We start from the raw sequence: 56,552 nt of genomic DNA, 5'->3' as shown, positions 1-56,552 counted from the left end.
CGTGGACACGCTGCTGGCGGTGCTGGCGCGCGGCGGCCCCGGGGAGGCATGGACCGTGCAGCCCGGCCAGGAGGGCGGCCCGTACCGGTTCCGGGGCGTGCCCGGCGTCGGCGGCGGCAAGCTGCCGCCCGAGGTCGCCATCGGCTAGCGCGGTGTCCAGGAAAGGTCACCGGCGGACCGTCAGGCGTTCGCCGCGTACCGCCAGAAGTCCCGCATCACGGCGTTCGGGGTCGGCCCGGTCATGCCGGCCTGGGTGAGCAGGATGCTGACCGCGCCGGTCGACGGCGTGACGTGCGCGGCCGTGCCGGTACCGCCGACCCAGCCGTAGCGTCCCGGCACGTTCCACGGGTCGAGGGCCGCGACGTCGACCGAGCCGCCGAAACCCCAGCCCTGACCCTCCAGGAACAACCGGCTGGCGTCGCGCTGGGGCTGGGTCAGATGGTCGGTGGTCATCAGCCGGACCGACTCCGCCGACAGCAGCCGCCTGCCGTCGACGATCCCCCCGGCGTTCAGCAGCCGGCCGAAGGCATACCAGTCGTCGACGGTCGAGGCTAGGCCGCCCGCGCCGGACGGGAAGGCATGCGGGGTGGTCCACTGCCCGTCGGGAGCGTCGGCGAGCCGCAGTCCGCCGTCCGGCTCCGTCCAGTAGAAGCTGGTGAACCGGTCCAGCCGGTCGGCCGGCACGCCGAATCCGGTGTCGGTCATGCCGAGCGGCTCGAACAGCCGCTCCGCAAGGAACTCGGGGAAGGGCTGGCCGGACGCCCTGGCGACCAGCACGCCCTGAAGATCGGAACAGGTGTTGTACAGCCACGCGTCGCCGGGCTGGTGGACCAGCGGAATGCGCGCCAGCGTGGCCATCCACTCGTCCGGCGCCGGCATGCTCTGCGGGTTGCGGCCGTCCCGCTGCACCTCCTCGAACATCACCTGGATCACCGGCAGCGTGAAGTCGGCGGGGAAGCCGTACCCAGCGCGGGAGGTGAGCAGGTCGAGCACCAGGATCGGCCGCGCGGCTGGGACCACGTCGTCGACCGGACCGCCCGGCGTGCGGACCACGGTCGGCGTCGCCAGCTCGGGCAGCCACCGCGCGACCGGGTCGTGCAACGCGATCCGGCCATCCTCCACCAGCATCAGCACCGCGGCGGCGGTGACGGGCTTGGTGATCGAGGCGACGCGGAAGATCGAGTCCCTGGCCATCGGGGCGGAACCCTCGACGTCCACGGAGCCGACCGCCGCGACCTCGACCTCGTCGCCCCGGCCGACCAGGGCCACCGCGCCCGGCATCGATCCGTTGTCCACGTGCCGCTGGAGAATGTCGCGCAGGCTGGTCATTGAGCCGCCCTTCCGAGTGTGCCGTCGGAGGGCAGGCTAACCAAGTGGGCCGACGGTCGCGCGCCGTCGGCCCGATCGGCTCAGATCATCTGCTCAGGGCGTCGGGCCCAGAGCCGTTGGGCGGCCTAGAGAATGGTGAGCCAGTCGGCGTGCTCGGGCAGCCGACCGCGCGCCGCGTCCAGGTAACGCTGCCGGAGGGCGCGCGCCACCGGCGCGGTGCCGTCACCGATCCGCCGCCCGTCCAACTCCGGGATGGCCAGCACGCCGGACGCGGTGCCGGTGGTGAACACCTCGTCGGCGTCGTGCAGCTGCGGCACGGTCAGGTCCCGCTCCGCGACCTCGTAGCCGAGCTCGGCGGCCAGCACCAGCACCGTGGCCCTGGTCAGCCCCGGCAGCAGCGACCTGGTCGCCGGGGGCGTCGACACGAGATTCCCGTGCACCGCGAACAGGTTCTCCCCGGTGCTCTCGCAGACGAAGCCGTCCTCGTCCAGGAAGATCGCCTGCTGCACGCCGCTGGACCTGGCGTGCCCGAACGCGATGACGCTCAGCAGGTAGTTGCCGGTGAGCTTCGCGTTGTACAGCGCGGCATGCGCCTTGGGGCGCGGATACGGGGAGACCTGCGCGGTGGTGCCGGCGTCCGCGTCCCGGTCGGAGTAGCCGGACCAGGCGAACGGCACCAGCGCCACGTGCACCGGGTTGAGCCAGTGCGCGAAGATGATGTTGGGCTCGCCGACGAACACCAGCGGCCGCACGTAGGCGTCGTCGAGACCGTTGGTGCGCAACACATCGCACGCCCCCTCGACCAGATCCCCATGCGTGTGGCCGAGTTCGAGGCCGATGGCCGACGCGGAGGAGCGCAGCCGGGCGAGGTGGTCGGCCAGCCGGAACGCCGCGACCCCGCCGCCGTCCTGCCGATAGGACCGGAAGCCGTCCAGCGCGCCGAAACCGTAGTGCAGCGAATGGGTCAGCAGCCCGACCCTGCTGTCCTCCGCGTCGACGACCTTGCCGTCCAGCCACACCTGCCCGACCGGCTCGATCATCACGCCTCCTCGGTGTTGGTCCGCCAGGTCAGCTCGACGCCGTTGCCGATGTCGAGCGTGAAGGAGTAGGCCCCAGGAGCATTCCGCACGTGCTCGACGTACTCCTGCATCAGGTCCGCCGTCGCGGTCGGCCGGCAGATGTTGTCGGCCACGATCACGCCGCCCTCGCGCAGCTTCGGCCACGCCGCGTCGAACTCCCTGACGTAGAGGTCCTTCCAGTGGTCGATCAGCACCACGTCGAACGGCCCGGCCAGCCTGGGGATCACCGCGCCGGCGTCCTCCACGAGGACGTCGACGTGGTCGCCGAGGCCGGCGGCGGCGAGGTTGTTCCCGAGCTGCACCGCCTTGTCCGGCTCCGGTTCGAGGGACAGCGCGTGGCCGCCGGTGTGCGTCAGCGCCTCGGCGAGCCAGACCGTCGAGTAGCCGACGGAACCGCCGACCTCCAGCACGAACTTCGCGTCGGTGATCCGCACCAGCGCGTTGAGCAGCCTGCCGACCTGCGGGCCGACATCGAGCATCAGCCCCGGCGCCGCGGCGCGGGTGGCCGCGGCGCCGACGCCGTTGAGGCGCTCCAGTTCGGGCTGCTCACGGGCCGACCGCTCCTCCAACCTGGCCAGCACGGCCTCGATCGCCGGGGCCACCTGCATGACGTCCTCCTTGTCCGGTGTGGCACCGCGGGCCGGCGTTTCCCTTGCCCAGCAGGGTTTCCCGGCCGCGGTGATCAGACGGTCTGTTCGGCCGGCGCGTCGCTGCCGGCCACGATGGTCGACCACAACGGGTCGTGCTTGAGACAGATCTCCCGGAACAGGCCCCACTGGTAGACCTTGCGCGCCTCGATCGAGCGCCACATGGCCAGCCGCACCCTGTGCTGCATCTCGGCGGTCACCGCGTACTTGCGGATCAGGTCCTGCGCCTCGCCCGCGTGCTTGTCGTCGCCGCCGTAGTCCAGCTCCAGCCGCTCGTCGCCGGCGTGGATGCGGAACACCTCCAGCGCCTCGTCGTCAAGGCCGAACTGCGCGGACAGCGCCGCGGCGATCTTCCTGAACCGGTTGGGGATGGTCAGCTCGATCGCGAAGCTGCCGGCCGCGAGGCCCTCGAGCCAGTGGTAGTCGCGGACCAGGTGCTGGCGGTACTCCACGTACAGCAGCGTCTCCGGGTACGGCTCGGTGAACTCCAGCTCCTCGTCGCTGACGCCGAGCGCCCTGGCCAGCTGCCGCACCGTCACCGGGTGCTCCCGCAGCGGGTTGAACTCACCGAGCTCCTCGGCGAAGTTCGCGCCCATCACCTGGCGGGCGTCGTAGAAGTAGCCGGCGTTGGCCGCGATCTGGCCGATCACCGACGGGAACATCCTGGAGTCGACGTACCACTGCTTGACCCACGCCTGGACGCCCGACAGCGGAATGCGACCGGCGATCAGGCGCTCGTAGAACGGCCCGATGTTCGCGGCCGCAGAGGTGAGCACCTCGTTGGTCAGTCCGTCGACGAAGTCGCCGGGATCCTGGGCCTGGGGGAGTGGATCGGACAACCGCGTCGACGGCTTGCCGACGGTCGCGTGCGCCAGATCGGGCATGGTGTCACTGGACATCGTGCTGGTCCTTTCTGTCTGCGATTGGCTCTGCCATCGGGTTTGGGCAGATCGGGTTTGGGCGGATCGGGTCGGGCCGGATCGGGCTGGGGCAGGTCCGGACGCGCGCGGCAACCGCCGACGCGCCAGGTCCTCGGCGGCCTCGTACCACGAGACGCCAGAACGGTTCGCGCGCGCGATCACCTCGCGGGTGGTGTCCCGAACCTGCGACCCGACCCGGTCGAACAGGTACTTCGTCAGCGAGGCGACGTCGGGAGCGTCGTCGACCCCGGGCAGCGAGTCGGTCAGCACCAGGGCGGTCACGGTCGCGCTGCCGCAGTTGGCGACGATTCCCGGCAGCACGGGGATCCCGCGCGCGGCCAGCGCGCGCAGCGCGTCCCGCGTGCACGGCGAGTTGGCGCCCTCGACCACCAGGCTTGCCTGGACCCGGTCCGCGTTCCCCGCGTGCAGCGCGCCGCCGCCCGCGGCGAGCACGAGGATGTCGGCGTCGACGTCCAGCCACGCGTCGGGCCTGCCGGACAGCAGCAGGCCGTCCGGCAGGGCGGTCCGATCGATCGTGCCGGCGGCGTCGGTGGCCGCGAGCACCAGGTCCAGCGGCAGCCCGCCCGGCGCCGCGACCACCCCGAGCCGGTCCGCGACCGCCACGACGATGGCGCCGAGCTGGGTGAGCTCCTGGGCGGCTCCACGCCCCACGATGCCGAAGCCCTGGAGCGCCACGGTCCTGCCCTCGCCGGACACGGCGACCGAGGTCGCCTCGGCGACGCCGTGGCCGGTGATGTCGGCCAGGTGCTCCCACAGCTGTCCCCACGAGCAGGGCAGCGGGCGCCGCGGCGAGATGGCGGACTCGTCGAAACCGGCCGCCTCGAACAGGATCGCCCTGTCCCGGTAGGTGACGCCCTGGTCGCTGCCGAGGTAGACGCCGTCGCGCAGCAGCGGGGCCGCCCAACGGCCGAAGTCCCGCAGCGCGCGGTCCCGGCGCTCGCCCTCGGGCAGCGCGCACCGGATGCCGGCCTTCGCGCCGCCGATCGGCAGCCCGGCCAGCGCGAGCTTCAGGGACATCTGGTTGGCGAGCCCGGCGACGTCGTCGAGCGTCACCCCGGGGGTCATCCTGGTTCCGCCAACGGCGCGACCGCCGACCATCGCGTCGACGACGACGTATCCCTGAAAGTCTGGAGACTGCACGACAAAGGTGTCACCTAATAACGGCAGCATTATTCTGGCCCCCCAGTAGGCGCAGTCGTCGACCGCCTGTTCAGGAACGTAACCCAGGCGGCTTCACTGTATTTCTCATGCTCCGAACGGGCTAGCTCTCCACAGGTGTTCGACCGACCGGCGTCAACCAGTGGCCGCAGCGTCCATAATGTGTCTCGGTCACCCACACTAGCGCTGTCCGAACTCCGTAGCTAGGGTCAATAAATTCATTGTCGCGTGTCCGAGATTGATCAGGAATGATCAGAACTGATTCGGGAGTCTGCCGGTGAGACAGATCTTGTTCGTGTACGTGCGCGGCGGTACTCCGCTGGCCCACTCGCTGCCGGCCATCGCCGCGTGCGGCGCGCTGCACGTGCTCGCGATCGTGCCGCTGCCCTCGGTGGAGACGGAGCTGTGGCGCCCGCTGTGCGCTTCGGTCACCGAACTCGACGGCCCGCCGCCGACCGGGGACGCGCTGGTCGAGCTGATCGTCGGGCACGCCGAGCGGGTGGCCGCGGACGCGGTCATCGCCACGTCCGAGTTCGCCATGGTGCCGGTCGCCGAGGCCGCCACCCGGCTCGGCCTGCGCGGGGCGGGCCCCGGCGTGCTGCGGGCCAGGGACAAGCGGCTCATGCGCGACACCTGGGCGGACGCCGGCGTCCCCGTGCCGGGCTACCGTCGGGTGGCGAGCCTGCGCGACCTCCGCGCCGGCTGCGCCGAGCTGACCCCGCCGCTGCTGCTCAAGGCCGCGTGGGGCGCGGGCTCCATGGGTCAGGCCGAGCTCGGCGGCGTCGAGGACGCCGAGCGGGTCTGGGCCGCGGCCAACGCGGCGGTCGGCAGGGTTCGCGCGACCGGCATCGGCGAGCTGCGCGAGGCCGGCACCGACGCGACGTTCCTCGTCGAGGAGATAATTAACGGCTCGACCTCAGGGTGGTATGAAACCGACAAACGGTACGGTCCATACGTAAGCGTCGAGGGAATCGTTTCTTCCGGCACCTACCATCCAATTAGCCTGACCGGCCGAATGCCCACAGTTCCGCCATTCATCGAACCTGCGAACCTAGCGCCGTGCGTCCTTTCGGAGCAATTGCAGCGAAGAGTGGAAAAAGTTGCGACGATTGCCGTGGACGCGCTCGAACTCGATACCTGCGGCACGCACACCGAGATCATGTTGGGGCCGGACGGCGAACTCACCGTCATCGAGTCCGCCGCCAGATTCGGTGGCTGCATGTTGGTCCGGGAAATCGAGGACGTGTTCGGGCTCGACATGATCTCGATGCTCACTAGGGAATTGCTCGGCGAGCGGGTGGAATACCCCGAACGGATGCGCACCGCGGGCACGGGCGCAGCCGCGACGCTCGCCATGATCGCCGCCGACTCGGCCGGTCGGCCGTGGCGGGACCAGCGGATCTGGGACGACCGCGAGCTCGACTGGTCCACGCTCGTCTCGGCTGGCACGTCGGTGTCGGTCGTCGAGCAGCAGACGCTGCCGCGCGGCACCCTCATCCCGAGGTACGACCCCAGCGACGGCGCGCTGAACTGGGCCGGGATCTTCTACCTGCGGGCCGCCGATGCGGAGACCCTGCTGCGGGACTGCTACGGAATCCTGGACAACCTGCACCTCGCGCTGCCGGAGGCGGTGCCCGCCCGGTGACCGTGGCCGACGAGGCCCCCGGCGGCGTGCTGGCCACGCTGCGCGGCCTGCCGCGCCCCGCCGCGCTGCTGCTGGTCGGCGTCGCGATCAACCGGATGGGCTCGTTCATCCAGATCTACCTGGTGCTGTACCTGACCGGCACCGGGGTGTCGCCGTCGGCGGCCGGGCTCGCGCTGACCGCCTACGGCGCGGGCGCGCTGTGCGGGGTGTTCCTCGGCGGCGTGGTCACCGACCGGTTCGGCGCGCGGCGCACCATCGGCGGCTCGACGTTGCTCGGCGGCGCGCTCGTCGGGGCGCTGCCGTTCGTGCACGCCTACCCGCCGCTGGTCGCGCTGTGCGCGGCCGCCGGCCTCACCGCGCAGGCGTACCTGCCGGCGGCCAGCTCGCTGCTCGCCGCCGTGACCCCGGCGCGGCGACTGGTGATGGTCTCCGCGGTCTACCGCCTCGCGCTCAACCTTGGCGCGATGCTCGGACCGCTGATCGGCGCGGCACTGGCGGCGCTGTCCTACCGCGTCGTCTTCCTCACCAACATGGGCACCTCGCTGGTGTTCGGCGCGGTCGCCCTAGCCTGGCTGCCTCGTGCGGTGTCCAGAAACGTCGCCGCAAGGACGGCCGAGCGGCGGCAGGGCGGCTACCGGGTGGTGCTCCGCGACCGCCGCTACCTGTTGGTCGTCGGGTCGCTGGTGCTGATGGCGATCGTGGAGTGCCAGTACCTGGCCACCCTGCCGCTGCAACTGCACGCGTGGGGGATGCCGACGGCGCTGTACGGCGCGCTCGTGGCGACCAACGCGCTGCTGGTGATCCTGTTCGAGCTGCCGCTGACCAAGGTCGTGCAGACCTGGCCGCTGCGCCGCGCCATCCCGTGCGGCGTCGGGCTGATCGCCACCGGCGTCGTGCTGTACGGGGTGCGCGCCGGCATCGTCCTGCTGGTGGTCGCGACCGTCGTCCGCACGCTCGGTGAGATCGCGGCGGCCCCGTCCCTGACGGCGTATCCCGCGATCATCGCGCCGCCCGAGGTGCGCGGCAGGTACATCGCGGCGCTCGGCGCGGCCCAGAGCGTCGGCTACGCCGTCGGTCCCGCGCTCGGCGCGGTGCTGTTCCAGTACGCGAACTGGTCGGCGTGGGCGGCGTTCGGCGCGATCGGCGTCGGCGCGGTGCTGCTCGCGCTGCTCGGTGTCCGGCAGCCCGATCCGGTACCGGCGCGACCCGGTTCCACTTGACAGCCGGCCGGCGGCGCGCGAAGTTACTGCAAAGTAGGTAACGGGAGCGGCCGAAAGGAGTCCGGCATGGCGGCGGAGCGGCTGAGACTGGAGGACGGCACCGAGCTGCACCTGGTCCGCAGCGGCCCACCGGATGCGGCGCTGACGGTCGTGCTCGCCCACGGCTACGCGCTCGACCACCGCAGCTGGCACCGGGTAGTCGAGCAGCTGCCCTCGGCGTTCGGCGAGGCCGTGCAGGTCATCGCCTACGACCACCGGGGGCACGGCGAGTCCGGTCCGGCCACGAGCGAGACGGCCACTTAGAGCTCCTAACACAATGGCGAGCCGAACAGTCATCGTGTTAGGAACTCTTAGCCCCGTGGCAGGACCTCGCTGAGGACGGCGGGCAGGGCGTACCAGTCGGAGGACACGACGCTGGCGTGCGCGGCGGCCAGCTGCGCCACCCTCGCCTGCGCCTGCGGGATGGGCGGGGCGGTGTCGTTGAGCGTTGGCGGCACGTTGTGCGCGTCGGTCATCACCAGGATGTAGTGGTTGATGTCGTACCAGTCCGTGCCACCCTGCTTCACGTAGCTGGCGGCGTCGCCGTCGAAGAACACGAACCACGGGCGCAGACTCGCGTCGGAGTACTGGGTGCGCGGGTCGCCGGTGGCCGCGCCGAGCACGGCGGGAAACGCGGTCGCCTGGCCGATCCGGCCTGCGGCGGCCAGATCCCGCAGATAGCGGGAGTACTCGACGTCGGTGTGCAGGGTGTCGAACGGGTTGGCGAGCTCCACGGTGCCGGGGATGACGTAGGCGAGCGCCCGGCCGGCGAGCGCGGACCTGGTCGGCCACGCGTTGGCCCGCGCGGCGGCGTCCGGACTGGGGTAGCGGCCCGCCATCAGGTCGGCGGGGCGGAACAGCGCGCCGCCGAGATGCGCGGACAGCACCGCGTCGAACTCGGCCGGCCCCATGCCGAGGTTGGCCTCGAACCCGTTCTTCAGCTCGACCTTGAGGTAGACCGGTCCCGCGGAGGGGTGCGCGGCCAGCCAGATCCGCACGTCGTCCAGGCATGAGCCGAGGTCCTTGTTGGCGGAGCCCCGGTACAGGTCGGCTGGCCCGGCCGCGTCGACGCAGTTGTTGGCGTTGCCGAACGGGTTGCTGTGGCTCACCTTCCACTCGCCGGTGATCACGTCGGTCCACGCGTCCAGCTCGATCATGCTGGTGCCGGTGTCCAGCGCCTGCGCCAGATAGCCGTAGTCGGCGGGGTTGTAGGTGTTGTGCACGCCGGTGCCGGTGACCTGCGACAGCGGCGCCGTCGCCGTGGTCGCGCCGGCCGGACCGGCGGCCGACATCGTCGCCAGCGCGGCCAGGGCCAGTGCGCTGCCGAGCACGCCAGCGCGCCGAAGCCGGTGGATCGCCATCTCGCCTCCCGAGCACCCGTCGCCGGCCGCCGAGGCCGGCGCACACCAAGGAACTGAAACGGATTCACGCTAGCGAGCCGGGGCGGGGCGGCAACAGCCTTCGCGTGAACACCGCCTGACCACTCGACGAGCATCCGCCGCCGTATTTGAATGAGCGTTACAGAACTGCTAGCGTCGCCGACATGGTTCGTCCCAAGGAGTTCGATCCGGCCGTGGTGGTCGACAACGCGATGACCGCGTTCTGGTCGAAGGGGTTCGCGGCGACCACGGCGCAGGATCTGGTCGACTCCACCGGTCTCGGGCGGGGCAGCCTCTACAACACCTTCTCCAGCAAGGCCGCGCTCTTCCTGGAGGCGTTGCGCCGGTACGACGACCAGTGGACCAGGCGCCAGGCGGCCATGCTCACCGGCAAGGGCGCCGTGCGGGACCGGATCCGAACGCTGCTGATGACCGTCGTCGTCAAAGAGACCTCGCCGGGCGAGCCGGACGGCCCGCGCGGTTGCCTCGCGGTGAACGCGGCCGTCGAGCTGGCCGACCGGGATCCCGAGGTACGCGCGCTGGTCAAGGACGTCTTCGTCCGCATGGAGAACGCGTTGTGCGCGGCCATCGAGGAGGGCAGGTCCACCGGCGAGCTGGCCGACGGCCTGCCGGCGCGGGACCTCGCGTGCTACGTGCTTAACTCGATGTACGGCCTGCGGGTGCTCGGCAAGACCGCCGACCGCGCCGCGCTGGAACGCGTCGTCGAGGTCGTGCTCGCGGCCCTGTAGCCCCGCACGGAACCGGTAATCCCTTGGGGTGCAAGGGAAATGTCGCACCACAACCTGTGAGGAGCACTGTCTATGTCAACAGGGTCGCAGCCGAGGGTCGCCGTGCTCGGCACGGGCATCATGGGATCTCCGGTGGCACGCAACCTCGCCAGGCGCGGATTCGAGGTGCGGGCCTGGAACCGGACCAGGAGCAGGGCCGAAGAGCTTGTGCCGCATGGGATCCGGGTCACCGACACCGCGGCCGAGGCGGTCGACGGCGCGGACGTCGTCGTCACGATCCTCAAGGACGCGCCGTCGGTGGCCGAGGTGATCACCTCGGCCCTGCCCGGCCTGCGCGACGGCGTGGTCTGGGTGCAGCTGAGCACCGTCGGCGAGGCGGTGGACGAGCTCGCCGCGCTGGCCGCCGAGCACGGCCTGGTGTTCGTCGACGCGCCCGTGTGGGGCACCCGCCAGCCGGCCGAACTCGGGCAGTTGGTGGTGCTGGCGGCCGGTCCGTCGAGCGTGCGCGACCAGGTCCAGCCGCTGTTCGACGCGATCGGCCGGCGCACGGTGTGGGTGTCCGACAACGACACGGCCGGCGCCGCCAGCCGGCTCAAGCTGGTGCTCAACACGTGGGTGATCGCGCTGACGCACGGCGTCGGCGAGGCGTTGGCGCTGGCCAAGGGGCTCGGTGTCGACCCGAAGGACTTCGTCGACGTCGTCACCGGCGGACCGACGGACAACGGCTACTTCCAGGCCAAGTCGGCGGCGATCGTGTCCGGCGACTTCAGCACGAGCTTCTCGGTCGACAACGCGGACAAGGACGCCCGGCTGGTGCTGGCGGCCGCCGAACGCGCCGGGCTCAGCCTGGACCTGATCGCCGCCTGCCAGGCCAGGTTCGCCAGGGCCTCGGCCCTCGGGCACGGCGACGAGGACATGGCCGCCGGCTATTTCGCGAGCTTCCCGGAGAACTGATCGAAGACGCGAGGCGCGCCGGCCCGCCGTGGGACCCGGCCACTGGGGCGGGGTCGCCGCTCTTTGAGATGATCATGCGGCGGCGTCGGGAATCGGCCTCGGGTGGCCGGCTTCCGCGCTAGCGTCGGGATCGGGCACGGTTGTCGGGATCGAAGGGCGTTACGTGACGGGTCGGTTCAGTGCGTTGTTGCGGGAATTGCGTCGGCAGGCCGGAATGACGCAGGAGCAGCTGGCGGAGCGTTCCGGCGTCGGCGTCCGCACGATCCGAGGGTTCGAGACCGGCGAGCGCACCGACCCGAGAACGATGACCGTGCAGCTGCTGGCCGACGCGTTGGCGTTGCGGCCGTCCCAGCGGGACGAGCTGTTGGCCGCGACCATCCACGCGCAGCCGGCGGCCCCGTCCGGGCCGGTGCCCCGGCAGCTGCCCGCGCCGCCCGGCGCGTTCGTCGGCCGCGACCGCGAGCTGGACGCGCTCACCGCCGCCCTGGACGACGCGGCCGCCGAGGGGGCCCCGGTGGTGGTGTCGGCGATCGGTGGCGGCGGGGGAGTCGGCAAGACCTGGCTCGCGCTGCACTGGGCGCACCAGCAGCTCGCGGAGTTCCCCGACGGGCAGCTGTTCGCCGATCTTCGTGGGTTCAGCCCGCACAGCGAGCCGCTGCCGACGGGTACGGCCGTGCGAGGGTTTCTCGACGGGCTCGGTGTTGAGCCGGGTCGTGTCCCGGTCGACCTGCCGGCCCAGGCCGCGCTGTACCGGAGCCTGGTCGCGGGGCGGCGGATGCTGATCCTGTTGGACAATGCCGCCGACGCCGAGCAGGTCGTGCCGCTGTTGCCCGGCGGGGACTCGTGCGCCGTGGTGATCACCAGCCGTCGGACGTTGACCGGGCTGATCGCCAGGCACGGCGCGCGCCAGCTGCCCCTTGGCATGCTCAGCGCGCAGGAGGCGCACGCGTTGTTGGCCTACCGGGTCGGCGCGGACCGGGTGGCGGCGGAGCCCGCGGCGGTGGCGGAACTGGTCGCGCTGTGCGGTGGGCTGCCGCTGGCGCTGGGCATCATCGCCGGCCGCGCCAACATCCACCCCAGGGTTCCGTTGGCGGAGTTCGCCGCGGAGCTGCGGGAGATCGGGCTGGAGGCGTTGGAGGACGAGGACCCCTCGGCGAGCCTGCCGGCCGCGCTGTCCTGGTCCTATCGATCGCTGACCGCCGACCAACAGGTGATGTTCGGGTTGCTGGCCCTCGCGCCCGGCGCGGACATCAGCCCGCCGGCCGCAGCAAGCCTGATCGGTCTGCCGTTGCCGCAGGCGCGGACGTTGTTGCTGGCGTTGGAGCAGGCGTCGTTGCTGAGCCGCGACCGCGACGGCCGGTACCTGATGCACGACCTGATTCGCCGCTACGCCACCGGCATGGCGGGCCGGCAGCTGTCGGCGGAGGTCAGGGAGGACGCGCTGCGGCGGGTGGTCGACTTCTACCTGCACACCGCCCACCTCGCCGACCGACTCCTTGACCCGCACCGCCCGCCGGTCCAGCTCGACCAGCCCGCGCCGGGCTGCGTCCCGGATCAGCTGGCCGACTACGCGGCGGCGCTGGCCTGGTTCGACGCCGAGCACCTGTGCCTGCTGGCCGCCCAGGGCGCCGCGACCACCCGCGGCTGGCACCAGGCGGTGTGGAACCTGGCCTGGACGCTGGGCACCTTCCAGGACCGGCGGGGCCGCCGCCACGACCGGCTCGCGGTCTGGCGCGCCGGGCTGGCCGCCGCCCAACACCTGCCCGACCCCACCACCCGCACCCGCGCCCACCGGGTGCTCGGCTACGCCTACACCGAGGTCGGGCAGCACGACGAGGCGACCGGCCACCTGAGCCAGTCCCTTTCCCTTGCCGTGGAACAACATGACCGCACCAACCAGGCGCACACGCACCGGTTGCTCGCGCACGCCTGGGAGCAGCGCGGGGACGACCAGAGAGCCCTTGAGCACGCCACCAGGGGCCTCGAGCTGTACCGCGCCCTGGACAACCCGGTCTGGGAGGCCGACGCGCTCAACCAGGTGGGCTGGCACGCGGCCCAGGCCGGCGACCACGACCGGGCCAGGGGCCACTGCCAGGCCGCGCTCGCCCTGCACCGCACGCACGACAACCCGGACGGCGAGGCGTACGCCCTGGACACCCTTGGCCACATCGCCCACCGCACCGGCCAACACCAGCAGGCCGTCGACCTCCACCGGCAGTCCCTCGCCCTGTTCCGCGAGCTCGGCGACACCATCGAGGCCGCCAACACCCTCGACCGGCTCGGCCACCCACACCTGGCGCTCGGCCAGCGCGACCAGGCCCGCGCGGTCTGGCAGGAGGCGCTGGAGCTGTACCGGGCCCAACAGCGCCACGACGACGCCGACAGCACCAGGCGGAAGCTCGACGCGCTGGACGATCCGCCCGGCGAATGAGCGGGCCGGGCCCGCGCTGTCAGGACGGCTCGTTGAACTGGTAGTCGAGGCCAATGCGGCCGTCCGCGTCCAGCACCACGAAGTCGAAGCCGACTGCGGCGATCGTGCCGTCGGCCGAGGACACCATGTGCCAGTTGAACTTGATCCCGTCGTGGTGCCCGACCGCGTTGCCCGCGGAGACGAACTGGTACTTGCCGGTGCCGACGAACTGCTCGTACGCCTCGGTGATCCGGTCGAACATCGCCTCGTGCCCCCGGAACTCCCGCGTGTCCGTGAAGTGCGCGCAGTCCTTGGCCCACAGCTCGGCGATGCTCGCGCGGCGGAGCTCCGCGTCGGGCTCGTTCCACTGCGCGGCGAAGCGGCTGGCGAACTCGGTGGCGTCACTCATGGTGGTGTCCTCACGTGGTTGTGGGAATGGACTACGAGCGGGAGTCGGGCGCACCGGGGCCGGCAGCGCCACCCCGAGGCGCAGGTCGTCGCTCATGGAGACGATCATGTGCGGAGTCCGCGACGCCGACAATTCCCCGCAGGGAATGGCGCCGAGCCCCGGAAGGAGCTGAACTACGTCCGTGACAGCACCGACAGCGCCGACCGCGTTCGCCAGCACGTTGCGCGACTGGCGGACCCGCCGCAGACTGAGTCAGCTGGAGCTGGCGCTCCGCGCGGGCACCACCCAGCGGCACCTGAGCTTCATCGAGATGGGCCGGTCGAGGCCGGGCAGGGACATGGTGGTGCGGCTGGCCGAGTCGCTGGAGCTGCCGCTGCGCGAGCGCAACACTCTGCTGCACACGGCGGGTTTCGCGCCCGTCTACCCGCAGACCGCGCCGACCGATCCCGGCATGCGGCCGGTGATGGCCGCGCTGCGCCAGGTGCTGGACGGTCACCAGCCCTACCCCGCGATCGTCACCGACCGCTACGGCGAGACGCTCGCCGTCAACGCGGCGCTCGGCGTCCTCACCGAGGGCTGCGACCCGGTCCTGGTCGCGCCGGGCTTCAACGCGCTGCGGCTGGCCCTGCACCCCGACGGCATGGCGCCGCGCATCGTCAACCTCGACCAGTGGGGCAGGCACATCACCGAGCGGCTGCGGCAGGAGATCGCGCGCAACCCCGACGACCGGCTCGCGGACCTGCTCGCGGAGCTGGAGGGCTATCTCGCGGACCACCCGATCGACCGGGGCGCGGGGTTCCTCGGTTTCGCGGTGCCGCTGCGCCTGCGTACCGAGGACGGCGAGCTGCGGCTGCTGACCACCCTGGCCACCTTCGGCACCGGGCTGGACGTCACGCTGGCCGAGCTCATGCTTGAGGCGTTCCTGCCAGCGGACGAGGCCACCGCCGAGGTGCTACGCCGCCGGGCCGCGTGAACTTTCCCTTGTGCTGGTCAGGCCGGTTCGGAATGCTCTGCCTCCGTGTGATCATCCCCCTGGGGATCGATCGGAGACGGGCAGCGAACGACCTTCCAGCCTGACGAGGAGAACCATGCGAACCGTTTCGAGACTGCTGTGCGCCGCGGTGATGGCCGCCGCGGTCGTCGCGCCGATGACGGCGGCGACGGCCAGTGCCGCGGAGCCGGACGCCGTCGCGGCCGCGCACTCGGCGACGTGCACCTACCTGCCGGACCCGCCGGCCGCCCGCCCGGTGAGCTTTCCCTCGCCGCACGCCAGCACCCGCCCGTTCCGCGAGGTGCTGCTGACGAACTTCGGCCCGATCGTCATCGACATGTTCGCGGACAAGGCCCCGTGCACCACGCACTCCATCCGGCACCTCGGCGCGCAGGGCTTCTACAACGACACCAAGTGCCACCGGCTGACCACCCAACGGATCTACGTGCTCCAGTGCGGCGACCCGCTGGCCACCGGTGAGGGCGGCCCCGGCTACAAGTACGACGACGAGAACCTGACCGGCGCGACCTACCCGGCCGGCACGGTGGCGATGGCCAACGCCGGGCCCGCCACCAACGGCAGCCAGTTCTTCTTCGTGTACCAGGACACCAAGCTGCGCCCCAACTACACGCCGTTCGGCCGCGTGGTGTTCGGCATGGACGCGCTCAAGCGGATCGGCGCGGCGGGCACCACCGACGGCGGCCCGGACGGCGCGCCGAAGAACCCGGTCGAGATCAAGTACGTGTTCGCGATCGGCTGATCCGGGGTCGTCCGCTCCGGCGCGCGCCGGAGCAGACGACTCGCGCGCGGGCTCGGTCACTGGTACTAACTGGTCGCATGCCTCTGACTGGTGAATACGAGCCCAATCCCAACGAGTGGGTGCAGCAGCAGGTGGAGCAGTACGAGAGCTCCGGCGGCGCCGAGGGCAACATGATGATGGGCAAACCGGTGATCATCCTGACCACCAGGGGAGCCAAGTCCGGCAAGATCCGCAAGGTTCCGCTGATGCGGGTCGAACACGATGGCCGCTACGCCGTGGTCGCCTCGCTCGGCGGCGCGCCGAAGCACCCGGTCTGGTACCACAACGTGGTCGCGGACCCGCACGTCGAGTTGCAGGACGGCCCGACCCCGCAGGACATGATTGCGCGCGAGGTCACCGGCGAGGAGAAGGCGCTGTGGTGGGAGCGCGCCGTCGAGGCCTGGCCGGACTACACCGAGTACCAGACGAAGACCGATCGGGTGATTCCCGTTTTCGTGCTGGAGCCCGCGAACTGACGGATGTGAGCTGACGGACGAAGGGGGCGACGCTCGGCGTCGCCCCCTTCGTCTGCTTCATGACATCATTGGTGCAAAAAAGTTCGATAGCTTCAGTGTTGAATGAAGTTAATCTTTCGACCCAAAACCGGGCACCTCAGCGGGGGAGTGGGCCGGCCAGCTCGCTGAATCGTTCGGCCTGCTCGATGGGGTTGCCCGGCTGCGCGGCGACCAGGGCCGCCTCGGCGGTCGGCACGGGCAGGCCGACGCCGGCGCAGCTGAGGTCGGCGGTCGGCACCCGGCCGTCCACCACGAACGCCTCGACGGTGTCGTTGACGCACGGGTTGGTGAACGCGTACTGGCCGTGGTCGCCCTCGTTGGTGACGGTCAGCATCCGCGAGCCGGCGAACCGCTGGTGGGCTCGCAGCGCGCCCTCGTACGGCGTGGCCGGGTCGTGTTGCGACTGCACCATCAGCACCGGCGGCACGCCCCGGCCCGTCGGCGTCCTGAGCTGGACGTCGGGTCGGTGCCAGTACGTGCACGGCGCGATGAGCACGAAGTACCCGACCAGCGGGTACTGCCGGCCCTGGCGCCCCGACTCGTCGAGCACGCCCTGCGGGTCGAGCGGGGTCTGCATGTCGTTGCACATGATGGCGTGGAACGTGGCGTTCTCCGCGTCGTCGTTCTTCGCCAGCTGCCGCGCTACCGGGACGAGGGCCTGCCGGCCGGCGTCGGTCGGTGCGGCGACGACCTGGATCAGGGTGTTGAACGCCTTGGTGGCCGCGGAGAAGCTGGACTTGCTGTACATGGCCCTGACGAACAGAAAGTCCAGCAGTGGCGCGGTGAAGCGGTTGCCGTCGGGCAGCGCGACGGGCCGCGCGGTCAGTGCCGCCCGCAGGCTCTCGTACTGCCGGCGAACCTGCTCGCCGGTCACGCCGAGGTGGAAGACCGAGTCGTACGTGGCGACCCAGGGCAGGTAGTCCTCCCGGAAGCGGCGCTCGAACCCGAGGCCGAATCGGGCGAACACGTCGTGCCAGGTGCCGGTGAAGTCGGCGTTGGAGTCGAGCACGAACTTGTCGACGCGGTTGGGGAAGTAGGTGGCGTAGTAGGCGCCGAGCCAGGTGCCGCCGGAGTAGCCGATCCAGTTGACCTTGTCCCTGCCGAGCAGGTGCCGCAACAGGTCGAGGTCCCGCACGGTCTGCTCGGTGGTGATGTACCGGCCGAGGTCGCTGGACTTCACCTGGCAGAACTTCGCCTGCAACTGGGCCGTGGACAGGAGAAGGTCGAGGTTGCCGTCGCTGCGGTCCCTCGGGTCGACCTGGCCGACCCAGTTGTCGTCACCGCAGCTGCCGGCGCTGCTGCTGCCGGTGCCGCGCACGTCGATGCCGACGATCTCCATGCTGTCCAACAGCTTTGTGCGGTTGGACGCGAGGAACACGAGCGGCAGCGTGCGTCCCGCCGCGCCGGGGCCGCCGGGATTGGTCAGCACGGTGCCCTTGGGTTGGCCGTTGACGGGCCGCAGGCGGCTGACCGCGATGGTGAGGTCGGGTCCGTGTTCGGGGTGGTGCCAGTCCCTTGGCGTGGTGTAGCTGCCGCACTGTAGGCGTTCGGAGCCGGGCGGCAGTCCCGGCGGGATGTGGTTGGGGTCGAGGCAGGGCTGCCAGTCGATGGTCTGGTTCAGGTAGCGCGCCGGTGTGGCGAGGGCCTGGTCGGTGTCGGTGGGCGCGGCGGCGGTGGCGGAGTAGCCGCCGGCCAACAGCGTGCCGATCACGGTCAGCGCGGTCAGCGCGAACCGGGTTGTGCGCATGGTGCCCCCATTGCGATAGCCGATTTCCGGCGAGTGGCCGGTGGGACAAGCTCACTCGCGCGGGGCGTTCCGGACAACGGCACCAAGGTGGAACCTGCCTCATCCTTCCGGTTGAGGCCATTTGCGTCGGCCCTGGTGAAAGGCGGCACGGCGACTGTCAGCGGTGAACTAGGATGAAGCCGCGCCGATTCGTGGTCCATCGGTGCTGACGTCGGACGTGCGCGGTTGGGCAGGAGGTGGGCGGTGGTTGACTCGGCGTCGGGCGCGTCGGTGCTCGCGGGGAAGATCGACACGCTCTTCCGGATCGTTCGTCGCCCCAACCGTGAGCCCTACAGCAACGAGGAGGTCGCGAGGGCGTGTCGGGAGGCCACCGGCGAGACGTTCTCGGCCACCTATCTGTGGCAGTTGCGGACGGGTCGGCGGGACAATCCGACCAAGCGTCATCTCGAGGCGCTCGCCCAGTTCTTCCAGGTTCCGCCCGCATACTTCTTCGACGACGAGCAGGGCGCGGTGATCGCGGAGGAGCTGGAGCTGCTCGGGGCGCTGCGCGACTCCGGGGTCCGCGACGTGGCGCTGCGCGCTGTGACTCTTTCGCCGGACGGGCTCGCCACGATCAGTGACATGATCGAGGCGATCGCCCGGCGCGAGGCCGGCCGAGGTCAGTAGCTCGGTGGGTGCGGGGGAGGGGTCGTGGACAGGCGGGACAAGCAGCTTTGGCAGCGATGTCAGCGGATCGTCGGCGACCTGCCGCTGCCGGTCCCGTTCGATCCGAAGGCGCTGGTCGCGACGTTGGCGCTGCGGCGTGGTCGGCCGATCGAACTGGTGCCGGTGACGGCGCAGGCGTACACGCCGTGCGGCATGCTCGCGACGACTGACCGGGCCGAGTACATCCTGTATCCAACGAACACGACGGCGTTGCACCAGCAGCACATCCTGTTGCACGAGGTGGGTCACCTGTTGTGCGGGCACGCGGGGACGACCACGTTGGACGCGCCGGTGTCGAAGATCCTGTTGCCGCATCTGTCGCCGGAGCTGGTGCGGCGCGTGCTTGGTCGGACCGTGTACGACGTCGAGCAGGAGCGGGAGGCGGAGGTGATCGCGTCGCTGATCTCGCAGCGGGCGACCCGTGAGGCGCCGCCTGCCGCGTCGGCCGAGGCGGCGGACGGTCTGGCCAGGTTGGGTCCGCTGTTCGAGACGCGCGCGCGTCGGCGGCCCCGTGCCTGACGTTGCGGCCTATCTGTCCTGCGCGGTGGTCGTGCTGGTGTGCGGTTACAAGCTGGTGGCCGCGCGGGGTGGTCCGGCCAACCCGTTGCTGCGGTACGTGTGCGGGGTCGGTCTGTGTCTTGGTGTGAACATGGCGGTGTTGGCTCCCGGGACGATCGCCGCGGTGGGGCGGGTGGAGCCGGTGGCGAACCTGGCGCCGTTGGTCGGGGATCGGTTCACGATGGCGGCGTTGGGTTTTCTGGCGTTGGCGGGGCGTGCGGTGCAGTCCGGTCAGCCGGGTCGGCGGGCGGTGCGGTGGCATCTGGTGGTCGGGGGCGGGTTGTCGCTCGCTTCGGTCGTGTTGTTCCTCGCGGCCGGCACGCGCAACGTGGACGGCCAGATCGTGGTGGGGGACAACGGGAAGCCGTTGATGGCGGTCTATCACGTGATCTTCCTCGGCTACATCGGGGCGTGCCTGGCGATTTTTCTGCGGCAGATCGGTCGGCACGTCAGGCACGTCCAGCCGAGTACGCCCCGGCTCGGCCTTCGGTTGATCATGTACAGCGCGACCGCCGGGATTCTGTGGGCCGCGTGGACGGTTGACGACGTTCGCGCGGTGTTGTTCACCGGTCGGGAGGGTGGTCCGCAGGACGGGTTGTCCACGGTGTTGGGGGCCGGTTGTCTCGTGCTGGGTGCGACGGGGCTGACGGTGACGGCGTGGGGGCCGCGGCTTGGCCGGGGGGTTCGGTGGTTGCGTGCCTATCGGGGTTATCGGCGGATCGGCCCGTTGTGGTCGGCGCTGCACGCGGCCGTTCCGGAGATCGCGTTGGCGCCGAGGGAGCCGCGGCGGGTGCCGCGTGACGCGGAGTTCGCGTTGTATCGCAGGGTGATCGAGATCCGGGACGGTCATCTGGCGCTGCGTGCCCACTTCCATCCGGAGGCCCCGAGGTGGGCGGCGGAGGCTGCGGGCGGGGTGGGTTCGTCGGCGTTGGCCGCGACGGTGGAGGCGGCGACGATCGCGGCGGCGATCGAGGCGGCCGGTGCGGGGCGTCGCTACCGGTCCGATCCGGCGTTCGGCGTGCCGCACGAGGTGCAGGCCAATGTGGCGGCCGAGACCGCGTGGCTTGCGCAGGTGGCCGACGCGTTCACCAGGTCGAAGGCCGTTGCCGGGGTGCGGCGTCGGGTGCGGGAGGAATTGGTGGCCGACGGGGCCTGATCGTCGGGTTCGTCGGGCGGTGTCAGGTGCGTGGTGGCGGCGCATAGCGGGCGATGGTCGGGGGAGCGGCGTAGCGTGCCGGGTGGTCGGAGAGGCGGACCCGGAGGTGGCCTGATGGCGGACACGGTGCTACTTGCGATCGGCACCCGTAAGGGCCTGTGGTTGGCGACCAGCACGGACGGCCGCCGGAGCTGGGATCTGGCGGGCCCGCATCATCCGATGACGGCGGTGTACGCGGTGGCCATTGACACGCGTCGGTCGAGTCCTCGGTTGCTGGCGGGGGTGACCAGCGAGCATTTCGGGCCGAGCGTGTCGACCAGCGATGACCTCGGCGCGACCTGGCGGGAGCCGGATCACGCGCCGGTGGCGTTTCCGGCCGACACGGACACGGCGTTGGCGCAGGTGTGGCAGTTGGCGCCGGGGCCGGAGTCGGAGCCCGACGTCGTCTACGCGGGGGTGGAGCCCTCGGCGTTGTTCCGGTCGACCGACGGCGGTGTCACCTATGAGCTGGTGCGCGGCCTGTGGGATCACCCGCACCGGTCGGGGTGGACGCCGGGGTATGGCGGTCAGGCCGTGCACACGGTGCTGGCGCATCCCACGGACCCTCGGCGGGTGGTGGTGGCGATGTCGACGGGTGGTGTGTATCGGACCGGGGACGGTGGGGAGACCTGGCAGGCCAGCAACGCGGGTATCCGCGCGTACTTCCTGCCGGATGAGTATCCGGAGTTCGGGCAGTGCGTGCACAAGGTCGCGCAGCATCCGAGCTGGCCGGATCGGTTGTTTCTCCAGAACCACCACGGTGTGTATCGCAGCGAGGACGGCGCGGCGAGTTGGCAGTCGATCGCGGAGGGTTTGCCGGCCGATTTCGGTTTTCCGATGCTGACGCATCCGACCCGTAAGGACGTGATCTACACCTTCCCGTTGACCGCGGACGGGCTGCGGTTCCCTCCGGAGGGGCGGTGTCGGGTGTTTCGCAGCGAGGACGGCGGCGGTAGTTGGACGGCGCTGACGAAGGGTTTGCCGGCCAGCGGTTTCTGGTCGGTTGTGTTGCGGGACGGGATGTGTGTGGACGACGCGTTCCCGGCCGGGGTGTATTTCGGGGCGCGGTGCGGTGAGGTGTACGGCAGTCGCGACGAGGGCGATCGGTGGGAGCGGATCGCCGCGCATCTGCCGGATGTGTTGTGTGTTCGCGCGGCGGTGGTCTAGGTGATGCGGGTGACGGTGTTGTTGCCCGGGGTGTTGCGCCCGGCCGTTGGCGGGGCGCCGGAGCTGACGGTCGAGTTGACCGATCGAGCGACCCTCGGTGCGGCGTTGGATCAGCTCGCGGAGCGGTTTCCTGCGTTGAACCGGCGGTTGCGTGACGAGACGGGGTCGTTGCGTCGGTATGTGAACTTCTATGTGGACGGTGAGGAGTGTCGGCATATCGACGGCGCGGACACGGAGTTGGCTGACGGCGCTGAGGTTCAGGTGATTCCGTCGGTGGCGGGCGGCTGACGAGGGTGGTTGACGGGGGCGGCTGGCCGGGCGTCTGGTCGCGGGGTGACGCGGTCGACAATCGGTCGTTGCGGTCCGACCAGTAGCATTCGGGTGATCTTGCCTGGTCGGGCGAAGGGATACCTATCGTGCGGGACATCGCGGTGTTCGGTGGCAGCGCGCACCCGGAGCTGTCGGCGGAGATCTGTGCCAACCTGGGGGTTCCGTTGCGCCCGGTGCGGGTGCAGCGGTTCGCCAACGACTGCCTCGAGGTGCAGCTCCAGGCGAACTGCCGGGAACGGGACGTGTTCCTGATCCAGCCGCTGGTGACTCCGGTGCAGGAGAACCTGGTGGAGCTGCTGTTGATGTTGGACGCGGCGCGGGGTGCGTCGGCGGCGCGGACCACGGTGGTGATGCCGCACTACGCCTATGCGCGGTCGGACAAGAAGGACGCGCCGAGGATCTCCATCGGCGGCCGGCTGGTGGCCGACCTGTTGGTGGCGGCGGGCGCGAGCCGGGTGTTGGCGATGACGCTGCACTCCCCGCAGGTGCACGGTTTCTTCAGTGTCCCGGTCGATCATCTGCACGCGTTGCGGGAGTTGGCCGCGCACTTTCGTGGGCAGGACCTGTCGAACGTGACCGTGGTGTCGCCGGATCTGGGCAACGCCAAGGAGGCGGCGCATTTCGCCAGGTTGCTGGGTGTGCCGGTGGCGGCCGGCGCGAAGCAGCGGTTCGCCGACGACCGGGTGGTCATCAGCTCGGTGATCGGCGAGGTGCACGGGCGGGACGTGATCGTGTTGGACGACGAGATCGCCAAGGGCAGCACCGTGCTCGAACTGTTGGTGCGGTTGCGGGAGTTGGGCGCGCGGTCCGTTCGCGTCGCGTGCACGCACGGGCTGTTCGCGGCGGGTGCGCTGGCCAAGCTCGCCAGCCAGCCGGACGTGTTGGAGATCGTGTGCACCAACACGGTGCCCATTCCGGTCGGCGAGCGGGTGCCGAAGCTGCGGGTGTTGTCGATCGCGCCCGCGCTGGCTGAGGCGATGCGCCGGATCCACAACGGCGAGTCGGTGAGCGCCCTGTTCGACCCGTCCTGAGTCCTCTGCGGGTCTCCGGCCGGGGTGTCGGTCCGTTCGGGTGAATCGGTCGCCCGGTGGCGTAACTGCGGGACAACCGCGATTGCCGGCCGCCTGACCGGGCGTAGGGTCCGGCGGCGTGGGGGAACGACCGCTCGCGGCCTCGGAACCCTGGCGGGTGCGTGTCTGCGACATCAGGGGGCCTGCGCTGGGGTCCGGCACGATGCTGGCCGCGGGGCACGTGCTGACCTGCGCGCGCATCCTGCCCGGCCCCGACGCGCCGGTCGTGATCGAGTTTCCCGACACCCCACCGGATGCGCCCGCGGCGTTGGCGCGTGTCGCGGCCGAGGTGCGCGGCGAGGTGGTGTTGCTGCGGCTGGACCGCGAGCGTCCCGGCGGGACGTTCGCGTCGCTGCGGCGGGTGCCGCTCGGGGCGGGCACGGCCGTCCGCGTCGGGCGGGTGCACGGCCGTCTCGGTGCGGCGTGCGGCCCGAACGGCGAGGGTCTGCGGCTGGTCGTCGAGGGGTTCGGGGAGCCGTCGCTGTCGCCGGGCGCGGCCGTGGTGGAGGAGGAGACCGGCCACGTGGTGGGCGTGCTGGTCGGCGTGAACCCCGCGTGGATGCTGCCGGTGGAGGCGGTCGTGCGGCAGTTGCCGGCGGCGGCGCGGTGGGTCGGCGGCGATCCGGCGACCGATGCCAGCTTCGTGCGGCGCTTCGACCCGAGGGTCGGGGACCTCGACTTCGCCAGGCGGATCGCCGCGTGGTGCCGCAGGCCCGGCGGCGCCGGGGTCACCGTGGTCGTCACCGGCGAAGCGGACTCGCCGCTGTCCAGTGTGGTGCGGCGGGCGGTCGTGCTGGCGGACCGGGAGCTGCGGCCGCCCGACGAGGTCGTGTCACGCGCGCTGGCGGACACGGTCCCGCCGACGGGCAGCGTGGACCTGGCGATGGACGCGGCCGGCCTGACGGTGTCGGAGGCGACCCGGCGGATCGTGGGTCGGCTGGGTGTTCCGCTGGACGAGTCGGCGAAGCCGAGCGGCTGGCTGCGGGCGACGCGGTCGCGGCTGCGGCTGGTGGTGGCCGGTGTCGACGAGGCCGAGCGGCCGGAGGACCTGGTCCGTCTGACGCTGTGGCCGTTGGCGCGGCGCGGCAGCCGGCTGTTGCTCGGGTTCCGGTCGGTGTCCTCGCCGAGCCTGCGGCTCACGCTGGACCTGATCGGGGAGCTGGCGGGGGAGCGGCTGGACCGGCTCGCCGCCGAGATCGGCACGGTGGAGGCGGCCGAGCTGGCGGCGCGGCGGCGGCACGAGCACGTGGCGGCGCGGGTGGTCGTGGCGCGCGTGGCGCCCGCTGTCGTGCTGCCGCTGCGGTTGCGGCTGGCCGCGTTGCGGGCGTTGAACAGCGGCGCGGGCCGGATGGGTGTGTTGGCCGAGATCGACGCGGCCGAGCGTGCCGCCGAGGACGCGTTGGCCGTGCTCGCGGACGCGACCGGGCACCTGGACGGGTTGTCGGTTCGTCGGGAGGAGCTGCGCGGGCGGCTGGCGTCCTACAAGGTGATGGCGGGCGGCCACGGGCTCGGCGAGGACATCGAGCTGGGCAGGCGGTATCGCGCGGCGCACGAGGTGTTGTGGCGGGAGCGGTGCGATCTCGACGTCGCCGCGACGCTGGTGCAGCGCTTCCAGGACGCGGTGCACCGACGGATCGGGGAGGCGTCGTGACGTCCTGCGCGCGCCCCGGCTGTGGGGGTTCCGTCGAGGAGACCGGGTTCTGCGACACGTGCGGTCGACGTCCGCCCGAGCCGGCCAGCGCCGAGTCTGCCGGCGCCGAGCGGTCGCGTCCGTCGAGCGCGGTCCTGGCGCCGGGCGAGGCCGCGGGGTCGGGCAGCGGGCGGTCGCGGGGCGAGTCGCGGTGGGTGGTCGCCGACCTGGTTTCCCTGCCGGTGTTGGAGTTCGCCGACCCGGCCAGCCGGGTGCGCGGCCACCCGCCGCCGCCGGAGGACGGCAGGACCTGCGGGGTGCGCGGCTGTTCGGCCAAGGTCGGCGCGGCCTACGGCGGGCAGCCCGCGCTGGCCGAGGGTTTCTGCCCCGACTGCGGCGAGCCGTTCTCGTTCGTGCCAAAGCTGCGGCCCGGTGACCTGGTCGGCGACCAGTACGAGGTGATCGGCTGCCTGGACAGCGGCGGCCTCGGTTGGGTGTACCTGGCCAGGGACACCCATCTGGACGGAAACCTGGTGGCGCTCAAGGGACTGATCAACACCCATGACGGGGACGCGTTGCGGCTGGCCGTGGCCGAGCGGCGCTTCCTGACGATGTTGGACCACCCGAACGTCGTGCGGATCTTCAACTTCGTGACGCATCCCGATCCGCAGTCCGGCGAGCAGATCGGCTACACCGTGATGGAGTACGTCGGCGGGCAGTCGTTGCACGAGGTGAAGGAGCGGGCGCGGGCGGAGGGCGGCCTGCTGGCCGAGCACGTCGCCGCCTACGGACACGAGATCCTGGCCGCGCTCCAGTATCTGCACGACCGCGAGCTGCTGTACTGCGACATGAAGCCGCACAACGTGATCAGGGGCCCGAACCGGCTCAAGGTGATCGACCTCGGCGCGGTCCGCCGCTTCGGCGACCGCACCAGCCCGATCGTGGGCACCGAGCCCTACCAGGTGCCGCTGCGGGAGATCCGGGAGCGCGGGCTCACCGTCAGCTCGGACATCCACACCGTCGGCCGGACGCTCGGCGCGCTGTTGCACGCGACGGACGACTGGGTGGCCGGGCAGTCGGGCGGGCCGCGCGCGCCGCGTTTCGCGTTCGGGCTGCGGTCCTTCCGCCGGGTGCTGGACCGCGCCACCGACAGCGACCCGGACCGCAGGTTCGGTTCGGCCGCCGAGATGGCCGCGCAGCTGCGGGCGGTGGTCAGGGAGCTCGGTTCGCTCAAGGACGGCCGGGAACGCCCCGAGCCGTCGCAGGTGTTCGCGCAGGTCACGGCGTTGCTGGACGGCGGGCTCGGCGTGGTGCCGCCGCTGCGGCACTGGACGGCCGGCGGCCATGCTGGGGTGTTGTGGGACGGGCGGCCGACGGCCGAGGAGGTCGCGACGCGGTTGCCGCCGCCGCTGGTGGACCAGGCCGATCCCGCGGCGAACTTCCTGGCCACGGCGGGTGCGCCCGACCCGCAGCGGCTGCTCGCGACGCTGGCCACCTTCGACGGCCCCGCCTCGGTCGAGGTGGAGTTCAGCGCGTGTCGCGCCCAGCTGGCCATGGCCGAGCCGGTGCGGGCGGGGGAGCGGCTGGTCAGGGCAGCTGAGCTGCTGTCGCCCTCGCCGCAGGAACCCTCGCCGCAGGAGCCGGCGGAGCAGGCCGCCGACGTGGCCAGACTTCTGGAGGCCGCGGCGCGGCGTGACTGGCGGATGGCGTGGCACCGCGGCCTGCTCGCGCTCGCCGGCGAGGACCCGGCCCGGTCGGTCGCCGGCGAGCGGCCGACGACTGGGCCCACGACGGAGCCAACGGCGTCGCGCGCGACCAGGGCGCGGGCGTGCTTCGAGGAGGTCTACTCGGCGGTGCCTGGGGAGGACGCGCCCAAGCTCGCGCTGGGCTACTGCGCCGAACTGCTGGGCGAACCCGCCGAGGCGGGGCGCCTCTACGAGGCGGTGTGGCTGCGCGACCACGCCCAGGCGGGCGCGGCCTTCGGCCTGGCCCGCATCGCGCTGGGCAGGGGCGACCGGGCCGAGGCGGTGGCGGCGCTGGACGGGGTGTCGGAGAAGTCGCCGCACCGCGATGTCGCGATGATCGCCGCCGTGCGGGTGTTGTTCGGGCGCATCGCGGTCGACCCGCCGCGCGGGACCGGCCTGCCGACCGCGGCGGACCTGCGCGCGGCGGTGACGCGGCTGCCCGACCTCTACCTGGACGGCCGCTACGGGGACAGCCCGGCCCGCGACCGCCTGGTCACGGCCCTGCGCGAGGCGACGCTGGAGTGGGTCGAGACGGACGCGGGCGGCGAGCCGCTCGACGGCGGGGACGTGCTCGGCAGTCCGGTGACCGGACGCGGCCTGCGGGGCCTGGTCGAGGAGTCGCTGCGCCGGATCGCCTACCAGGCGCGCGACGCGGACGACCACGGCGTGCTGGTGGACCGAGCCAACCGGGTCCGGCCGAGGACGTGGCGATGAAGGGAGCCGAGTCGATGCGGGACGCGCCCGAGTTCACCCTCGAGGTCAGCCAGAGCCCATATCTGTCCACATCGGACAGTGCGGTGCATGCCGTCGTGTCCGTCGCCGCGCTTGGCCTGCCGGCCGGGGAGGCCGAGGCGGCCGAGGTGATCCTGGTGGACTGTTCCGGCTCGATGGACCAGCCGCCGACCAAGCTCGCCGCCGCGAGGCAGGCCACGGCCGCCGCGATCGACCTGCTGCGCGACGGCGTGCTGTTCGCGGTGGTGGAGGGCACGCACGACGCGCGCATGGTGTACCCGGCCACCGCGCGACTCGCCGTCGCCGACCCCGACACCAGGGCCGAGGCGCGGGCCGCGGCCGGCAGGCTGGTCAGCGGCGGCGGCACCGCCATCGGATCGTGGCTACGCAAGGCCAACGAGCTGTTCGCCCCGCACCCCGCCGCGATCCGGCACGCCCTACTGCTCACCGACGGCAGGAACGAGCACGAGACGCGCGAGGAGTTCGAGCGCGTGCTCGCCGCCTGCGAGGGCCGCTTCGCCTGCGACGCGCGCGGCATCGGCGACGGGTGGGAGCCGCGCGAGCTGCGCAGGATCGTGTCGGTGCTGCGCGGCACAGCCGACTCCGCGCGCCGCGACGCGGACCTGGTGGAGGACTTCAGGACGGTGCTGCGCGCGGCGCTTGGCAGGTCGGTGCCGGACGTGCGGATCCGCGTCAGGACCCTGCCGGGAACCCGGATCCTGTTCCTCAAACAGGTCTTTCCCGTGCAGAGCGACCTCACCGACCTCGGTGTCGACCTCGGCGACCGCACCTGGGAGTTCGGCACCGGCGCGTGGGGGCCGGAACAGCGGGACTTCCAGGTATGCCTCGCGGTCGACCCAGCCGGATCACCCACCCACGAGGACCTCCAGATCGCGCGCGTGCAGCTGGCGGTCGTCCCGGCAGGCGGGCAGGCGGACGCGGTGCTCGGCCGGCCGGAACCGCTGCTGGTGCACTGGACCGAGGACCTCAAGCTGGTCACCCAGGTCGACGCGAAGGTCGCGCACTACACCGGCCAGACCGAGCTGGCCGAGGCGATGCTCGCCGGGTACGACGCGTTCGCGGCGGGCGACCACGACGGCGCGCGGGCGCGGTGGGGCGAGGCCGTCCGGCTGGCCACCGAGTCGGGCAACGACGACAGCCTGCGGCGGCTGCGGCGGCTGGTGCACATCGTCGACGGCGCGGCGGGGCTGGTGCGGGTCAGGGAGAACCTGGAGGCGCGCGACCTGCTGTCGGTCGCCGTCGGCTCCGGCCACTCGACGCGGATCCGCCCGTCCGACCTGCTCGCGCCGGACCCGGTCGCGGTGACGGGCGCGGACCGCACCTGTCAGCACTGCGGCCGCGTGTCGCCGCCGACGGCCCGCCGCTGCGTGCTGTGCGGACACACCCTGGAGCCGCAGGGGTGAGCGGCCGAGCAAGCACCACGGCGCTGTGCTTGCGGTGGCAGCGGATCGGCCTGCTGGCCGGCGCGATCGCCGTGTTCGTGCCGGCGCTGCTGGCGTTCCAGGGAGCCCGGGACGTCGTCGGGACGGTGGGCGCCAGGACGTCGGCGGCGATCCTGGACGTGACGGCCGCGCAGGACGCCCTGGCGCGCGCGGACGTCGCCGCGGTGGCGAGCTTCGCCGGCGGCGGGGTCGAACTGGCCGGACCGGGGCAGGACCACCAGGCTCAGATAGCGGTGGCCAGCCAGGACCTGGCCAGAGCGGCGGGTGAACAGGTCACTGGCGACGAGGGCAGCCGCGCGCTGCAACTGGTCGGTGGCCTCCTGGTCGAGTACACCGGCCTGATCGAGCACGCCGACGCCGAACTCGCGCAGCACCACGACCTGCTCGGCGTCGCCGACCTGTGGTCCGCGACCCGACTGCTGCACCAGGACGAGGGCATCCTCGCGAAACTGGACCAGCTGCGCGCCGCGCAGCAGGACGCGCTGCACAGGCAGCTGTCCACCGGCTGGCTCGACCGGGCCGCCGCGCTGTGGTGGGCGCTGCCGGGCCTCGCGCTGCTGGCGCTGTTGGTGGTCACACAGGCGTTCCTGCGCCGCCGGTTCGGCCGCGCGGTCAACCCGGCGCTGCTGCTGGCCACCGCCCTGGTCGTCGCGCTGCTCGGGGTCGCGTCGCTGACCCTGGTCGTCCGCAGCAGGCTGGACGCGACCAGCGCCACCGTCGCCTCCGTGGTGCTGGCGCGACAAACCCGAACGTCCACAGTGGACGCGACGGGTCGATGGCGGCTCGCCCAGCTGCTGAGCCCGCAGTGCGCAGCCGGCTGCGGCGAGGTGGTGACCGCGTTCGTCAGGGACAACTCGGGCGGCCCGGCCCGGCAGGTCGAACCGAGCCAGAACACGACGGAGACCCAGGAGGTCGCCATGAGCCTGACGGCCGCAGGCCGGAACACGAACCTGGAGTTCCTGATCTACGCGGCCTCCGGAGCCGTCGCGCTGCTCGTCCTGGTCGGGATGCAGCCCCGCTTCGACGAGTACCGGCACCGGGCCCGATGACGCCGCGCCGAACCCGACAGGCGGCCGGCCTGCTGCTGGCGCTGGCGCTGGCGGCCGACGCCGCCCTCGGCGCGTGCGGCTCGGCGTCGCCCGGCACGGTCTCCGTGCTCGCGTCCTGGTCCGGTGCGGAACGGGCCGCCTTCCAACAGGTGCTCGACCGGTTCACCGCGCGGACCGGCATCCAGGTCGACTTCCAGGGCACCAGGGCACTGAGCCAGGTGCTGGCCTCCGACATCGACAAGGGCGACCCGCCCGACGTGGCGATGCTGCCCAGCCCCGGCGAGCTGTCCGACTACGCGCAGCGGCGCCTGCTGCTCCCGCTGGACGATGTCATCTCCCCGGACCAGGAGGTGGCCTACGGGCCGCAGTGGCACACCCTCGCGCGGGTGGGCACCGAGCACCTCTACGGCGTGCCGGTGAAGGCCGATGTGAAGAGCCTGGTCTGGTACGACCCCGCCCGCCTCACGTCGCCGCCGCCGCAGAACCTCGACCTGCTCATGGCGCTCGGCGGCGGCCTCGCCTCGCCGTGGTGCCTTGGCATGGAGGCCACGCCGACCTCGGGCTGGCCGGGCACCGACTGGATCGAGGACATCCTGCTGCACCAGGCCGGACCGGCGGTCTACCAGCAGTGGGCCACGGGCCGGCTGGCCTGGACCGACCAGCGGGTCCGCGACGCGTGGCTGACCTGGGGGCGTCTGCTGACCGGCCCCGACGGCGCGAGGCCGGTCCCGAGATCGGCGCTGCTGACCGGCTTCGGCGACGCGGGCCGCTCGATGTTCACCGACCCGCCCGGCTGCGCGCTGGAACACCAGGGCTCGTTCATCATGGCCAGCTACCAGGGCTACCGGGGCCTGCCCGGCGGCGCGCCCGTGCCAGGCAGGGACTTCCGGTTCTTCCGGTTCCCCGGCCTGTCCGGCCGGCCGGAGGACCAGCCGAGCGAGGTGTCGGCCGACCTGGCCGGCATGTTCCGCGACACGCCGCAGGCCCGCTCGCTCATGCGGTTCCTGTCCACCGACGAGGCGCAGCGGATCTGGCCGGGAATCCCCGGCAGCAACGCCTTCTCGGTGAGCAGGAACGTCGGCGGCGAGGTCTACCGCGACGACGTGAGCAAGGGCATCGCGACGATCCTCACCTCGGCCGGCATGGTGTGCTTCGACGCCTCCGACCTGATGCCCGCCGCCATGCGCAACGCGTTCTACCGCGCCGTGCTCGGCTACCTCGACGATCCCGCCAGGCTCGACACCCTGCTCGACCAACTGGAGAAGATCAGGGCAGGGGCGCAGGCCGACTCGACGCCGCGCGCGGCGGCCTGCGGCGGCTGACGCGACCCGGCGCCCGGCTGCCCGTCAACGACCGCCTGGCCACGGCTGCCTGTCCACGGCGGCCGAGGACGGTCAGCGGCGCGCGGTCGCGCCGTTGAGCAGGTCGGCGCCGAGCGGTGTCGGGGCGTGCAGCACGGTGTTGCGGTGCCGATGGCTGTTGATCAACCCGGCCTGCCGCAGCACCGTGGCGTGCTCGCTGGCCCGACCCGAGGAGATGCCGAGCCGGCGCGCCAGCTCACCCGTGCTGGCGGCCGGGTTCGTCGCGATGGCCTCCAGCACCGCGGCGCGGGTGCGGCCCAGCAAGGCGGCCACCGACAGCGGCAGGTCCGCGCCAGCGTCGCCCGCCGTGATCAGCGGCAGCGGAATCCTGGCCGGATAGACCAGCAGCCGAGCCCTGCCGGGCACGGCCCTGCCGACCAGCGGCCGCACCGACGCCAGGAACGCCGTCGGCATCAGCGTGAGCCCGTCCCCGCGCAGCCGCACGTCCCGGTGGCCGCCCGCGGCGATCTCCAACGTGCTGCCGTTCCACCGGGCCGTCGGGTGCAGCGTCGTCAACGCGGCCCCGATGCCCTGCGCGAGCACCAACTCCCTGCGCCGCGCGAGATCCGCGTGGAAGCTCCCGGCCACCCGAGGCCACGTCCGGCGCACCAGCGCCTCGTGCGCGCCGCGCAGCGCGACCTCCAGCACCCGCTGGGCGGCCCGGTCGCCGTCGGCGAGGTCACGCACCCAGCCGGCCACCGGGTGATCGGCGGACTCCAGCGTGCGCAACGCGAGCCGCACCTCCCGCCTCGGCGCGGACAGCACCTCGTCTAGACCGCCCTCGAAGTCCCCGCGCAGCGAGTCGAGGAAGTCCGGGCCGCGGTCGGGCAGCACCAGATCGAACAGCGGCAGCGACTCGCGCGGGAACACCCGTCGCGCGCCGTGCCGCCAGTGGTCGAACAGGTCCGCGTCCCCTCGCCGCAGCACCATCAGCGCGATGACCAGCTCCGCGAGGGGAGCGGGCTCCGCGACGAACCTGGTCCGCATGAGGTCCTGCGGCGTGAAGTGGATGCGCAGCACCCCACAGTGTCCCGCCGCCGCGTCGGCCATGTCCAGTTTCCGCTGAGCCGGAAAGACATCGCGCCCCGCCCGACCCCCGACCGAGACTGACCGCGACGAAGGGGGATCCAGATGAGCAAGGCAGTGGCACTGGCGGTGGCGGTCCTGACGGTCGGGGCGATCGGCGGGTCGAGCCTGACCCAGCCCGGTGCCTCCGCCGCGCCGCCCGCCCGACCGACCGAGGCGGCACAGCTGGCGGACGCGGACCTCACCGCGCCGGACGCGGCCGCGCGCGTGGACGAACCGGGCTGGCACGGCCCGGTGACCAAGCCCGTGACATACACGACCCAGGACTTCCCGGCCGGCGTCGTCTGCCGGTTCCACACGCGCCTGGAGTTCCTCGCCAACGAGGTGGTCACCCGCACCTGGAGCAACGACGCAGGCGCGCCGGTGTTCGCCACCGCCACCGGCAAGCTCGTCATCCGGGTGACCAATGTGGACAGTGGCCGGTCGGTCGACCGGGACATCTCCGGGAACGGCACCCTGTCCTACCCGACACCGGACTCCTATGTGCTGTCCGGCCCCGGCATCGCCGCCGCGCTGACCACGCAGGACACCCCGCACAACAAGTTCGTCGTGGTGAGCGAGCGCGGCTACATCGCCGAACGGGTCGTCATGGTCGGCGGCCAGAAGCGCCGCACCGTGCTGCACCTGATCGGCCCGTACGAGGACCTCTGCCACACGCTGGCCCGATGACCCGCTGACGGGCCGGCGAACTACACGCCGAACCAGTGCTCGGCCAGCTGGTCCAGCGTCGTCACCCCGTCGCCGACCGGGATCAACCGCAGATACCAAGGCAGGTGGCTGTAGACGTGCAGCAGCACGTGCGCCAGCAGCCGCCGGGACAGCGCGTGGTCCAGCTCGTGCGGCGGGTAGCCGTAGGCGGTCAACACCCGCCGCAGCACGCGCCGGTCCCCTCGGGAGAAGAAGATGCCGACCGCGCCGAACTCGTACTCCGCGTCGCCGCGCATCGCAGGCTCGAAGTCGAACAGCCCGGTCAGCGCCCAGCCGTCCGGCCCCCGCGCCGCGAGCAGGTGTTCGCGCATCACCTCGGTGTGCAGCAGTACTCCGCGCGGCTCGGGATCCAGCGCGACGCGGTCGAGGAACTCCGGGATCTGCGCCAGCCACCGCTCGTCCAGGCCCCGCTTCCGTTGCCTGGCAACGCAGCTCTCCCGCTGTGTGGCCAGGAACGCGCCCCAGTCCCGCGGATCCAGGGTGTCGACGACGGGCGCGTCGACGTCGTGCAGCGCGGCGAGGGCCCGGCCGAGGGCGTCGGCGAGCCGGTCGGTCGCCTCCTCGTCCAGCGTCGGCCACACCTCGTCCAGCGGCTCGCCGCGCAGGCGGTCCATCAGCACGTAGCCCCAGCCGTCGAGTTCGCCGACACCCCGGACACCCGGCGTCGGGACCGGCAGCCGGTCGTGCACCGCGGCCAGGACGCCGCCCTCGACCGAGTAGTCGTCGAAGTCCACCGCGGGGTACAGCTTGAGCACGAGATCCTGACCGAGCGCGAACACCGGCAGCGAGCCGTCGGCGAACCGCGCGATGTCCGCGTCGCCGACCTCGTCCACGCTGTGCCGCGCGCAGATCGCCCGCACGCCGGGCAGCAGCAGCGAGTCCTCCGCGCAGGCGGCCTCGGCCAGATCGTCGGTCGAGCTGTCGGGAAGGATCAACCGTGGCGCCATGGGCGTGAAACTAGGGCACGGATCGCATTCCGCCGAAACGGTTTTACCTGCTGTCCTGGTCCGGGAGTCCGACGCGCACCACCCGGACTGGCTCGCCGGCCTCCCGGACCAGGCGAGCCTTGGCAGCCTGTCCCTGCCGGGCACGTACGACACGCTCGCCGTGCCCCACACGGCGAAGGGCCCGTCCGTGGCGCGCGGACGGGCCCCTCACTGGACAGTCGGTCAGCCCTGGTCACACAGTGCGGTGGCCAGGGTGTCGTTCAGCACCTTGCTCGACGCACCCGAGCCGTTGCTGGTGTCCGCGACCATGTCGAGGACGTTGGTGGTGACAAAGGCCGCCCGGCCGTCCGGGGTGGCGGCGGCGATCGAGGCGTAGCCGAACCACCGGCCGTAGTGACCCCAGGCCGAACCGCCACAGGGCAGGTCGAACCGGTCCATGCCAAGGCCGTAGTTGGGCGCCGAGGAGCCGGGGGCGTTGGTCGGCTTGATCATCTCGGCGAGCTGTGCCGCCGGCACGACCTTCCCCGCCATGAGGGCCTGGTAGAACGTGGTCGCGTCCGCCCCGCTGGTGACGAGGCCACCGCCGGAGATGCCCATGCTCGGCTCGACGACGCTGGTCAGGTCGACGAAGAACTGGAAACCGAAGACGCTCCTGGTGATGTAGCCGTGCACACCGCCGTCGGGCAGGTTCTTGTCGCCCGGGACCGGCAGGTAGGTGTCCGACAGGCCAAGCGGGGTGATGATCCGGGAGTTGAGCTCCTGGGCATAGCTGTTGCCGGTCAGCTTCTCGATGATCATCCCCAGCAGCATGTACCCGGTGCCGGAGTAGTGATACCCCGCTCCCGGCGCGAAGTACTGCGGCTTGGACAGGCCCCACGACGCCAATTCGGCCAGGGTGTGCGTCCGGTTCTGCTGTGCCGCCAGATTCGCCGGGTCGGACTCCAGCGCCTCGAGGTAGTCGAAGATCCCGCTGGTGTGGCTGAGCAACTGCCGCACCGTGATCTTGGTTCCGTCGTAGCCGTTGCCGTTGACCACCCCGGGCAGGTAGGTCTCGACCGAGGCGTCGAGGTTGACCCGGTTCTCGGCCACCAACTGCAGGACGACGGCGGCGGTGAACGACTTGGTCAGGCTGCCGACCCGGGTTCTGTCGTGCGGGCCGAAGGGCGCGTTCTGGTTCTCCATCTTGGTGCCGCTGGTGAGGCTCCAGAGGGTGCCGCCGGCACGGACCACGGCCGCCGAGCCAGGAGCGTCATCGGCGATCCTGAGGTTGTCGATGGCCTTCTGAGTCGTCGCGTGCGTCGCGGTGTCCGCGCTGGCCAGTGGCGACAGCGCCATGCTGGCCAACACGGTGACGCCGGCCACCAGCGCCCAACCTGACCTGATGAACTTCGTGCGCAAGAAATTCCCTCTCTCTGTCTGGGTTGACTCACCCGGAGCGCGAGCCGGTCGACAAGGGGACCGCCACCGGCGAACTCGACAACGACGGCCGAGGCAACTGGGCAGCCGCAGAACCACACAGGCAACGCCGCCACGACCGGTCGCGCCCTTGTTTCCCGTAATGCCCTGGATGACACGTTAGTGGCAGCCAATGAAATCCCGATGACACCGGCTGAGAGCTGATCGGGCCCTGCCGCCAGTCGGAGCCGCACCGAACTCCACAACTCGGTTGATCCGCAAGGTCGCTGCACGCACTCGGCCCACGAGGCTGATGTGCTCAGCAACCTCGTGGGCCGGGTGAACAGCGTGCGGGTGACCGACGGGCCTCACCTGAAGCGGCGCCTGGCGCCGAAGTAGCCGAAGGCCACCAGGAACAGCGCGCCGAAGGCCACCGCGAGTCCGACATCACCTCGGGTCGCCGTGCCGACAGTCCCGATGAGCAGTGCGACAGACAGTGGCGCCCACATGGGCAACTCCTTGCGCCGTTTCGGATGTTCCGTGTGATTCGGACATTAGTGCACGAACAGCTCGCGCGGATCGCGCCCGTGTTCGGATTCCGCTAAGACCGGACCCGCACGACCGCACGGAACGACTCTGGTCGTGCGCCACCACGATCGGGCGCGGCGCGGGTGCCGCGGTCAGCGACCTGGGTTGCCCGGTGCTCCTCGTCGGACCGGCCCCACGGCGACCCCAACGCCAAGGAAACCCCTGTCGCCGAAAGGATCGCGTAAGTCCGCTTGTCCCGGGGTCCCCGAGCCTGTTGCATGGCCGACATGGTCAGCGGCATTCCGTGGCAGCCCGCGCAGCGGCGCGATGACGCTGCCGCCTGCCCTGCGCCGGCGTCGCGCAGCCCGCTGACCAGCGCGCCCCGCGGACTGCGTCACGACGACCAGCCCCCGAGTACCGGCACGGCCTGCGGCTCCCTCTCTGTGGTGACGCGCTAGCCGTTCGTGCCACCGCCTCTCGGCGGTTTCGCTTCTCCCCCAATCGATGTGGGTGACCGCTGTCCGACGAGCACCGCTCGTCGCGGGCCCACGTCCCGAGCACCTCTCTGGATGGATCATGTCCACGGCAACACCTACTCCGCCGACCGCCCTGGTCACCGGCGCCAGCACCGGCGTCGGCTACGACACCGCACGCCAGCTGGTCGCCGACGGCCACACCGTCCTGCTGCACGCCCGCACGCCGGGCCAGAGCGCGGACGCGGTGGCCCGTCTGACCGCCGCCGGCGCGGACCCGTCGCGGCTGCACGCGATCGCCGCCGACTTCGCCAACCTCGACGAGGTCAGGCGGATGGCCGCGCAGGTCACCGAAGCGCACAACACGCTGGACCTGCTCGTCAACGCCGCCGCCACCGCCGGCACCGACCACCGCGTCAGCACCGAGGACGGGAACGAACTCACGCTCCAGATCAACTACCTCGCGCCCTTCCTGCTGACCCGGCTCCTGGACGGCCCGATGGGCAGAGCCGCAGGCAGCCGCGTGGTGAACCTGTCCTCCACCCTGCACCGCGGCGCGAGCGTCAACTGGACCGACATCAACCGCGCCCACCGCTACACCCGGCTGGCCGCCTACACGCAGTCCAAGCTCGCCCTGACCATGTTCACCCGCGCGCTCACCGAGCTGCGGCCGGGCGCGTTCACCGCGCTCAGCGTCGACCCCGGCACCGCCGACCGCGCCCTGCTTCGGTTGCACGGCACCGCAACCCCGGCCGCCCACGACAGCGGCCACGTCGTCGCCACGCTCTGCTCGCCACGCCAGGACGTCACCAACGGGGCCTTCTACGACCGGCTCCAACCGGCGGCCACCGCGCCATGCGTCGCCGATCGCCGCGCCACCGCGCGGCTGCTGAAGCTCAGCGCGCACCTCACCAGGCTTTCCTGACCCACCAACGAATCGAGCGGAAGTCCCCGATGTCCAAGCGCGCGCGCAAGAAGCGGTCCAGGCGGAAGAACAAGGCCAACCACGGACACCGGCCCGGCGCCTCCTGACCGAACCTCGGGCCGGGTCCGTCCACTACGCGGACCCGGTCCGGGCCGTCTCAACTCGGTGACGCCGACCGAGTCCAGTGAACTCGCGGGGTAGGGTTCCCGGTAGGTGAGCCGGGAAGTCTGGTCGGCACAGTGTCGACCCGTCTGGAGTTCACCATGATCTCGGAATGGCGCCGCGAGGCGCTGCGCACCAATCTCTGGCTCGTGCCGACCATCGAGGTCCTGGCCGCCGTCGCCCTGTTCACCGCGACCTTCGCGCTGGACCGCGCCGTCTACGACGGCGACTTCTCGTTGTCCTCCTGGGTGATCAGCGGAACCGCCGACGCCGCACGGCAGATCCTCACCGCCATCGCCGCCGCCGTCATCACGGTCGTCGGCATCGTCTTCTCCATCACCATCGTCACGCTGACCCTCGCGTCCACGCAGTTCGGCCCCCGGATGCTGCGCAACTTCATCCGCGACCGCGGCACCCAGATCACGCTCGGCACCTTCGTGGCCACCTTCGTCTACGACGTCCTCACGCTGGTGTCGATCGGCCCCGGCGACCACGGCGACCTCGTGCCGCACATCTCCATCACGGTGTCGTTCGCGCTCGCGGTGATCGACCTCGGCGTCCTGATCTACTTCATCAACCACATCGCCACCCAGATCCAACTCCCCCAGGTGATCGCGGGCATCGCTGAGGACCTGGCCAAGTCGGTCGCGGTGCAACGCGGCACACCGGGGCGTCCCGAGCAACCGGCCGCCGAGCACGGACCGTCCCTGGCCAACCTGCTCGCGACGATGGAGGAGCTTGGCGGCGTCGTGCCCACACCCAGCAGCGGCTACCTGCAGTTCGTCCGCCACCAGTCCCTCGTGCGGATCGCCGCCCGCCTCGACGCGGTGATCCACCTTCCCTACCGGCCGGGGCACTTCCTGGTGCAGGGCCATCCCCTCGCCGTGGTCTGGCCGCCCGAAGCGGCCGCCCAGGTCGCCTACCACCTCCAGCGTGCCCAGCTGACCGGGCCACACCGAACGCTCACCCAGGACGTGTCCTTCGGCATCGACCAGCTCGTCGAGATCGCCATTCGTGCGCTGTCTCCCGCCGTGAACGACACGTTCACCGCCATGACCTGCATCGACTGGCTCGGCGACAGCCTGTGCAAGATCGCCGGGGTGTGGCATCCCGTTGGCGTGCACCGGGACCAGCGCGGCGACATCCGCGTCATCTCCGACCAGGTCAGCTACGACCGGCTGGTGCAGCGCGCGTTCGAGAAGATCCGCCAGGCCGGCGTTGGGATGCCCGCCGTCATGATCAGGCAGCTCGACGCCCTCGCCAAGATCATGGAACAGACCAGAGACAGCGAGCAGAGCCAGGTGCTCCTCGACCAGGCGGCCATGATCCAGCGAGCCAATCTCGCCACAGTGCCCGAGGAGTCCGACCGCGCCGACGTCGAACGCCGCTACAACGCGCTGCTCGCCCAACGCGGCGAACAGCCACGCGTGTCGCTTCAGGGCTGAGATCCGGCCCGCCGCTTTGCCGACAGCGATGACCTCGAGTCATGGAACGGGAGTGGCGTCGGCTGGTCGCGGCGGAGTTTGTTCACCCCGTGCAGCACGGTGCCGCCGTCGTAACCGCAGCTCAGCTCTGCTCTGCTCGCGTTTCCTGCCGCCGCGATCTCCGGTTCCTCTGGGTCGTGCCCGCGCTGCTGGCGTCGTCGTTTCCGTCGGAAACGTGTCGCAGTTGGCCGTGGAGGCCGGGGTTCCGCGCTGGCACCTGACCCATCAGCACGTCGATCTCAAAGAGCTGTTCCAGGCCCGGGTGAAGGCCGCCGACAGCACCCCGGCCGCCTTCGCCGGCGACCTGTCGGAATCTCGGCGACCTGCGATCCACGGAACGAGGCGTCGGTCGCGGTGCTGCGGAAGCTCGGGATGACGTATGAGGGCCGGCTGCGGCATCACATGCTGTTGCGGGACGGGTGGCCCGACTCGGAGATGTTCAGCATCCTGGACACCGAACTGACTGCGGAGGATCAATGGACAAGCGCGCCCTGCGGATCTTGAACAGTGCCTACTGGGGTCCCACAGGGTGGCTGAAGCCGACGGCGGACCGGCCTCCGCCGGAAGACCGCGCCTACGCCGAGCAGGCCGGCTACATGTTCCCGCCCCTCGCCATCGGCCACGATGAGCTGATCGCCCTGGTGCGCGACGCCGCGGACCAGACGACACTGCGCGCCGCCTCCGACGCCTTCGTGGCGAGCCTGTCGACGCGATCGCTACGCCATCGCCCGGTCCTGAGCAGCTTCCTGGTCGCCCGATCGATGCCGGACCACACCTATCTTCACAGTGACTACGGGTGCCAGGTCTGCGGCGCCTGGCCGGACCGCGAGGTGGACCGGAGCATTTTCAACTTCGAACGCCACAAGTGGGGCGGCACACGGTTCCTGGAACCCGCCTTCGTCTGGTTCGCCCTCGACCGCTTCGCCCACGAGGACCAGCCGGAACCCACCGCGGAGGACCAACGAATCCGCCGCCAGATCCTGTCCGACCTCGCCGACCTGCCGCCCAAGGCCACCGCGACCAACGGCGAACGCGCCCTCCGCGCGATGCGGTCCAATCAGGACGAACGCCTGGGCGTCATGGAGATCCTCGCGATCGCCGACATCCTCCAAGATCCCGCCCACCCGGGGTTCCTGAACGGGTTCGTCCCCTTCGCCGAACGCGAAGACGTGACCGCCCGCCACATGGACCTCGGCTACCCCGCAGGCTGGTGGCGACGATCGCACGGCATCAACGCGACAGCGGTCGACGCGGTGTTCCCCCAGCCCTAGCCAGGAGGCGCAGTCGTCCCGCTCCGGCGCTGCGGCGAGCTGACCGGCACGCACCTGCACAACCGCAGGTCGCACAGCGCAACCTCCTGGCACAAGCGCCTCGTTTTCGGCACAGTGCGTGCCGGAAACGAGGCGTCAGTGCCGGATGCGTGCGGGAACGAGGCGGGGGCTGCGGAGGACGGTATCGCCTGGTCGGTGCCGGTCCGCATCGGGCTAGTAGACCGTCGCCTCTAACGCCAACTTCACCTGGATCGTCGCCCGCAACTAGGCCACACATCGGGTGATCACCGAGTGTCGGTTTGACCCTGACACGGTGTGAGGCCGTAGACCTGCGGGCATGACCGAGACTGTGTTCCAGTCCGCGACCGGGCTGGCGGCCGGGATCCGCGGCGGCGTGGTGTCCTCGCGCGCGGTGACCGAGCTCCTGCTGGCCCACATCGACGCGACGAACCCGGCGCTGAACGCGATCGTTGAGCTCCGGCGCGAGGACGCGCTGCGCGCGGCGGAGCGGGCCGACGCGGCCGTGGCGCGCGGCGCCGACCTCGGGCCGCTGCACGGCGTGCCGATGACGATCAAGGACTGCTTCGCCGTGGCCGGGCTGCCGGCCACCTGGGGCAATCCCGCGTTTCGCGACCACGTCGGCGACTGGGACGCCACCGTCGTGCGCAGGCTGCGCGACGCGGGCGCGATCATCCTGGGCCGGACCAACGTGCCCCTGATGCTCGGCGACTCCGGCCAGACGGCCAACGACGTGTACGGCCGGACCAACAACCCGTGGGACCTCGAGCGGTCGCCGGGCGGCTCGACCGGCGGCGGCGCGGCGGCGCTGGCGGCCGGCATGACGTTCCTGGAGTACGGATCGGACCTGGCTGGCTCGATCCGCATCCCGGCGAGCTTCTGCGGCGTGTACGGCCTCAAACCCAGCGTCGGCATCGTGCCGCTGCGCGGCTTCCAGCCGCCGGGACCGCCGGCCGAGCCGAGCGAGCTGACGCGCCTGTCCTCCGCAGGCCCGCTGGCGCGCACGGCAGGCGACCTGCGCACCGCGCTGCGGGTGACCGCCGGCCCGGAGGGGCCCGTCGCGAAGGCGCACTCCTGGACGCTGCCCGCGCCCCGGCACACCAGGCTGGCGGACTTCCGCGTCGGCGTCGTGACCGACCATCCGCACGCCCCGGTCTCGAGCGAGGTCGGCGCGGTCCTGTCCGACGCGGTCGACGCGCTCGCCGCGGCGGGCGCCAGGATCGTGCCCGGCTGGCCCTCAGGCGTCGATCCCGTGCGCGCCGCCGAGTCCTTCGCCTTCCAGCTCGGGTTGTTCTTCGCCTTCCACGAGGGCGACGCGGGCTTCGCGACGCTCGCCGAGGTCGTCGAGCAGGAGCGTCGGCGGCTGGCCACCCGCGCCGCGTGGACCGAGTACTTCGACGACGTCGACGTGTTCCTGTGCCCCACGAGCTTCACCCCGGCGTTCCCGCACGACACGAGGCCGTTCGCGGAGCGCGCCATCGCCACCCCCGAGGGCGAGCGTCCCTACCACGAACTGGGTTTCTGGGTGTCGCACGCGTCGCTGCCAGGACTGCCGGCGGTCAGCGCGCCGATCGGGCTGACCAGGGGCGGCCTGCCGGTCGGCGCGCAGATCGTCGGCCCGCTCTTCGAGGACGACACCGCGATCACCTTCGCCGAACTCGCCGGCGAGGTCGTTGGCGGCTTCACGTCGCCGCCGCGCGCGTGAGACCGGCTCGGCCGGCGCGCGTCGGCCGGGCCGGCTGGCTGATCTCAGCCGCACCCTGGCACTGGCGGCCTCACCGAAGGTGCTCGGCCAGGCCGGCGCGCAGTAGGTCGTAGGCATGGTCGGCGGCCGCGACCGCCACGGGGTAGCGGTCGTCGGCGGTCGCGCCCCCGGTGATGGCCCGCACGTTGTCCTCGGCCAGCACGCGCTGGACGCTGATCACCTGGACGGCGGCCAACCGCGTGGTGAGGTCGTCGCCGCTGCCGGCGAGCGCGTCGGCGAGCGTGCGCACGCCGCGGTCCAGGTACTCCAGCAGGCGCGCGCCGAGGCTGGGCGTGTCGGTGAGCAGCCGGTGGAACGCCATCACCTCGGGGTCGTCGCTGAGGCCGGTGTTGGCGTCGCGGTGCGCGAGTCGGTCGAGCAGGTGCTCGTGCAGCGCGTCCAGCGGCGGCTGGCCGTCGGGCCTGGCGCGCACGACCCTGGCCGGCTCGTCCTCGTGGTCGGCGAACCGGTGCAGCACCAGGTCCTCCTTGGTGGGGAAGTACGCGAACAGCGTGCGCCGCGACACCTCCGCCGCCTCGGCGACCTCGGCGACCGACACGTGGTCGAAGCCTGCGGCGAGGAACAGCGTGACCGCCGCGTCCGAGATCGCCTGGCGCGTGCGCAGCTTCTTGCGCTCGCGCAGTCCCAACTGCTCATCCGAGGACAACACCGCCCCATCGTAACCGGGATCACGCACTCGGGCGATAACTGCACTGGGTATACTTCTCGCCTGGATGCAGATCTAGCGAAGGGGCAGTGCCATGAACACCGAGGTCATCGTCGTCGGCGCCGGTCCGACCGGCCTGATGCTCGCCGCCGAGCTGGGGCTCGCCGGCATCGACACCGTCGTGCTCGACCGGCTCGCCGAACCGACCGGACAGTCCAAGGCCGGCTCGCTCCAGCCGCGCTCCGCTGAGGTGCTCGACCTGCGCGGCCTGCTCGACCACCTGTCGGAGGCCGACCGATCCCGCCCCGGCGGCCACTTCGCCGGGCTGCCCGTTGCGCTGGACAACACCCCGTGGCAGACCCGCCACCCCAACCCGGTGACGCTGCCGCAGGTCGCGCTGGAGCGGCTGCTCGCCGACCGCCTCGCCGAACTGGGTGTGCCAGTGCTGCGCGGCCACGAACTCGTGGACCTCACCCAGGACGACGACGGGGTCACCGCCGGCACGCGGGGACCGGACGGCGAGTCGCGGCTGCGCGGCCGGTACCTGGTCGGCTGCGACGGCGCGCACAGCTCGGTGCGCAAGCTCGCCGGCTTCGCCTTCCCTGGAAAGGCCGGCACCATGTCGGCGGTCGCGGCGGACATCGAGTTCGCCGCGACGTCCGACCTCGTGCCGACCGGCCAGCGGTTCTTCGGCGACTACATGCGCCGGGGCGGCGGCTACTGGACGCTGCTGCACCCGCTCGGCGACGGGGCGTATCGGATGATCTTCGGCAACGCCGAGCGGCGCGACCGGCACGCGCCCGTCACCGACGCCGAGGTGCAGGCCGCCCTGCACACCGTCTACGGGCCGGAGACCACGCTGGCGCGGATCCGACACGCCTCCCGGTTCAGCGACGCCAACAGGCAGGTCGAGCGCTACCGGTCCGACCGGGTGCTGCTGGCCGGGGACGCGGCGCACATCCACCTGCCGGCCGGCGGACAGGGCGTGAACCTCGGCCTCCAGGACGCGTTCAACCTCGGCTGGAAGCTCGCCGCGCAGCTGCGAGGGTGGGCGTCGGACGGCCTGCTCGACACCTACCACGACGAGCGGCACCCGGTCGGCGCGCGCGTGCTGCGCAACGCGGCCGCGCAGAGCGTGTTCATGGGAATCGGCGAGGGAACGGAGGTCGCCGCCCTGCGCGAGGTCGTCACCGAGCTGGTCACGACACCCGACGGCAACCGGTACATCTCGGGCATGATGTCCGCGCTCGACCTGCGCTACGACATGCCCGACGCGCCCGCCCACGAGCTGCTCGGGCGCCGCATGCCCGACGTCGACCTGGTCACCGACGCCGGCCCGACCCGGTTCAGCCGGCTCGCCGGCCACGGCGGGGGAGTGCTGCTCGACCTCGGGGCCGGCATCGGCCCGGCCGCGAGCGCCCAGCTGGGCGGGCGGGTGGGCGTCGTGCCGGCCGAGCCGGTGCCCGGCGTCGACGCGAGCGCGGTGCTGGTGCGGCCCGACGGCCACGTGTGCTGGGCGGGCGACGACGTCGCCGACGGCCTCGACCGCGCGCTGGCCCGCTGGTTCGGCCAGCCGGCGCGGTAACCCACTGGACCCACAGTGGTCCGGCCGCCGCGCGCTGAGAGACCGAAGGGACGTACGCCACTTCCGCCTCTCGGCGCGCCCAGCGCGCGGCATGATCACACGACCAATGTCGACGGAGGTGGGGCAATGCTCATTCGGGACGCGCGGCCGGCGGACCTGCCCGCCGTCGCGGAGATCTACGCGCACTACGTGCTGACCAGCACCGCGACCTTCGAGGAGGTGCCGCCGACCGAGGCCGATTGGCGCGCCCGCTTCGACACCGTCGGGTCGCTCGGCCTGCCGTTCCTGGTCGGCGAGCTGGACGGCCGGGTCGCCGGCTACGCCTACTGCGGCACCTACCGGCCAAGACCCGCCTACCGGCACACCGTCGAGAACTCCATCTACCTGGCCGCGACCGCCACCGGCCAGGGGCTCGGCGGCGCGCTGCTGCGACGCCTGGTGGAGGGCTGCGTCGAGCGGGACGTCCGGCAGATCATCGCGGTCGTCGCCGACGGGCCCGCGGCCTCGGCCTCCCTCGCGCTGCACCGGCGGCACGGCTTCACCGACGCCGGCAGGCTCGTCGGCGTCGGACACAAGCACGGCCAGTGGCTGGACACGATCCTCATGCAGCGCGCGCTGTAGGCCCGCGTCGGGAATGCGGTGGCGCGGCCGCGACGACGGCCCGAAGATCACCCCATGTCGCGGACATTCGAGGACCTGGTGGCCGAGGCCGAGGCGGTCTCCGTCGACGGCTGGGACTTCTCCTGGCTGGACGGTCGCGCCACCGAGCAGCGCCCGTCCTGGGGCTACCAGCGCGCGATGGGCGAGCGGATGGCCCGAGCGTCGGCCGCGCTGGACATCCAGACCGGCGGCGGCGAGGTCCTCGCGGGCATCCCCGCGCTGCCCGCCCTGACCGTGGCCACCGAGTCGTGGCCGCCCAACCTCGCCAAGGCGACCGCGCTGCTGCACCCGCGCGGGGTCGCGGTCGTCGCCGACCAGGACGAGCCGCCGCTGCCCTTCGCCGACGCCGCCTTCGACCTCGTGGTCAGCCGCCACCCGGTGACCGTGTGGTGGACGGAGATCGCCAGGGTCCTCCGGCCGGGCGGCACCTACCTATCCCAGCAGGTCGGTCCGGCCAGCGTCTTAGAGCTGGTCGAGTACTTCCTCGGTCCCCAGCCGGCCGAGGTCCGCCGCGGTCGGCACCCCGACGACGCGCGCCGGGCGGCCGAGGCTGCCGGCCTGACCGTGCTGGACCTGCGCCTCGAGTCGCTGCGCACGGAGTTCTTCGACATCGGCGCGGTGGTCTACTTCCTGCGGAAGGTGATCTGGATGGTGCCCGGCTTCACTGTCGACCGGCACCGCGACCGGCTCAGGGAGCTGCACGAGCAGATCCGGCGGGACGGCCCGTTCCTCGCGCACACCACGCGCTTCCTGATCGAGGCGCGCAAGCCGGCCTGACCGCGCCCGGCCCGGGTAGCGTCGGTGATCCACACCCCGGCGGAACGGAGCCTCGCGCGATGGCCATGACCCTGCTCCCGGCGGCCGGGCGCACGCCGGCGCCCTGGAAGAACCACGGCGGCGTCACCAGGGAAGTCGCGGCGCACCCGAGAGCAGGCGAGCTCACCGACTTCGCGTGGCGGATCAGCGTCGCCGACGTGGCCCGCGACGGCGACTTCTCCGCGTTCCCCGGCTATCACCGCGTGATCACCCTGCTCGAGGGCGCCGGCATGGAGCTGACCGTCGACGGCGCCACACACCGGATCGACCGGCCGTACCGGCCCTTCGTGTTCTCCGGCGGCAGCGCCACCAGCTGCCGGCTGCTCGACGGCCCCGTCGTGGACTTCAACGTCATGACCCGCGCCGCCGACGGCCCGGCCACTGTCGAGATCCTGCGCGTGACCGGACCGGTCGACCTGCCCGCCGCCGAGTCGGCCGCCGTCGTCGTGTTCGAGGGCAGCGTCGACGTCCTTGGCAGCGCGCGGCACTCGCTCGGACCGCTGGACGCGCTGCTGCTGCGCGCCGAGCCCGCCGCGGTGCTGCGCTGCGACCGGGCGACCGCGGTCGTCGCGGTCATCGGGCTGCCGGCGTAGCCGGACGTACCATGTGGAACACGGATCGCGCGGGCACGGGGACGGCGGGGCATGACGGATTCCAAGGCGAGGCTGCTGGAGGCCGCGGGCGACTACGTCGCGGCCAACGGCGTCGGCGACCTCAGCCTGCGCAGGCTGGCCACCGCGATCGGCACCAGCCACCGCATGCTCATCTACCACTTCGGCTCGAAGGAGGGCCTGCTGGTCGAGGTCATCCGCGCGATGGAACGCCGGGAACGCGCCGCCGTCGTCGCGCTGCACCTCGACGGCGAACGCACTCCGGGAGACCTGATCCGGCGCTGCTGGCAGCGGCTGTCCGATCCGGCGCAGTGGCCGCACGAGCGGCTGTTCTTCGAGCTCTACGGCCAGGCGCTCCAGGGCTACCCCGGCACCGGCCCGCTGCTGGAGAGCGTCGTGGACGCCTGGCTGGAGCCGCTGGTGGAGTCCGGCGTCCGACGCGGCCTGCCGCCCGAACTCGCCAGGTCCAACGGCAGGCTGATCCTCGCCGTGACCCGCGGCCTGCTGCTGGACCTGCTGGCCACCGGCGACCGCGACGGCGTCGACCTGGCCATGGAACGGTTCATCGCGGGCTACGAGGCGGCCGGCGCACCCACGCGGTAGCCGGCTAGGGCGCGTGGGCGCAACGCGGCGAGGCGGCGGCTGGGCCCCGCTCAGCAGGAAAGAGATCCCCGGGACACGTCCTACACAGCCGACCTGCGGTAGGCGCCCGGCGTGATCCCGTAGTACCGGCCGAACCACCGGGTCAGGTGCGCCTGGTCGGCGAACCCGACCTCGGCGGCGACCTCCGCGACACCGCGACCGGCGGCCAGCAGCCCTCTGGCCGCGCGCAGCCGCGCCTGGCGCTGGTAGTCGCTCGGGGACATGCCGTGCACCGCGCGGAACGCCCGGTACACCGCGTACCGGCTGAGCCCGGTCGCGCCGGCCAGGTCGTCGGCGCCGAGATCCTCCGCGAACGCCGCGTCGAGCAGGTCGCGCACCAGGTCCGCGGCGCGCACCGCCGCCCGACCGGTCGTCGGCGCGGCCGCCAGTGCCCCGGCCGGCCCGGTGGCGGCCCTGCGGACCAGCGCGGCGACCGTGTCTGCGAGCAGCTCGTCCTGGCGCAGTCTGCCGCCCGTGGCCAGCCCGTCGTGCAGGGCGCGCAACGCGTCGGCGAGCACCGGGTCGAAGACCACCGGCTCCCGAAACAACGGCAGCCCCGCCCGGCCGGGCACCCGCTCGGCGAGCAGGCCCGTGATCAGCTCGGGACCGATGTGCACGATCCGGTAGGTGAAGCCGAGTTCGCTGTCGGCGTGGCCGTCGTGCGGCTCGTCCGGGTTGAACGCCATCACCATGCCGGCCGCGCTGGTGTGCGCCGCGCCCCGGCAGGTGAACGCCTGCGCACCCCGCTCGGTGACGCCGAACGAGTACGTCTCGTGGCTGTGCCGGTGATAGGCGTGCTCGGCGAAGTGGGCGTGCATGGCCTCCAACGGCCGGTCGGCCGAGCGCCAGTACCTCGCCCAGTCCCGCCCCTGCTGTCGCGCCACCGCGTCATTCTCACCCATTCGGCCGCCGCACCAGCGTTCAATATTCGGCGCGCGCCCTCGGCGACGATCTTCGGCATGAGTGCGCACACCAAGCTCGCCATCGCGGTCCGCGCGGACCTCGCGCCGTGGCAGCAGCTCAACGTCACCGCGTTCCTGGCCAGCGGCCTCGCCCTCGGCGGCCCCGAGGTGACCGGCGAGGCCTACCAGGACGCCTCCGGCACGAAGTACCTGCCGATGTTCCGGCTGCCCGTGGTGGTCTACGAGGCCGACGCGGCCGCGCTCGCCGCGATGCGCGACCGCGCCGTCACCCGCGAGCTCGCCACCGCCGTCTACACCGAGGAGCTGTTCGGCACCGGCAACGACGAGGACAACCGCGCCGCCGTGCTGGCCGTTGCCGTGCAGGACCTGCGCCTGGTCGGGGTCGCCGTGCACGGGCCGCGCAACGCGGTGGACAAGGCGTGCAAGGGCTTGGTGTTGCACCCGTGATGCGCGGCGCGCGGACCTATCTGCCGTTGGTCGCGGTCATGCTGCTGTGGGGGAGCGCCTTCGCCGGCTCGAAGATCACCACAGCTGTGGTGCCGCACTCCGTCGCCGCGTTCCTGCGCTTCGGCGGCGGCGCGCTGATGCTGTGGCTGGTGCTGCGGTGGCGCGGCGCGCCGGGGCCACGGGTCGCGGGCCGGGACAGGCTCGCCATCACGCTGCTCGGGGCGCTCGGCGTCTTCTGCTACAACCTGGCCCTGTTCTGGGGGCTGACCCTCGCGCCGTCCATCGACGGCAGCGTGATCGTCCCCGTCCTGAGCCCCGTCGTCACCACGGTCGTGGTGGCCGTCGCGGCCCGCACCGGCCTGTCGGGGCGGCGGGTCGTCGGGCTCGCCGCCGCCGTCGCCGGCGCGGTGGTGTTCCTAGCGGGCAGCGCCTCGGCGGCGAACGGCGCGCGGCTGGGCGGCGACCTGCTGTTCGTGGCGGCGGCGGTGTGCTGGTCGGCGTACACGGTGCTCGGCCGCCGCGTGCTGGCCAGGATCCCGGCGCTGCGCACCACCACCTACGCGACGGTCGCAGGCGCGGTGCTGCTCGGGGTGGTCGCGGCGCCGGCCATGCCCGCGGTGCACTGGGGCTCGCTCGGCGCGGGCTTCTGGCTCAACATCGGCTACCTCGCCGTGTTCCCGACGGCCGTCGCCTACGTCCTGTACTACCAGGGCGTGGCCAGGGTCGGCCCGGCGCGCGCGGCGCTGATGATGTTCGTCGTCCCCGTCGCGGGGGCGAGCTGCGGCTACCTGTTCCTCGGCGAGGCGATGAACCTGCCGCAGGCGGCCGGCTCGGCCGGCATGGTGGTCGGCGCGTGGCTCGCCGTCACGGGGTCGCGGCCCGCGACAGGATCACAGGATGACTCCGGGCATCGCGCCGGCGGTTCGTCGGCGGCGCAGCCAGACCTTGCGGGTGCCGTCGGCGAAGAGCAGCACCCTGGACAGCTCCCACCCGGCGAACTCGGCGTGGATGGCCAGCTGTGTGGCCGCGGTACGGCGGGAAACCCCGGGCGGCAGCCGTAGCGGCCGGTATTCCCAGTCCCCGTCGATCACCCCTTCGTTCATTGACTGATCACCTGTATCCCTTGGCCGTTCGCGGACACCACGAAGACCTGTCCGCTGTCCGGATCCACCGCGACCGAGTTCGGTTGGGCCACGGTGGCGAAACGGTGCTTCTCGACTGGCTCTCCTCCGGCGACGTCGAAACCGACCACCTCGTTCCGTGCGGTCAGCGTGACCCAGGCGAGGTCGCGCTTGCCGTCGTAGGCGATGCCGTAGGGGGAGCCAGGCAGGGGGAACCGCTGCCGCATGATCAGCGGGTTGGCCGAGAACGCCAGCAGCTCGTTGCCGTCGGTCGCGGTCACCAGCACCCGGTTGAACCGGTCCACCACGGCGTTGGTCGCGCCGTTGCCGGCCCGCAGCCCGGCGCCGACGGCGGAGTTGTCCGGGTCGAGGTCGAACACGGCCGAGCGCAGCCGATCGAGCACCACCGCGCGGTCGCCGACCGCGAGGACCTGGTCCGGGCTGGTGATCCCGCCGATGGTGCGCTGCGTGGCGGCGCCGTCCAACACCGTCACGGCCTTGCTGTCGCGCAGCGCCACCAGGGTCCGCGCGCCGACGGTCGCGGTGTCGGCGGGTCCACCGTCGCGCTTGTCCGCGGTGACGGTCCCCGCCGGCAGCGCGATGCGCAGCACCTGCCCCGCCGACGCGACCGACGCGACGACCTGCCCCGAGGCGAGGTCGAGATGGTCGACCTCGCCGGGCAGCGGCACGGTGCGGGCCGGTGCGGAAAGGTTGGTGAGCGAGTACAGCCGCACCGACGGCGGGGCCGCCACGGCGACCGCCAGCGTCCGGCTTGCCGGGTCGACGGTGACGGCGGTGGCGCGGCCGTCCAACGGCAGCACGGTCCCGGGCGGGGTGGTGTTCTGTTGCGGTGAGTTGGCCGGGGTCGCCGCGTGCAGGGTGGCCGCGACCTGGAGCGGATCCTGGTCCCCCTGACTCGACGAACAGCCCGCGACCAGCACTGACCCGGTGAACAGGACGGCGGCCAGGCGACGCAACGTGGAACCTCCTCCGACCGGATCGGCCTCGTCGGCGACCCGGCAACGCGTTCAGGACGTCCCACCAGCATCCCCGACGAACGGTCGGTGGTCACGTGCGGGGCGGTGGCGCGTCGCGCGCGGCAACGGTTCAGACCCGTTCGGCCGTGTCCCTGGGGCCGGACCGGCCGTGCGCCCGGAAGGTCATTCGCCGGGGATCGCGGCGAGTTCGGCGCGCACCGCCTCGGCCTCGGGCAGGCCCAGCCGCGCGTAGATCTCCAGCGCCTGCCGCAGGTGTTCGGTCGCGGCGGCGGGATCCTCGGCTCGCCGCGTGCGGCCGAGGCCGACGTGCGCCCTGCCCTGCTCGTAGTGGCTCCCGGTCTGCGCGGAGATGTCCAGCGCCTGCCGGTAGTGGTCGCCGGCGAGGTCGGGCCGCCCGGTGGCCAGCATCGTGTCGCCGAGGTCGTTGTGCGCCGACCCGACCGCGTCGGGTTCGTCCAGCTCCTCGGCCAGCGCCAACGCCTGCCGTTGGAGGTGGAGGGCGTCGGCGTGCCTGCCGAGTCCCCCGTAGGCGAGGGCGAGGTTGCTCAACGTGCTCGCCACGCCCGCGGTGTCCCCGATCTCGCGGTGGATGGCCAGCGACCGCCGGTAGCGGCCGATCGCCTCCTCGTGCCGGCCGAGCTTTCGGTGCGCGGAGCCGAGGTTGTTCAGCGTCATGCCCTCGTTGCGCTGGTCGCCGAGCTGTCGGTCGAGGTCCAGCGCCCGCAGGTGCCGATCGAGCGCGTCCTCGTGCCGGCCGACCATGGACAACATCAGCCCGAGGTTGTTCAGCGTCGCCGCCTCGCCACGCCGGTCGCCGATCTCCTCGCACAGCGCGTGCGCCAGCTCGAAGTGGTCGATCGCCTCCTGGTGCTGGCCGAGGCGCTTGTGCAGGACCCCGGTTCGGTTGGTCGCCGAGGCCTCCCCGCGCCGGTCGCCGACACTCCGATAGAGCGGCAGCGCCTGGCGCGTGTGCTCCAGCGCCAGCTCGTACTGCCCGGTGAAGGTGTGCGCCGTGCCGAGGTTGTTGTGGATCTCGGCCTGGCCCCTGGCGTCGTCGAGCTCGCGGGCGGAGGCCAGCGCGAGCTGGTGGGTCCGGAGCCAGTCGTGCAGGCGGCTGCGGTGTTGGAACCAGGACCACATCAGGTGCGACAGCTGCCAGGTGTGGGTGTGCCTGCCCTGCTCGGCCGCGTGCGCGATGGCCGCGATGAGGTTGGCGTGTTCGGCCTCGCACCAGGCCAGCCCCGCGTCGTAACTGTCGAACGCCGGCAGCCGGGCCGGTGGGCCGACCCCGCCGAGCGTGATCCGCCTGCCGCTCGGGTCCACCTGATCGTTGACGGCGTTCGCGGCGTGCAGGTAGTAGTCCAACAGGCGGTCCAGCGCCGCGTCCCGCTGCTGCGCGGTCTCCGTCGCGGCCACCGTGTTCCTGGCGTGCTGGCGCAACAGGTCGTGGAACCGGTAGCGGCCCGCCACCGGTTCCTGGAGCAGATGCACGTCGACCAGGTCCTCGAGCAGCCGCGTGGTCGGGCCGAGCTCGCGGTCGTCGAGCGCGGCGGCGGCGTAGGCGTCGAAGTCGTGGCCCGGCACGAGACCCAGCAGCCGGAACAGCCCCTGCTGGTCGGCGGACAGATGCTGGTAGGACAGCGCGAACGCGGCGGCGACGCTGCGGTCCCCGGTGGTCAGCTCCGCCAGCCTGCGGTGTCCCTGCCGCAGCCGCCCGGCCAGGTGCGCGACCGTCCAGGTTCGCCTGGTGCGCAGCCGTGCGCCCGCGATGCGGATGGCCAACGGCAGCCGGCCGCACAGCTCCACCACCGCGCGGACCGCGTCGGGCTCGCCATCGGCGCGGTCGCGGCCGGCGATCCTGGTGAACAGCGCCACCGCGTCGTCCGGCGGCAGCACGTCCAGCGACACCGTGCGCGTGGTGTCCAGGTCCGCGAGGCGCCGCCGGCTGGTGACCAGCGCGAGGCAGTTGGGTCCGCCAGGCAGCAGCGGGCGGACCTGGGCCGCGCTCGCCGCGTTGTCCAGCACCACCAGCGCCCGCCGGTCGGCCAGCTCGGCGCGCCACAACGCCGACCGGGTGTCCAGGTCCGGAGGGATGCGCTCGCCGGGCACGCCGAGCGCCCGCAGCAGGACGTCGAGCGCGGCGGCGGGAGACGCGGCCTCCCGCTCGGTGCTGTGCCCGTGCAGGTCGATGAACAGGCGCGCGTCGGGGTAGCGGTCGGCGAGCCGGTGCGCGAGGTGCACGGCGAGTGCGGTCTTCCCGATGCCGGCCATGCCGTCGATGGCCTCGATGGCTACGGCGCCGCCCTCGGGCAGCTCGCCGAGCAGGTCGCGCAGCTCGGTGTCGCGGCCGGTGAAGTCCGCGATGTCGCCGGGCAGGTCGTCACGCCGAGGTCTCTGGTCGACCTGCGGGGGAGCGGCCAGCGCCGGCGCGCCCCGCAGCATGTCCTCGTGCAGCCGGACGAGTTCGGGGCCGGGGTCGCCGCCGAGTTCCTCGGCGATCACCGTGCGGGCGTCCTGGAACGCCAGCAGCGCGTCGGCCTGCCGGCCAGAGCGGTACAGCGCGAGCATCAGCTGGCCGTGCAACTGCTCCCGCAGCGGGTGCGCGGCGACGAGATCGCGCAGTTCGGGCACGAGGTCGGCCGCGTGGCCGAGCGCCAGGTCGGCGGCGATCCGCTCGACGGTCGCGGCCAGTCGCTCCTCGGCCAACCCGGCCGCGTTGGTCTGGATCCTGCGGCCGGCGAGGCCGATGAGGGCCGGTCCACGCCACAGCCGGAGGCCGGCGCTCAGCTCCGTGGCGACGTCCTCGGGCCGGTCGCCCGCGCGGGCGCGCCGCACGTGCTCGCGGAAGGCGTCGAGGTCGAGTTCGCCCGGCTCGACCGTGAGCCGGTAGCCGCCGGAGGCGAAGGTGAGCCGCCGGTCCGCGTCCGGCTCGACGGCGGCGATGGCGCGGCGCAGCCGGGACACGTAGGTGCGTAACGCGACGTCGGCGTTGGGCGGCGGCCCGTCGTCCCACAGCGCGTCGACCAGGTCCCCGAGCGGGACGACCCGGTTGCCGTTCAGCAGCAGCGTCGCCAGCAGCACGAGCTGCCTGGCCCCGGCCACCTTCGCCGGGCCGCCCGACCCCAACACCTCGATCGGACCAAGGACCAGAAACCTCATGACAGCTCCGCGTCGACCGGCGACGGCTCACTGTATCGAGCCGGGGCCGAGCCCGGTGCCGTCTTCGACCGATGCTCGGCGACCGGGGTCGCGCGGACGAAGTCGCGCGGACAAATCGGAAGCGCGCCGTCAGCCGAGGTGGCGTTCCGGGTAGCCGAACTCGGGCGCGCTGACGTCGTCGAGCGCCGCGCGGATCGCCGGGGGCAGCTCGACGTCCTCTGCGGCGAGCGAGCCGGTCAGCTGCGCGGTGTCGCGCGCGCCGACGACCGGGGCGACCACGCCGGGCCGGTCGCGGACCCAGGCCAGCGCCACCGCCAGCGGGGACGTGCCGAGCCCGTCGGCCGCGGTGACCACGGCTTGCACGATCCTGGCCGCGCGCTCGGTGCGGTGCTGTTCCACGTACGGCGCGAAGTGCGCGGACGCGCCGCGCGAGTCGGCCGGGGTGCTGTTGCGGTACTTGCCGGTGAGCACGCCTCGGCCGAGCGGCGCCCAGGGCAGCAGCCCGACGCCGTGGTGCGCGGCGGCGCCGGCGACCTCGCGCTCGATGCCGCGCTCCAGCAGCGAGTACTCCACCTGGCTCGCGACCACGGGGGTGCGACCGGGCTGCGCCCGCTGGAGCGCCGCGGCGGTGCCGAGCTGCCAGCCGGTGTAGTTGGAGACGCCGAAGTAGCGGACCTTTCCGCTGGCCACGGCCGTGTCCACGGCGGCGAGGGTCTCCTCGAGCGGGACCGAGCTGTCCCAGGCGTGCAGCTGCCACAGGTCGACGTGGTCGACGCTGAGGCGGCGCAGCGAACCCTCCAGCGCGGACAGCAGCGCGCCCCGGGAGGCACCGCCGCCGAACGGCCCGTCGCCGCGCCGGGCCACCGCCTTGGTGGCGAGCACGACCTGGTCGCGTGGAACGACGTCCCCGAGCAGCCCGCCGAGAATGCGTTCGCTCTCGCCCTCGCAATAGACATCGGCGGTGTCCACGAGTGAACCGCCCGCGTCGACGAACGCGAGCAGTTGACTTGCGGCCTCATCCACGTCGGTCTCCCGGCCCCAGCCCATCGTGCCGAGTGCCATTCGGGAAACCCGCAGACCGCTACGGCCGAGGTTTCGGTGTTCCACGTGCGCGAGCCTAAGGGTTTGGATGATCCACAGCCGGTCAGACCCCCAATTCGTGGCACCGTGTTGCCCACCCGGTCGAGTGGTCGCCGTCACTCGAGTTCCCGAATTTGTTACCGACCGGTAGGGTTCGGCTCGTGCGACTGGGACTGAACCTCGGATACTGGGGCGCCGGAAACGACGCCGATCACCTCGCGCTCGCCAAGGAGGCGGACCGGCTGGGCTTCTCGGTGGTGTGGGCCGCCGAGGCGTACGGCTCCGACGCACCGACGGTGCTGTCGTGGATCGCCGCGCACACCGAACGCGTCGACGTCGGCAGCGCGGTCATGCAGATCCCGGCCCGCACCCCGGCCATGACGGCGATGACCGCCGCCACCCTGGACACCCTCTCGCAGGGCCGGTTCCGGCTCGGCCTCGGCGTCTCCGGCCCGCAGGTGTCCGAGGGCTGGCACGGCGTGCGCTTCGACAAGCCGCTGGCCAGGACCCGCGAGTACGTCGACATCGTGCGCGCCGCCCTGCGCAGGGAGAAGCTGCGCTACGACGGCGCGCACTACACGCTGCCGCTGCCCGACGGCCCCGGCAAGGCGCTCACCCTCACCGTGCACCCCGAGCGCGAGCACATCCCGGTCTACCTGGCCGCCGTCGGCCCGAAGAACCTCGAACTAGCCGGCGAGATCGCCGACGGCTGGCTCGCCGTGTTCTACTCCGCCGAGCACTCGGCCGACTCGCTCGCGCAGGTCAGCGCGGGCCGCGAGAAGGCGGGCAAGGACCTGGCCGGGTTCGACGTCGTGCCGTCCGTGCCGCTGGTGGTCGGGGACGACTGGCGCGCCTGCGCCGACGCGGTGCGGCCCTACGCCGGCCTGTACGTCGGCGGCATGGGCAGCCGACAGAAGAACTTCTACAACGACCTCGTCGCGCGCATGGGTTTCGAGAAGGAAGCCGCCGAGGTCCAGGACAAGTTCCTCGGCAAGGACTACCAGGGCGCCATGGCCGCGCTGCCGGTCGAGTTCCTCGACGCGACCTCGCTGCTCGGGCCAAGGGAGCGGATCGCCGACGGCATGCAGGCGTTGGCCGGCGCCGGGGTCACCACTCTCACCGTGCTGCCGATGATGCAGGATCTGGAGCAGGGAATCGCGGCGCTGCGCGTCGCGGTGGATGCTCTGGATGCGGCGGGAGTGGGTAGTTGACCTGGTTTCAGGCGCTGATTCTTGGTCTGGTTCAGGGACTGACCGAATTCCTTCCCATCTCGTCGTCGGGGCACCTGCGCATCGTTTCCGAGCTGTTCTTCGGCGACGACGCGGGTGCCTCGTTCACGGCGGTGACGCAGCTTGGCACCGAGCTGGCCGTGCTGATCTACTTCGCCAAGGACATCGGGCGGCTGATCGCCGTGTGGTTCAAGGGCATCTTCAGCCGCTCGGCCAGGGCGACGCATGACTACCGGCTCGCCTGGTACGTGATCATCGGGTCGATCCCGATCGGCCTGCTCGGGCTGCTGCTCAAGGACCTGATCCGCACCTCGGCGCGGAACCTGTGGATCACCGCGTCCATGCTGATCGTGTTCGCCGGCGTCCTGGCGCTCGCCGACCACCTCGGCCGGCAGCGCAGGGCCGTCGACCAGCTCATCGCGCGGGACGGCCTGGTGATGGGCCTGGCGCAGTGCCTCGCCCTGATCCCCGGCGTGTCCAGGTCCGGCGGCACGATCAGCGCGGGCCTGTTCCTCGGCCTCACCCGCGAGACGGCGGCGCGGTTCTCGTTCCTGCTGGCCATTCCCGCGGTGTTCGCCTCCGGCGTGATGAGCATCCCGGACGTGTTCGAGAAGGGCGGGCCCGGCCTGCTGCCGTCCGCGCCGCAGATGATCGTGGCAACGGCCATCGCGTTCGCCGTCGGCTACGCCACCATCGCCTGGCTGCTGCGGTACGTGTCCCGGCACAGCTACTCGGTGTTCGTCTGGTACCGGCTGTTCCTCGGCATCGTCGTGCTCGGCCTGCTGTCGATGGGCCTCATCCCCGCGACCTGATCCCCGCCCTCGATCACGCTGCGCCCGAGAGCTCCTAACACAATG

The 56,552-nt window shown here is 72.0% G+C and carries 52 protein-coding genes and 1 pseudogene (1 of these 53 cut by a window edge); 36 read left to right on the top strand and 17 right to left on the bottom strand.

Features of this window, described 5'->3' with window-relative positions; translation table 11 throughout:
- Positions 1-148 carry the 3' end of an SDR family oxidoreductase gene (locus F0L68_RS32125; protein WP_149853611.1) on the top strand. The gene continues 638 nt to the left of window position 1, outside the view, so the window shows 148 of its 786 coding nt (coding positions 639-786); its start codon lies off the left edge, out of view; it ends in the stop codon at positions 146-148.
- Between the two features lie 32 nt (positions 149-180).
- Here F0L68_RS32125 and F0L68_RS32120 read toward each other — a convergent pair whose 3' ends face one another.
- The 4 genes from F0L68_RS32120 to F0L68_RS32105 form a co-directional block, all read right to left on the bottom strand.
- Positions 181-1,329 (bottom strand): serine hydrolase domain-containing protein, encoded by a 1,149-nt coding sequence (locus tag F0L68_RS32120; protein ID WP_149853610.1) that lies wholly within the window; start codon positions 1,327-1,329, stop codon positions 181-183.
- A gap of 125 nt (positions 1,330-1,454) precedes the next feature.
- On the bottom strand, positions 1,455-2,369 hold the full coding sequence (gene ilvE, locus F0L68_RS32115) for a branched-chain-amino-acid transaminase (RefSeq protein ID WP_149853609.1): 915 nt from the start codon (positions 2,367-2,369) through the stop codon (positions 1,455-1,457).
- Positions 2,369-3,016 (bottom strand): O-methyltransferase, encoded by a 648-nt coding sequence (locus F0L68_RS32110; protein WP_223199313.1) that lies wholly within the window; start codon positions 3,014-3,016, stop codon positions 2,369-2,371. The genes ilvE and F0L68_RS32110 overlap by 1 nt, the downstream gene beginning before the upstream one ends.
- 74 nt (positions 3,017-3,090) lie before the next feature.
- Positions 3,091-5,136: an iron-containing redox enzyme family protein gene (locus F0L68_RS32105; RefSeq protein WP_188316938.1), complete on the bottom strand. Its 2,046-nt coding sequence runs from the start codon at positions 5,134-5,136 to the stop codon at positions 3,091-3,093.
- Between the two features lie 295 nt (positions 5,137-5,431).
- Here F0L68_RS32105 and F0L68_RS32100 point away from each other — a divergent pair, with 295 nt between their 5' ends.
- From F0L68_RS32100 to F0L68_RS32090, 3 genes are all read left to right on the top strand, one after another.
- Positions 5,432-6,799, top strand: a complete 1,368-nt coding sequence (locus tag F0L68_RS32100) for an ATP-grasp domain-containing protein (RefSeq protein WP_149853607.1) — start codon at positions 5,432-5,434, stop codon at positions 6,797-6,799.
- On the top strand, positions 6,796-8,019 hold the full coding sequence (locus tag F0L68_RS32095; RefSeq protein ID WP_149853606.1) for an MFS transporter: 1,224 nt from the start codon (positions 6,796-6,798) through the stop codon (positions 8,017-8,019). Before F0L68_RS32100 ends, F0L68_RS32095 begins: the two co-directional genes overlap by 4 nt.
- Positions 8,020-8,085: 66 nt before the next feature.
- Positions 8,086-8,322 (top strand): alpha/beta fold hydrolase, encoded by a 237-nt coding sequence (locus tag F0L68_RS32090; protein ID WP_188316937.1) that lies wholly within the window; start codon positions 8,086-8,088, stop codon positions 8,320-8,322.
- Between the two features lie 47 nt (positions 8,323-8,369).
- Here the strand turns inward: F0L68_RS32090 and F0L68_RS32085 are convergent, their stop codons facing one another.
- The gene (locus F0L68_RS32085) at positions 8,370-9,419 is read right to left on the bottom strand and encodes a phosphatidylinositol-specific phospholipase C domain-containing protein (RefSeq protein ID WP_149853605.1); all 1,050 of its coding nucleotides are present in this window, start codon (positions 9,417-9,419) and stop codon (positions 8,370-8,372) included.
- A gap of 182 nt (positions 9,420-9,601) precedes the next feature.
- Here F0L68_RS32085 and F0L68_RS32080 point away from each other — a divergent pair, with 182 nt between their 5' ends.
- The 3 genes from F0L68_RS32080 to F0L68_RS32070 all read left to right on the top strand — a co-directional run bounded on the left by F0L68_RS32080 (position 9,602) and on the right by F0L68_RS32070 (position 13,571).
- Positions 9,602-10,186 (top strand): TetR/AcrR family transcriptional regulator, encoded by a 585-nt coding sequence (locus tag F0L68_RS32080; protein ID WP_149853604.1) that lies wholly within the window; start codon positions 9,602-9,604, stop codon positions 10,184-10,186.
- A 72-nt stretch (positions 10,187-10,258) separates the two neighbouring features.
- Positions 10,259-11,140 carry an NAD(P)-dependent oxidoreductase gene (locus tag F0L68_RS32075; RefSeq protein WP_149853603.1) on the top strand — a complete coding sequence of 294 codons (882 nt, stop codon included), beginning with the start codon at positions 10,259-10,261 and terminating at the stop codon, positions 11,138-11,140.
- A gap of 163 nt (positions 11,141-11,303) precedes the next feature.
- Complete coding sequence (locus tag F0L68_RS32070) at positions 11,304-13,571, top strand: tetratricopeptide repeat protein (protein ID WP_223199312.1); 2,268 nt, start codon at positions 11,304-11,306, stop codon at positions 13,569-13,571.
- Between the two features lie 19 nt (positions 13,572-13,590).
- Here the strand turns inward: F0L68_RS32070 and F0L68_RS32065 are convergent, their stop codons facing one another.
- A complete protein-coding gene (locus F0L68_RS32065) occupies positions 13,591-13,959 on the bottom strand; it encodes a hypothetical protein (protein ID WP_149853601.1) in 369 nt (122 codons plus the stop codon).
- Between the two features lie 181 nt (positions 13,960-14,140).
- Between F0L68_RS32065 and F0L68_RS32060 the strand changes: the two genes are divergently transcribed.
- From F0L68_RS32060 to F0L68_RS32050, 3 genes are all read left to right on the top strand, one after another.
- Positions 14,141-14,932 carry a helix-turn-helix domain-containing protein gene (locus F0L68_RS32060; protein WP_149853600.1) on the top strand — a complete coding sequence of 264 codons (792 nt, stop codon included), beginning with the start codon at positions 14,141-14,143 and terminating at the stop codon, positions 14,930-14,932.
- Positions 14,933-15,047: 115 nt separating this feature from the next.
- Positions 15,048-15,710: a peptidylprolyl isomerase gene (locus F0L68_RS32055; RefSeq protein WP_149853599.1), complete on the top strand. Its 663-nt coding sequence runs from the start codon at positions 15,048-15,050 to the stop codon at positions 15,708-15,710.
- A gap of 77 nt (positions 15,711-15,787) precedes the next feature.
- Complete coding sequence (locus F0L68_RS32050; protein WP_149853598.1) at positions 15,788-16,225, top strand: nitroreductase family deazaflavin-dependent oxidoreductase; 438 nt, start codon at positions 15,788-15,790, stop codon at positions 16,223-16,225.
- Positions 16,226-16,361: 136 nt separating this feature from the next.
- Here the strand turns inward: F0L68_RS32050 and F0L68_RS32045 are convergent, their stop codons facing one another.
- Positions 16,362-18,011, bottom strand: a complete 1,650-nt coding sequence (locus tag F0L68_RS32045; protein WP_149853597.1) for an alpha/beta hydrolase — start codon at positions 18,009-18,011, stop codon at positions 16,362-16,364.
- Positions 18,012-18,254: 243 nt separating this feature from the next.
- Here F0L68_RS32045 and F0L68_RS32040 point away from each other — a divergent pair, with 243 nt between their 5' ends.
- From F0L68_RS32040 to F0L68_RS31990, 11 genes are all read left to right on the top strand, one after another.
- Positions 18,255-18,677 (top strand): helix-turn-helix domain-containing protein, encoded by a 423-nt coding sequence (locus F0L68_RS32040; protein ID WP_188316936.1) that lies wholly within the window; start codon positions 18,255-18,257, stop codon positions 18,675-18,677.
- A gap of 24 nt (positions 18,678-18,701) precedes the next feature.
- Entirely contained in the window at positions 18,702-19,235 is a 534-nt protein-coding gene (locus F0L68_RS32035) for a hypothetical protein (RefSeq protein WP_149853596.1), read from the top strand.
- Positions 19,228-20,430, top strand: a complete 1,203-nt coding sequence (locus F0L68_RS32030) for an MAB_1171c family putative transporter (protein ID WP_149853595.1) — start codon at positions 19,228-19,230, stop codon at positions 20,428-20,430. The genes F0L68_RS32035 and F0L68_RS32030 overlap by 8 nt, the downstream gene beginning before the upstream one ends.
- 114 nt (positions 20,431-20,544) lie before the next feature.
- Positions 20,545-21,636, top strand: a complete 1,092-nt coding sequence (locus F0L68_RS32025; protein ID WP_149853594.1) for a WD40/YVTN/BNR-like repeat-containing protein — start codon at positions 20,545-20,547, stop codon at positions 21,634-21,636.
- Between the two features lie 3 nt (positions 21,637-21,639).
- The gene (locus tag F0L68_RS32020; RefSeq protein ID WP_149853593.1) at positions 21,640-21,924 is read left to right on the top strand and encodes a ubiquitin-like small modifier protein 1; all 285 of its coding nucleotides are present in this window, start codon (positions 21,640-21,642) and stop codon (positions 21,922-21,924) included.
- Between the two features lie 125 nt (positions 21,925-22,049).
- On the top strand, positions 22,050-22,997 hold the full coding sequence (locus tag F0L68_RS32015; protein WP_223199325.1) for a ribose-phosphate diphosphokinase: 948 nt from the start codon (positions 22,050-22,052) through the stop codon (positions 22,995-22,997).
- 118 nt (positions 22,998-23,115) lie between these two features.
- Positions 23,116-24,687: a hypothetical protein gene (locus F0L68_RS32010; protein WP_149853591.1), complete on the top strand. Its 1,572-nt coding sequence runs from the start codon at positions 23,116-23,118 to the stop codon at positions 24,685-24,687.
- A complete protein-coding gene (locus F0L68_RS32005; protein WP_149853590.1) occupies positions 24,684-27,125 on the top strand; it encodes a serine/threonine-protein kinase in 2,442 nt (813 codons plus the stop codon). Before F0L68_RS32010 ends, F0L68_RS32005 begins: the two co-directional genes overlap by 4 nt.
- Positions 27,122-28,567, top strand: a complete 1,446-nt coding sequence (locus F0L68_RS32000) for a vWA domain-containing protein (RefSeq protein ID WP_149853589.1) — start codon at positions 27,122-27,124, stop codon at positions 28,565-28,567. The genes F0L68_RS32005 and F0L68_RS32000 overlap by 4 nt, the downstream gene beginning before the upstream one ends.
- Entirely contained in the window at positions 28,564-29,655 is a 1,092-nt protein-coding gene (locus F0L68_RS31995; protein WP_149853588.1) for a GlnX family signal transduction membrane protein, read from the top strand. Before F0L68_RS32000 ends, F0L68_RS31995 begins: the two co-directional genes overlap by 4 nt.
- Complete coding sequence (locus F0L68_RS31990) at positions 29,652-30,977, top strand: ABC transporter substrate-binding protein (RefSeq protein ID WP_149853587.1); 1,326 nt, start codon at positions 29,652-29,654, stop codon at positions 30,975-30,977. The genes F0L68_RS31995 and F0L68_RS31990 overlap by 4 nt, the downstream gene beginning before the upstream one ends.
- 72 nt (positions 30,978-31,049) lie before the next feature.
- Here F0L68_RS31990 and F0L68_RS31985 read toward each other — a convergent pair whose 3' ends face one another.
- Positions 31,050-32,066: a MarR family transcriptional regulator gene (locus F0L68_RS31985; RefSeq protein ID WP_149853586.1), complete on the bottom strand. Its 1,017-nt coding sequence runs from the start codon at positions 32,064-32,066 to the stop codon at positions 31,050-31,052.
- Between the two features lie 81 nt (positions 32,067-32,147).
- Between F0L68_RS31985 and F0L68_RS31980 the strand changes: the two genes are divergently transcribed.
- The gene (locus F0L68_RS31980; protein WP_149853585.1) at positions 32,148-32,771 is read left to right on the top strand and encodes a hypothetical protein; all 624 of its coding nucleotides are present in this window, start codon (positions 32,148-32,150) and stop codon (positions 32,769-32,771) included.
- Positions 32,772-32,791: 20 nt separating this feature from the next.
- Here F0L68_RS31980 and F0L68_RS31975 read toward each other — a convergent pair whose 3' ends face one another.
- The 3 genes from F0L68_RS31975 to F0L68_RS42765 all read right to left on the bottom strand — a co-directional run bounded on the left by F0L68_RS31975 (position 32,792) and on the right by F0L68_RS42765 (position 35,661).
- Complete coding sequence (locus F0L68_RS31975) at positions 32,792-33,757, bottom strand: phosphotransferase family protein (protein WP_149853584.1); 966 nt, start codon at positions 33,755-33,757, stop codon at positions 32,792-32,794.
- Between the two features lie 222 nt (positions 33,758-33,979).
- Positions 33,980-35,155: a serine hydrolase domain-containing protein gene (locus F0L68_RS31970; protein ID WP_149853583.1), complete on the bottom strand. Its 1,176-nt coding sequence runs from the start codon at positions 35,153-35,155 to the stop codon at positions 33,980-33,982.
- Between the two features lie 365 nt (positions 35,156-35,520).
- Positions 35,521-35,661, bottom strand: a complete 141-nt coding sequence (locus F0L68_RS42765) for a hypothetical protein (RefSeq protein WP_188316935.1) — start codon at positions 35,659-35,661, stop codon at positions 35,521-35,523.
- A gap of 595 nt (positions 35,662-36,256) precedes the next feature.
- On the opposite strand from F0L68_RS42765, the gene F0L68_RS31965 reads away from it, so the two are divergent.
- From F0L68_RS31965 to F0L68_RS31940, 5 genes are all read left to right on the top strand, one after another.
- Positions 36,257-37,078 carry an SDR family NAD(P)-dependent oxidoreductase gene (locus F0L68_RS31965; RefSeq protein ID WP_188316934.1) on the top strand — a complete coding sequence of 274 codons (822 nt, stop codon included), beginning with the start codon at positions 36,257-36,259 and terminating at the stop codon, positions 37,076-37,078.
- A gap of 29 nt (positions 37,079-37,107) precedes the next feature.
- The gene (locus F0L68_RS45540) at positions 37,108-37,185 is read left to right on the top strand and encodes a 50S ribosomal protein bL37 (protein WP_438672332.1); all 78 of its coding nucleotides are present in this window, start codon (positions 37,108-37,110) and stop codon (positions 37,183-37,185) included.
- A gap of 132 nt (positions 37,186-37,317) precedes the next feature.
- Positions 37,318-38,685, top strand: a complete 1,368-nt coding sequence (locus tag F0L68_RS31960; RefSeq protein ID WP_223199311.1) for a DUF2254 domain-containing protein — start codon at positions 37,318-37,320, stop codon at positions 38,683-38,685.
- Positions 38,686-39,200: 515 nt separating this feature from the next.
- Positions 39,201-39,995, top strand: a complete 795-nt coding sequence (locus F0L68_RS31945; RefSeq protein ID WP_149853580.1) for a hypothetical protein — start codon at positions 39,201-39,203, stop codon at positions 39,993-39,995.
- A gap of 337 nt (positions 39,996-40,332) precedes the next feature.
- Complete coding sequence (locus F0L68_RS31940) at positions 40,333-41,718, top strand: amidase family protein (protein ID WP_149853579.1); 1,386 nt, start codon at positions 40,333-40,335, stop codon at positions 41,716-41,718.
- Between the two features lie 70 nt (positions 41,719-41,788).
- Here the strand turns inward: F0L68_RS31940 and F0L68_RS31935 are convergent, their stop codons facing one another.
- Positions 41,789-42,427: a TetR family transcriptional regulator gene (locus tag F0L68_RS31935; RefSeq protein ID WP_306463205.1), complete on the bottom strand. Its 639-nt coding sequence runs from the start codon at positions 42,425-42,427 to the stop codon at positions 41,789-41,791.
- A gap of 91 nt (positions 42,428-42,518) precedes the next feature.
- Here F0L68_RS31935 and F0L68_RS31930 point away from each other — a divergent pair, with 91 nt between their 5' ends.
- The 5 genes from F0L68_RS31930 (at position 42,519) to F0L68_RS31910 (ending at position 46,699) form a co-directional block, all read left to right on the top strand.
- Positions 42,519-44,009 carry an FAD-dependent monooxygenase gene (locus F0L68_RS31930; RefSeq protein WP_149853578.1) on the top strand — a complete coding sequence of 497 codons (1,491 nt, stop codon included), beginning with the start codon at positions 42,519-42,521 and terminating at the stop codon, positions 44,007-44,009.
- Positions 44,010-44,135: 126 nt separating this feature from the next.
- Positions 44,136-44,630, top strand: coding sequence for a GNAT family N-acetyltransferase (locus F0L68_RS31925; RefSeq protein WP_149853577.1), 495 nt, complete (start codon positions 44,136-44,138; stop codon positions 44,628-44,630).
- 54 nt (positions 44,631-44,684) lie between these two features.
- Positions 44,685-45,446: a class I SAM-dependent methyltransferase gene (locus tag F0L68_RS31920; protein WP_149853576.1), complete on the top strand. Its 762-nt coding sequence runs from the start codon at positions 44,685-44,687 to the stop codon at positions 45,444-45,446.
- Between the two features lie 59 nt (positions 45,447-45,505).
- On the top strand, positions 45,506-46,078 hold the full coding sequence (locus tag F0L68_RS31915; protein WP_149853575.1) for a HutD/Ves family protein: 573 nt from the start codon (positions 45,506-45,508) through the stop codon (positions 46,076-46,078).
- Between the two features lie 51 nt (positions 46,079-46,129).
- Positions 46,130-46,699, top strand: coding sequence for a TetR/AcrR family transcriptional regulator (locus F0L68_RS31910; RefSeq protein WP_149853574.1), 570 nt, complete (start codon positions 46,130-46,132; stop codon positions 46,697-46,699).
- An 80-nt stretch (positions 46,700-46,779) separates the two neighbouring features.
- Here the strand turns inward: F0L68_RS31910 and F0L68_RS31905 are convergent, their stop codons facing one another.
- The gene (locus F0L68_RS31905) at positions 46,780-47,622 is read right to left on the bottom strand and encodes a helix-turn-helix transcriptional regulator (RefSeq protein WP_223199310.1); all 843 of its coding nucleotides are present in this window, start codon (positions 47,620-47,622) and stop codon (positions 46,780-46,782) included.
- Positions 47,623-47,697: 75 nt separating this feature from the next.
- Here F0L68_RS31905 and F0L68_RS31900 point away from each other — a divergent pair, with 75 nt between their 5' ends.
- Both F0L68_RS31900 and F0L68_RS31895 read left to right on the top strand, forming a co-directional pair.
- Complete coding sequence (locus F0L68_RS31900) at positions 47,698-48,108, top strand: DUF2000 domain-containing protein (RefSeq protein WP_149853573.1); 411 nt, start codon at positions 47,698-47,700, stop codon at positions 48,106-48,108.
- Positions 48,108-48,962: pseudogene (locus F0L68_RS31895) on the top strand (DMT family transporter); the annotation flags it as partial. The gene F0L68_RS31900 and the pseudogene F0L68_RS31895, both read left to right, overlap by 1 nt.
- Before the next feature lie 36 nt (positions 48,963-48,998).
- Here the strand turns inward: F0L68_RS31895 and F0L68_RS43810 are convergent.
- The 4 genes from F0L68_RS43810 to F0L68_RS31875 all read right to left on the bottom strand — a co-directional run bounded on the left by F0L68_RS43810 (position 48,999) and on the right by F0L68_RS31875 (position 54,493).
- Positions 48,999-49,211: a DUF5703 family protein gene (locus F0L68_RS43810; RefSeq protein ID WP_149853572.1), complete on the bottom strand. Its 213-nt coding sequence runs from the start codon at positions 49,209-49,211 to the stop codon at positions 48,999-49,001.
- Positions 49,208-50,206, bottom strand: coding sequence for a YncE family protein (locus tag F0L68_RS31885; protein ID WP_149853571.1), 999 nt, complete (start codon positions 50,204-50,206; stop codon positions 49,208-49,210). Before F0L68_RS31885 ends, F0L68_RS43810 begins: the two co-directional genes overlap by 4 nt.
- Before the next feature lie 183 nt (positions 50,207-50,389).
- Positions 50,390-53,386, bottom strand: a complete 2,997-nt coding sequence (locus F0L68_RS31880; RefSeq protein WP_149853570.1) for an AfsR/SARP family transcriptional regulator — start codon at positions 53,384-53,386, stop codon at positions 50,390-50,392.
- 129 nt (positions 53,387-53,515) lie between these two features.
- On the bottom strand, positions 53,516-54,493 hold the full coding sequence (locus F0L68_RS31875) for an aldo/keto reductase (RefSeq protein ID WP_149853569.1): 978 nt from the start codon (positions 54,491-54,493) through the stop codon (positions 53,516-53,518).
- A gap of 134 nt (positions 54,494-54,627) precedes the next feature.
- On the opposite strand from F0L68_RS31875, the gene F0L68_RS31870 reads away from it, so the two are divergent.
- Both F0L68_RS31870 and F0L68_RS31865 read left to right on the top strand, forming a co-directional pair.
- Complete coding sequence (locus F0L68_RS31870) at positions 54,628-55,677, top strand: LLM class F420-dependent oxidoreductase (RefSeq protein ID WP_149853568.1); 1,050 nt, start codon at positions 54,628-54,630, stop codon at positions 55,675-55,677.
- Positions 55,674-56,507 (top strand): undecaprenyl-diphosphate phosphatase, encoded by an 834-nt coding sequence (locus F0L68_RS31865; RefSeq protein ID WP_149853567.1) that lies wholly within the window; start codon positions 55,674-55,676, stop codon positions 56,505-56,507. The genes F0L68_RS31870 and F0L68_RS31865 overlap by 4 nt, the downstream gene beginning before the upstream one ends.
- Positions 56,508-56,552: the final 45 nt, after the last annotated feature.

This window comes from Solihabitans fulvus (assembly GCF_008386585.1).
Taxonomy (GTDB): Bacteria; Actinomycetota; Actinomycetes; order Mycobacteriales; family Pseudonocardiaceae; genus Solihabitans; species Solihabitans fulvus.
This window is presented reverse-complemented; position numbering and strand designations above follow the sequence as displayed.

Excerpts from the sequence above, each read along its gene's own strand:
- F0L68_RS32120 (WP_149853610.1), bottom strand. The coding sequence starts at position 1,329 with ATGACCAGCCTGCGCGACATTCTCCAGCGGCACGTGGACAACGGATCG.
- ilvE (WP_149853609.1), bottom strand. The coding sequence starts at position 2,369 with ATGATCGAGCCGGTCGGGCAGGTGTGGCTGGACGGCAAGGTCGTCGAC.
- F0L68_RS32110 (WP_223199313.1), bottom strand. The coding sequence starts at position 3,016 with ATGCAGGTGGCCCCGGCGATCGAGGCCGTGCTGGCCAGGTTGGAGGAG.
- F0L68_RS32090 (WP_188316937.1), top strand. The coding sequence starts at position 8,086 with ATGGCGGCGGAGCGGCTGAGACTGGAGGACGGCACCGAGCTGCACCTG.
- F0L68_RS32085 (WP_149853605.1), bottom strand. The coding sequence starts at position 9,419 with ATGGCGATCCACCGGCTTCGGCGCGCTGGCGTGCTCGGCAGCGCACTG.
- F0L68_RS32080 (WP_149853604.1), top strand. The coding sequence starts at position 9,602 with ATGGTTCGTCCCAAGGAGTTCGATCCGGCCGTGGTGGTCGACAACGCG.
- F0L68_RS32075 (WP_149853603.1), top strand. The coding sequence starts at position 10,259 with ATGTCAACAGGGTCGCAGCCGAGGGTCGCCGTGCTCGGCACGGGCATC.
- F0L68_RS32065 (WP_149853601.1), bottom strand. The coding sequence starts at position 13,959 with ATGAGTGACGCCACCGAGTTCGCCAGCCGCTTCGCCGCGCAGTGGAAC.
- F0L68_RS32055 (WP_149853599.1), top strand. The coding sequence starts at position 15,048 with ATGCGAACCGTTTCGAGACTGCTGTGCGCCGCGGTGATGGCCGCCGCG.
- F0L68_RS32050 (WP_149853598.1), top strand. The coding sequence starts at position 15,788 with ATGCCTCTGACTGGTGAATACGAGCCCAATCCCAACGAGTGGGTGCAG.
- F0L68_RS32045 (WP_149853597.1), bottom strand. The coding sequence starts at position 18,011 with ATGCGCACAACCCGGTTCGCGCTGACCGCGCTGACCGTGATCGGCACG.
- F0L68_RS32025 (WP_149853594.1), top strand. The coding sequence starts at position 20,545 with ATGGCGGACACGGTGCTACTTGCGATCGGCACCCGTAAGGGCCTGTGG.
- F0L68_RS32020 (WP_149853593.1), top strand. The coding sequence starts at position 21,640 with ATGCGGGTGACGGTGTTGTTGCCCGGGGTGTTGCGCCCGGCCGTTGGC.
- F0L68_RS32000 (WP_149853589.1), top strand. The coding sequence starts at position 27,122 with ATGAAGGGAGCCGAGTCGATGCGGGACGCGCCCGAGTTCACCCTCGAG.
- F0L68_RS31990 (WP_149853587.1), top strand. The coding sequence starts at position 29,652 with ATGACGCCGCGCCGAACCCGACAGGCGGCCGGCCTGCTGCTGGCGCTG.
- F0L68_RS31985 (WP_149853586.1), bottom strand. The coding sequence starts at position 32,066 with ATGGCCGACGCGGCGGCGGGACACTGTGGGGTGCTGCGCATCCACTTC.
- F0L68_RS31980 (WP_149853585.1), top strand. The coding sequence starts at position 32,148 with ATGAGCAAGGCAGTGGCACTGGCGGTGGCGGTCCTGACGGTCGGGGCG.
- F0L68_RS31975 (WP_149853584.1), bottom strand. The coding sequence starts at position 33,757 with ATGGCGCCACGGTTGATCCTTCCCGACAGCTCGACCGACGATCTGGCC.
- F0L68_RS42765 (WP_188316935.1), bottom strand. The coding sequence starts at position 35,661 with ATGTGGGCGCCACTGTCTGTCGCACTGCTCATCGGGACTGTCGGCACG.
- F0L68_RS31965 (WP_188316934.1), top strand. The coding sequence starts at position 36,257 with ATGTCCACGGCAACACCTACTCCGCCGACCGCCCTGGTCACCGGCGCC.
- F0L68_RS45540 (WP_438672332.1), top strand. The coding sequence starts at position 37,108 with ATGTCCAAGCGCGCGCGCAAGAAGCGGTCCAGGCGGAAGAACAAGGCC.
- F0L68_RS31945 (WP_149853580.1), top strand. The coding sequence starts at position 39,201 with ATGGACAAGCGCGCCCTGCGGATCTTGAACAGTGCCTACTGGGGTCCC.
- F0L68_RS31940 (WP_149853579.1), top strand. The coding sequence starts at position 40,333 with ATGACCGAGACTGTGTTCCAGTCCGCGACCGGGCTGGCGGCCGGGATC.
- F0L68_RS31930 (WP_149853578.1), top strand. The coding sequence starts at position 42,519 with ATGAACACCGAGGTCATCGTCGTCGGCGCCGGTCCGACCGGCCTGATG.
- F0L68_RS31925 (WP_149853577.1), top strand. The coding sequence starts at position 44,136 with ATGCTCATTCGGGACGCGCGGCCGGCGGACCTGCCCGCCGTCGCGGAG.
- F0L68_RS31920 (WP_149853576.1), top strand. The coding sequence starts at position 44,685 with ATGTCGCGGACATTCGAGGACCTGGTGGCCGAGGCCGAGGCGGTCTCC.
- F0L68_RS31915 (WP_149853575.1), top strand. The coding sequence starts at position 45,506 with ATGGCCATGACCCTGCTCCCGGCGGCCGGGCGCACGCCGGCGCCCTGG.
- F0L68_RS31910 (WP_149853574.1), top strand. The coding sequence starts at position 46,130 with ATGACGGATTCCAAGGCGAGGCTGCTGGAGGCCGCGGGCGACTACGTC.
- F0L68_RS31900 (WP_149853573.1), top strand. The coding sequence starts at position 47,698 with ATGAGTGCGCACACCAAGCTCGCCATCGCGGTCCGCGCGGACCTCGCG.
- F0L68_RS43810 (WP_149853572.1), bottom strand. The coding sequence starts at position 49,211 with ATGAACGAAGGGGTGATCGACGGGGACTGGGAATACCGGCCGCTACGG.
- F0L68_RS31880 (WP_149853570.1), bottom strand. The coding sequence starts at position 53,386 with ATGAGGTTTCTGGTCCTTGGTCCGATCGAGGTGTTGGGGTCGGGCGGC.